Genomic DNA, 55,705 nt, shown 5'->3' on the forward strand with positions numbered 1-55,705 from the left:
CCCCCCCATGCCGGTCTCGATGATGTGCCACAGAAATCCCGCGGCCCAGAAGCCACCACTGAGCGCCGTAAACAGCCGCTGGCGTGCAAGATGGGCCGCCTGGTCGACCGACGCGTTTTCGGCATCCCAGGGCTTGGCGGTCATGCCGGTGCTTGCGACCAGTTCTGCAATTTCGCCGTCCGATACACTCTTGGCGCTGTCGAGGATAGTCATCCGTCCATTGATCACGTCGAACGCAAGATGTTCGGCCCCGCCGATCTTCGGGCCGACCACCTTGTTTAGGATTGCTACCTCCTCGGCGCAATCGAGGCCGGACACCTGAAAACTGCGCCCGCCCGCTGGCGCGGGGGTCGCCGGAACGATGTCGCCGCACGTTCCGGCGACCCCGCAGCAGCTGCCGCCGCTTGTCTGGGCATCTTCGGCGTGATCGTGGTCGTGACGATGGGTGTCGGACGGCATGAATGGACCTCTGGATTCGGGTGCTTTACCATGACATAGCCCCTACAGTGGCTAGAGCTTCAAGAGCAAAATACGGTGGTATTTCAGATTGTTTTATTGCTACACGGTTTGATGACCGGCTCGTTCACCCCTTGAGGCATGAGAACCGATCGAAGGAAAACCAGAAACGAAAGGAAGCTCGATGCGGGGTTCGATGCTGAAGCAAAAAATGATGGTTGCGACGGCGCTGTCGCTCCTCGCTGGATGCGCCATTGCTCCAAGTGGCAGTAGCGACCCGGCGAATGCGATCGGGAATGTGCCTGAGAGCGTGGTGGCAATGGCGGCGCCCGATCAGAATATATCGACCGCCCGCCTCAGGCCGGAAGACGGCTGCTATTGGTACGAGCACAGCGGCCCGGTGGAGGTGACCTTGCTCCCTCTGCGAACAGCGAACGGCAACCCGATCTGCGCCGCGCGCCCAACCTGAGATCGATCGACGGACCGCAGGCACGTTGGCCGACCGAGCGCTCCCTCAGCTGCGGGCTGTGACGCTGTCCTCTGCCGAATACAGGTGAGCTGTAGAGCCGAGTTCTACATTCGGATAGAGATCGTTGATGTGGGCCATGACCATCCGCACGCAGCCTGAACTCGCGCGACCGCCGATGCTTCTCGGGTAGGGTGTGCCGTGGATCCGGAGATAGGTGTCGCGATCCCCGACATAGAGATAGAGTGCCCGTGATCCGAGAGCGTTTTCCGGCCCTGGTTCCATCCCATCGGCCCATTGTGCGTTCACGGGATCGCGTTCGATCATGTTTTGTGTTGGCGTCCAGTGCGGCCACCTGACCTTGCGCTTGATGGTATAGACACCTGGCTCGTAGAGGTTGCCCCGCGCGATCGCCACGCCGTAGCGCATCGCGGTTCCACCCTCTTCAATGTGGTAGAGATATCGCGCGACCGCATCGACATGGATATCTCCCGGCACGAGACCGTCCTTCGCGACGACTCGTTGCGGCAGGAACCGCAGGTGCAATCCCCATGGGTTGGAAGTCTCGGCAACATAACCCTGAGGCGTCACCTGTGCGTCCCATTCAGCCTTCTGAGCCTCGGTGGGCCAAGTGTCGGCAAAAGCCATACCGGGACCGGTCACCGAAAAAAGCGCCGTTGTTGTCTGAATGAAGTGTCGTCTTGTCAGCATTTCGTACCCTTTCGGTTCTCACCGGCGATTGATGGCAAGAACGGTATGTGTTCTCCTTGAACAGATAGGACTTCTAGTGGCTAGAGGTTCAAGGGCAAATTTTCGTAAGTAAACATGCGATCCTTGCAGTTTCCAGTTTGCTAGGGAGGAGAAAACTGCTCGCACGATACCTGGTCCGAAGTTGCGCAGCGACAATTCGTTAAGTCGCAGATTGTCTGGAAATTTAGGCACAGCGGCTTCGATATCGCGACCATGAGATCGGGAACGTCACGGCACAGGGAACTTACGCCACTCGCAAATGCTACGATGCCATCTCTGGCTCCGGCTCTCATTCCGTTATTTCGCCCCGTTACAACCTTCACCCACTGGAGCTTCAAGCGATCAATTGTCACAAAAACGTGAGACGAATGGCTAACGAACGCTTTGGGCTGGAAAAGCCTTGTCGCATTCGAACGGAAAGTGGCTTAAACGATCATCTGGGGCGGCACTAAAGCGTGCCAGGTCAAGCCGGTGTCAGCCTCGACAAATGACCTATATTAGGTCAGCTTTCCACATGCGATACCTCCCGTGCCCCGTCACCTCGCGGATCAAACCGCTTGCCTCCATCCATGCGAGATTGCGCTGAACGGCGGCGCGGCTGGCTCCGGTCATGGCCTCAGCCATCGGGGCGGAGACCAAGGGCCATTCCGTGAAAACCTTTCGCAAGGCAACCGGCGTGCGGCCAGATAATTGCGCCATGACGTTTTCTGCCCGCCCGATCCACACTTCAATATCATCAAGTGTTCGCATCGCCGTTAGAATTGCGCTGTTCATCCCATCCAACCAGCGGGCCAAACGCTCGGGTGGCAAGCCCGAAACGCGCAGCCCCCCGGCCCCGGCCATAGCGAGCGGCGCGAAGATGGCACCGCTTCCATCGCTGGTCGCGATCCTGGACGCGGTGACGGCAGCTTCGATCTGGTCGCCGTGGCGTCCGAGGCCCGCCAAGCTCCACAGGTGATACCCCATGCACGCCCGCGTGATCGGGTGGAGACCCTTTGCGGCTGCCATGACGTCCAGCCACCCACCCGCGCGATCCTCGAAACGCTCAGCGCTGTCTTCAATGTTCTCGGGATCGCGGCGATCCAGGAAGGCGGCCAAGTCAGCTTTCGGTCCAGGACCGCCTGTTAGGCGCCGAACAGCCCATCCAACTCTTGCCAGTGCATTTGGGTCATCCTGTGCACCTGACAGCCGCATCGATATCCAGAGCGCCAGACGATCAGAACTCACCCGATCCCCTGCGAACCAGCTGAGATCCGCTGCCTCGATAAGAGCGAGGCGATGCCGCCAGCCTTCCGGGCCACGCAGCAGCCGGTCATCCAGAGCTCCCAGGCGTCCAGCCACTCTTGCCAGTCGCGCAGCGTGAACGCCTTCTGCTTTTGCCCAGTCTTCGACGACAGCAGTGTCGGGCGGTTCCGCCCGTGGCCCTGGAGGCAAATCATCCGGTTCTTCTTCAAGTGACCTAGGTAGAAACCAGAGATCGTCTTCGTGAGCCTCTTCATCCTCCTCGATGGTGATAAGGGGGTCGTCGTAATCATCAGTCAAAGAAGAGGCTTGCGTCACCATGTGTGCAAAATACTGATTTTTTGCACATTGCCCAGGCGTTTTCGTGGCCGCTGCCTGCGCCCTTTATATAGTACGAGCGCGCGACTGCAGGTGAAACCTCTCAGATCGCTTTCAGCGCAAGGAAACCAAAGGTTTTTGGACGAGCACGACGAGAGAGCACCTACTTGCATTTGTTTACAAACGGTCGTTTATTAGCGATATCTTAAATTGCAAACGGCTCTTTTCCATGCCCCTGATAGGCTATGCGCGCGTATCCACAGAGGATCAAACCCCCCTGCCCCAGTCCGAGGCCCTTCAATCTGCGGGTTGCGCAGAGATCTTTGAAGAGCACGCCTCAGGTGGCAATCGGGCGCGGCCGGTGCTTGCACGTGTGCTGGAGCGGATTGGCAAGGGCGACACGCTGGTCGTCGTGCGGATCGACCGGCTTGCGCGGTCTCTGTCGCACTTGCTTGAGGTGATCGAAAGACTGGAGGGCAAGGGGGCGTTCTTCCGCTCGCTCCAGGACCCGATCGACACTGCCTCGCCCCAGGGCAAGTTCACGTTGCAGGTTCTGGGCGCTGCGGCTGAGTTCGAACGCGCTCTGATCCGCGAGCGTACCAAAGCCGGACTTGCCTCGGCACGCTCAAAGGGCCGCGTCGGCGGCAACCCAGGTCTTCGCGCCAAGGACCCTGAAGCGCTGCGCAAGGTACGGCTGGCGCGGCAGGATGGCTACATGGAGCGCCTCAACGAGACCGCGCAGGATTGGGTGCCCCATGTGCGCCGCCTGCGCCCCGATATGGCTTGGGAAGACGTGCTGCGGATCATCAATGGCCCCCTGCCCCATGATCGGCGCTGGACGCAAAGCCGCCTGCTCCGCGCCGTGAAGGCATACGTGGCGGACGGATTCCTGCCGGCTGAAGTGCTTGGGCGCGCCGGTCGTCGCGAAACCGACGATCGCCTGCCTGCGATTGTCGCCGCAATCAAAGGTGCTGACCCCGAGATCACCTTGCAGGCAATCTGCGACCGACTGGAATCCATGCGTGAGCGCACCCCTCGCGGTCGCACCAGCTGGCAGCCTTCCTCAGTCAGAATGCTGCTGGAGCGGGCAGAGCGTCTCGGCCTTTTGTAGGCGGCGATGGTCGGCAAACTACTCCTGTCACTCGGCCAAAATCTTACAGAATCATCGCCTCAACTGGACGAAAACCACGTAAATATCCAACAAAGCCTTGGGGTTAGTTCGCGCGAGCAGAAAATATCTCGAAGGGTATCGGCTTCGCCAGACGCGGCCTTTATCGTTAGGAATCAATGCGTTATATAGCGCGGGCCCCGCGCGGCCAAATTGATGCTGTGGATAACTTTTGCACTACATCTAGATTCTTCTTGCCGGACTCAGATGTTCGTGGCATTTCCATTCTGACGGCAAAACGCGTCAGACGTGGCTTTAACCGTCAGAACGACAAAGAGCCTTAGCAAAGGCCATGAGAGGCGGCAGAACATGGATGATCGAAATACGGGCTACGCGCAAGGCATAGGCTCTTCTGACATCGGAGCATTCGCAGACAGTCTTGCTGAGTCGCTTGACCGGCAGATGAAAGTTGCGTTCGAGCCAGAAGAACGCAAGTCCTTGCGCCGCTTCAGCTCGACCGAGGTCGCCGAGTTGCTGCGCGTTAGTACGTCGAACCTGCGCAACCGCCACAAAGATGGCAGCTTCCCAGAAGTTCACACTGACGGTCGCGGTCATAGGTTCTACACGGCCGAAGAAGTTGACGACCTCCGCAACATTTTGGCGCGGACAGGCAAAAATGCTGACGCGTACAGACCTGGCCGCCGAGACGGTGACCGTCTTCAGGTCATTTCGGTCGTGAATTTCAAAGGCGGCAGCTCGAAGACAACAGCGACAATCCATTTGGCACACAGGTATGCCCTGCGTGGCTACCGCGTGCTTGTTCTGGACCTCGACCCGCAGGCCAGTTTGACGACATTTTTCGGCTTCCGGCCTGAGCTCGAATTCGCCGAAGGCGGCACAATCTACGACGCATTGAGATACGATGATCAGGTTCCGCTCTCGGAGGTCATCCAGAAAACATACTTCCACAAGCTCGACATGGTCCCGGCTGGCTTGATGTTGTCCGAGTACGAAACCGAGACAGCGAATGCCCTTGCGCGCAGGGTTCAGCCGATTTTTGCAGAGCGTCTTGCTCTGGCGCTAGAGGAAGTCGACTCAGACTATGACATCGTGCTGATCGATTGCCCTCCGCAGTTGGGCTTCCTGACATTGACAGCATTGGCAGCGTCCACGGGCTTACTTGTGACGGTCGTCCCCGGCATGCTCGACATCGCTTCGATGAGCCAGTTCCTCAAACTCGCTTCGGAAACGGTCAAAGCCGTCGAAGAGGCGATTGGACGACATGTCACTTGGGACTTCGTAAAGTTCCTGATCACACGCTACGAGCCGTCGGACGGACCACAAACGCAAATGGCCGGGTACCTACGTTCAATCCTTGCGGGCCAAGTCATGACTGAACCGATGCTGAAGTCGACAGCCATTTCTGACGCCGGCATGACTCAGCAAACCATCTATGAGGTAGACCCGAGCCAGCTCATTCGGAAGACCATTGATCGGGCTTTGACCAGCGTGAACAGCGTTGCCGATGAGCTGGAGCAGACAATCCAAATGGCATGGGGGCGTCGCTGATGGCTCGAAATATCTTCAACCAGCCACCGAAAGACGAGAAAGAGTTGGCAGCCCCCTCCCCTGCCCCGGTCAAATCCTCGAAGCTACCTGGCTCGGTTGGCGGATTGCGGGACTCTCTCCGGGAAATCACTGCCAACTCAATCCGAGATATCGAACCCGACCGGATCGATATGGATGGCCTCCGGGATCGCCTGATCCTGGAAGATAGTAGCATTGAAGATCTCGCCGAAAGCATTCGCAAGCATGGTCAGCAAGTGCCGATCATGGTTCGCCCCTCTGACCAACCGGATCGATACCGCATCATCTACGGGCGTCGCAGACTTGCAGCCATTCGAAGAGTTGGTGGAACCGTCAAAGCGATCGTTCGAACGCTCGATGATGATGCTTCTCTGATCGCGCAAGGTCAGGAAAACAACCTGCGGCTGGATCCGTCCTTCATTGAAAAATCTCTTTTTATCAAAGAGATGCAGGAGGCCGGTTACAAGCCTGGCGTCATTCAGGACGCCCTAGGCCTCACCCGGCAAGGTGTGTCGAACCATCGTGTAGTCATCGAGCAGCTGCCTGACGAACTTGTCCGGCTTATCGGCCCGGCTCATGGCGTAGGTCGACGCCAATGGGGTGATCTTGCTGCACTTTCAGAGAAGGTTCCGCTTGTCGACATTGCGCGTGAGACACTTGCCTCTCTGCCTGACACCACTCCAAGCTCGGACAAGTTTCAAGCCGTCTATGTTGCTTGCTCCAGCAAGGCGCGTGGCGCAGCCGACCAAAGCGCCCGTGGCCAAACGACCGTGGTAAAGGACAATAGTGGTAGCCCTGTCGGCACACTTTCAGTCGATGGCAAGTCGATCGCTATCAAGATCACCCGCAAGGACAACCCGGAATTCGGCCAATGGCTCGAAGAGCGCGCGGAAACCACGCTGCGACAGCTTTTTGAACAATGGCAGAATGAGAGAGGCTCGGGGAGCTGATCCCCGGTCATAACCAAAAACACGAGCAGAGGAGAAAGGCGAAGACCAAAAAGAAAAGAGCCCCCCAAGGTTTCCCCCGGAGAGCCCTCATCATCTGATTAGCACCTGTGATGTAGCAATCTCCGACATACCGGTCAAGAGTCACCGATTCGGTGGACGTCTTTTTGTTGCCTTTTCTCGCCAAAAACAGCGGGAAGAGCCGGGGAAGTTGTGGGCCGCAACGGTCGTCGTTCAACAAACATGGCATTCACAAAGCTTTCCGTTCAGACCTTTGGCGTCGGCAAGGGCACCCCCGCCACGTCAACACCTGAAACCGACATCTGGGCAGTCTTCCGCGCGCTCAGAGATACTCGCAGCCTGTTCGGTCTCCGTCCAGGACATGTTCAAACGCTCCAAGCGATGCTGAGCTTTCTCAAGCCTCGGCATGGAGACACAGTCTTCGCTTCCAACGACGAGATCTGCCGTCGAGTTGGCGGGATCGATGAACGAACCCTCCGTAGGCACATCGATCGCTTTGTTGAACTCGGTTTCATGAAGCGCCACGACAGCCCAAATCGCAAGAGATACCGAGTGAAGTCCTCCGAAGGTCAGTCCATTAGCTATGGGTTGTCGCTGGCTCCGTTGCTCGCGCGTGCCGGCGAACTACTTGCGACAGCCCAAGCGATGGAAAACGCTCGTCGGGATCGCGTGTTTTTGCGAAAGCAAATCCTAACCAAACTTGCTCAGATCGACGAAGCTGACCCCGAGAACGAACTCACTCATCAGGTACGCCGAGTTCTTCGGAGGAAGCTCTCGATCGCGGAGTATCGTACTTTGCTCGGCGAACTGGAGGCTCAATGCAAACAGATGTCCACCGCGGTGGACGCACCAGAAACAATGAAACTGCCCGCCAATGACGGGCAAACTGTCCGCCACCATTCTAAGTCTAAAAAAGAACAAAAAGATTTAGAAAGCGGGACCAACAGCCAAACACCTCCCCTGCAAACGCTCACAACCGTTTGTGACCAGGCTACATCGTTCGCAACGAACTCACTTAGGAACTGGCACGATGTCGAAAGCCACGCGAGAACGCTCGCTCCAATGATGGGAATCCACGAAAGCACCTTCGAAAAGGCTGCTAAGAAGATAGGCTCTCAAAAAGCATCATGCGCCATCTTCATAATTCTCCAGATGAGCAATCGCATCCGAGACTTTGGAGCGTATTTCCACAGCATCACGCTCGGTCGCAGAGAAACTGACTTCAACCCATCACTGTTGTTGGAAAGGCTTTCTCGTTCTGGGGCAGCAACTGCGTGATGTCCACCGCGGTGGACATGTCGAGAGGTAGAGATGGGCTGTGAAAGGGGTGACGGGAAGTGAGATCGGGAGAGTGGCTTCCGGCGCCCGTCGCGGAGAAGATCTGATGGCGAAATCTGCCCAGAAAGTCACCCTGTCCCCGTCCCGGGACATTCCCATCGACAAACTCATGCTGAGCCAGTCCAACGTCCGGCGCATCAAGGCCGGCATCTCCATCGAGGAACTGGCCGAAGACATCGCCCGCCGCGGGTTGCTGCAGAGCCTGAGCGTTCGACCCGTTCTGGCGGATGATGGTTCCGAGACCGGCAAGTTCGAAATCCCCGCTGGCGGTCGGCGCTTCCAGGCCCTGTCTCTCCTGGTGAAGCAGAAACGCTTGGCCAAGACCACGCCCATTCCCTGCATCGTGCGGGATGCCACTTCCGCGATCCTCGCCGAAGACGACTCGCTCGCTGAGAACATGCAGCGTGCAGCCCTGCACCCGCTCGACCAGTTCCGCGCCTTCGTTGCGCTTCGGGAGAAGGGCCAAGGCGATGAAGAGATAGCGGCCGCGTTCTTCGTCACGCCGCAGGTGGTCAAACAGCGCCTGAAACTCGCTGCCGTGGCCCCTGCCCTGCTCGAACTTTATGCCGAGGATGAAATGACGCTGGAGCAGCTGATGGCCTTCACCGTCAATCCGGATCACGAGCGTCAGATTCAGGTCTGGGAGGCGATCAAGTCGTCCTGGAACAAGGAGCCCTATCAGATCCGGCGCATGCTGACGGAAACCTCCGTGCGGGCCTCTGACCGGCGCGCCGTCTTTGTCGGCGTCGAGGCCTACGAGGCGGCGGGCGGCACCATGTTGCACGACCTCTTCCAGGGCGACGACGGCGGATGGCTGGAAGACCCTGCCCTGCTCGATCGCCTGGTCAGCGAGAAGCTTCAGGCTGAAGCCGAAGCCATCGCGACCGAAGGTTGGAAATGGATCGAGGTCTCGCTCGACCTGCCCTATGGCTACAGCCACGGCCTGCGACGGCTCAACGGTAATCCGGCGCCGATGTCGGATGACGAAGGCGCGGCCCATGCCAAGCTGCTCGCCGAATACCGGGCGTTCGAAGAGGAGTACGAGGGCCAGGACGAATTCCCTGAAGAGACCGACGCCCGCCTTGGCGAACTCGAAGTCGCGATGGAGAAGCTCGAGAGGCGGCCGCTGATCTTCGACGCGGAGGAGATCGCGCGGGCAGGGGCCTTTGTGACGCTTGATCGCTCTGGCGAGCTTTCCGTCTATCGGGGCTTTGTGCGGCCGGAGGATGAACCTCGGACAGAGGCCGACGTCCACAGCGGTGAACAGGCGGCAGACAGGCAGGGCGCTGAGCTTTCGGCGACGAGCAACGTGGATGGTATCGGCCATGGCACGGTGATCACCTCTGCTGGTCAAGCGCTCGGGGCGGGTCTGTCGGACGAAGAAGACGATGGTGCCTTGAAGCCCTTGCCCGAGCGGCTGGTCATGGAGCTGACGGCGTACCGCACCTTGGCATTGCGCGAAGCTGTCGGGCGTTCTCCCGACATCGCGCTGACGCTGCTGCTCCTGAAGCTCGTCAACGACACTTTCCGGATGTCGAGCGCTTCAGGCGGGTGCTGCGAGGCATCGGTGCGTCACGTCTACATGTCGGCGCAGGCCAGCGATCTGAAGGACAGCGTGGTTGCCAAGCTGGTGGACGATCGCCACGCGGAGTGGGAGGCCGACCTTCCGCTTGGCGACGATGCCGCTCTCTGGGAATACCTGACCTCCCTCGATCAGGTGAGCCGGCTGTCCTTGCTCGCGCATTGCCTTAGCTTCGGGATCAACGCGCTCCACGAGAAGGTGAACCCCTACGGTGCCGGTATCTCCGCCAGTGGTCTGACCCGACGGATGGCGCAGGCCGACTTGCTTGCACAGGCAGTCGATCTCGATATGGTCGAGGCTGGCTGGGAGCCGACGGCCGATACCTACCTGAACCGCGTGCCCAAGGCCCGGATCCTTGAAGCCGTGCGCGAGGCAAAAGGGGAGGGGACGGCGCAGCTCCTCGATCACCTGAAGAAGGCCGAGATGGCGACCGAGGCCGAGCGCCTTCTGAAGGGCAGCGGCTGGTTGCCGGAGGTGCTTCGCCGTCACGATCTGGCGGCACTCGAAGGTGAAGAAGGGCAGGGGGCGTCTGGTGACGTTCCCGACACCGAGTTGTCCGAGGATGTCGATCTGCCCGCCTTCCTCACCGCTGACCTGCCGGGTGATGATGCGTCGATGATGGCCGCGGAGTGATCCGCTCCATCCGAGGGCGGGGAAACCTGCGCTCAATCACATAAAATGCAACAATATCAATAAGATGAATGCAAAATGACGCATTCAGGATGAGGAATCATGTCTCCAACCACCATTCTCGAAACCGCGCCCCTGGGCGCGCTCATTCGCTACACCGATAGCACAACGAAACCGCCCGCCCGGTTCACAAAGAAGCTCGCGGCCTGGGAGCGCTCGAACGGCGTCGGCCGTCTCGTCAAGAAGGAGCCGCCGCGACCCTATCCGACCTGGACGGCGCCGGCGTCGTTCACGCTGCACGAGGGGAACTTCTCTTCGGACGGGGTCATTCTTGTCACCATCATGCGGACTCATTCGGCTGACAGTGCGTTGACATTCGAAGTGGCTGAGGAGCCGAAGCCCGGACAGGTGCGCGTCGTGCTGGATTTCGGCGGCTGCACGGAGCTGTTGCATCTGGCCGAGTCCGTCACGGCTGCCGAACTCTGGATCGCCAGGGAAAGCTATCGCAATGCGCGGCTGGAGATCGTCGGCGAAGAAGACGCTGGCAGGGCAGGGGGCGCGGAGCTTGCCGCCTGAGCCCATTACGAGCCCAAGGGGCCTGCCCAAGCGCTGGCCTCTCACCCATCACGTCCCTCTCCCGCGAGATCGCGGGGCACCATAGGATCCAATCCAACACGGAAGGAGGTCTTCCACGATAAGCCTGCCCGGGAGGCTGGCAGCGAAAGCATCAGCGGGACACCCGGCTCCAATCAGCGGTCGCACCATCCCCCGCTCGCCATTCCCTTCCTTGCCCCGAATCCCGTCTTCGAGATCAACCCGCGAGGGGTCGGACTACGGGCGAGCCCGTGCCGCCGGGTGGATTCGGCCCCGTTTCACTTTTTCGGGCCGAACGCACCCGGTGATGTCAGCCAGTCTTCGGGCCTGCGGGGTCCTGTCGCGCGGGGGATGGTCCTCCGCCTCCAAGACAGGAGCCAAACAGATGTCCCGCAAAGACGCACACGCCTTCGCCGCCTCCCTCGCCGCCACGCTCATGGTCTCGATCGTCGTCTTCCAGGCCGGTGATGGAACCTATGGCGCCGTCCCCGCCGATGAAATCGACGGCGACGAGGTCGTGATCGTCTCGGAATACGATCCCTTCGGGTGAGGCTTTAGCCTCACTTCCCGAGGGCCCAGGCGTGGCACAGGTGTGCACTTGGGCCTAGTAATGTCCCCGTGACCGGGGATAGTCAGTCGGCTAACAATCGCTTCCGACAGTCTGCTTCTACCATGTTCGGGAAGCCTTTTCGTCGATCATCCCTATATGCTGGAAACAGCGGTCACCCCCATGGTGAGCGCTGGTTACATGACGTTCATCAGCGCGGGGTCCATTCCGAACAGGCTGCTGGCGCTGTGCGCTGCCTTTCCGAGCGTCACGCTGCATAGCACGGTAACCGACGCGCCAGGCCAGGCCCTGATGATCTTGATCCCGAAGCTGCATTTGGCCCTTTGGGAACCAAAGTGGATGTCGCTGTCACTCGCTGCCGTCTACCGGCAACCTGAGCGATACTTGAAAACCTGTGGTCCGGCCCGGCCGCGGCGATTGAAGGACAAGGCGGCTGCTGATCCGCTCTGCGATTGCGGCGACGATGGCAAGACCCAGGCCGCTGCCGTCGGAGGTGGCAGAGGCCCGCTCGAAACGCGCTGTCAGCCGGTCGAGTGTTTCGCCTGGCACGACAGGGCCGTCATTTGCCACGGTGAACTGGCCAGATGCGGTCAGCGTGACGTCGACCGGGGTAGTCTGTCCCCCATGACGAAGAGCGTTTTCCACGAGGTTCCGGCACAGAATGGCGAAGGCGTCGGGATCAAGATATGACATGACAGCCATGTCGGGAAGATTTAGCCTGATACGATCTGGCGTGCCCGTGCGGCCAATATCGTCCACCACAATTCTCGCAACGCCCCTCAGATCCGAGCTTTTGTCCATCCTCAATCGCCCGCCTTCTGCCCGCGCCAGTTGCATCATGCGTTCTGTGCGTCGCGTCAGCCTTTTCAGCGTCTCCTCGATGTCGGTCGCACGTTGTGCAGCCGCTCGGTCCTTGGTTTCTGACCTAAGCCTCTGCGCCTGCGCGATCGCTCCCGCGAGTGGTGTGCGTAGCTCGTGAGCGGCATTCGCAGCAAAGCTTCGCTCGGCCTCGAACGCTTCGCGCAATCTGGCCAGCAGGCTGTTCAGGGTGTCAGCCAGCGGGCCGATTTCGGTTGGAAGCCCCTCGTGAGGAACCTGCGAAAGGTCGAGAGCGCCACGTGCGTCCAGCCGCGCACGGAACCGGCGCAGAGGATCAAGGCTGAAGCGAACTGCCAGGATGATCGCGATCAAGGCCACTGGAAGCACGATCAGCAAGGGCAGGCCGAGACCCATCTGGATTTCGCGAGCCACCGACATGCGATGAGCCAGCGGCTCGGCCACGGTGATGCGGATCGTGCCTTGAAGCGCCGCATCGCTGTAGAGACGGTGCGTCGTGGTCTGGCGAAACCCGGGCCCGTCATAGGAGGGGAACACGGTGGGGTCCGCCGCATGCGATTGCAGCAGGACGCGGCCTTCGGCATCGCGCACGAGATAGGTGAAGAACTCGTCGTGCGCACGGATCGGGGCGAGCCGCTGGGTCACACCCTGATCTTCCCGCCCGACGATGTCGGTTACTGCCAGCGGCAGGATCCGCTCCGCTGTCTCACGGAGCGCGCTGTCGAAGACCTCGTCCATTTCGGCCCGGACGATCACGGCCGTCACCGTCGCAGCGAGCAGCCACAGCACCGTCAGCACCAGCCCCACTGATAGGCCGAGCCGCGCCTGAAGGCTTGCGGGCCACCTCATGGCCTGCCCAGGCGGTAGCCCATGCCGCGCTCGGTTTCGATGATTGCGCTCCCCAGTTTCTTCCGCAGGCGGCTGACATGGACCTCGATGGTGTTGCTCTCGACCTCGGCGTCGAAGGCGTAGAGCTTCTCCTCCAACTGCGCCTTGGACAGGAGCTGCCCGGGGCGCGCGAGGAAGGCTTCGAAGAGCGCCCATTCCCGCGCCGTCAGCGGCACATGTCTGCCATCCCGATGGACGCTGCGCGCAGCAAGGTCGATGTCGAGCGGTCCGTGGGTCAGGATCGGGTTGGGGTTGCCGCTGTAGCGCCGCGCGACCGATCCGATCCGCGCCGACAGTTCCGACAGGTCGAAAGGCTTCACAAGGTAGTCGTCTGCGCCCGCGTTGAGGCCTTCGATGCGGTCCGACACTTGGTCGAGTGCGGTAAGAATGATGACCGGCGTCACGTCGCCCCGCGTGCGCAAAACCTTGAGGAACCCGATGCCACGCCCGTCCGGCAGCATCAGGTCGAGCAGGATTAAGTCGTAGGACGTAGCAGCCATGGCATCGCTTGCCGCATCCAACCGCGTAACCCAATCCACTGACTGGCCATCGGCTGCGATCTGGTCGCGCACGGCAGCGCCGAGGGTCGTGTCGTCTTCGATCAGCAATATGCGCATGGTCGTACCCGTTCTTGTCTGATGTCCCTGCATGATCCGTCTGGCTGACACGAAGCTGAAGCCTGTGGGTCGCGCCCGTTCAGGCTGTCGTCAGTTTCGCAGCGCATGAAGTGCATCAAGAGGCGAGCCACTAGGAGTGTGCCCCATGAAGAAGACATTGACAATTATCGGCTTTCTCGCGGTCTTCCCGGCCGGCGCGGCGCTGGCTGACGACGACTGCTTCGTTCCGATGGCTGATTGGCAGCCGCGCGACGCGGTTGCCCGTCTTGCCGAGGAAAATGGCTGGGCGGTGCGCCGCATCAAGATCGACGATGGCTGCTACGAAATTGACGGCCGGGATGCCCAAGGGCGTGCGATCGAGGTGACGGTCCACCCGGCGACGTTGGAAGTAATCGAGTTCGAGTTTGAGGACGACGATGATGATCGTCGCGACCGCGATCACGAGAGACGCGACGATGACTGATACGGCGCATCGTGATGGTAATGTCTCTGCGCCGGGCCTTCCCACACTCCCTCGGCTTTCCCTCAACTCTCCTCTGGCCCTGACGGGCCCGGTGCTGGTGGCGCTGCCATGCCTGCTGGCGGCTCTGTTCGGGATGAACACCTATGCGCCTTATGGTGCGGATGCAGCATTTGGTATTGCCGTCGGGGCCGCGGCAGTTGTCGCGATGGCACAGACCTTGATCCTCGCCGCACGGCCGCCACTGGTGGAACCATTGTTCGGCGGTCTCGATCGAATGTACCGGGTCCACAAATGGCTCGGCATTTCCGCGATGGTCCTGATGATACTGCACCAGCAGATAGAGCCGGATTTCGAGCGTTTGGTGCGTGAAACCTCCCTTGGGGACCTAGGTGAAGAGGCGGGCGAACTTGCCTTCAACGCGCTTCTCGCCCTGGTTGCTGTCAGCTGGTTCCGGAGATTGCCCTTCATCGGGCTCGAGATTCCCTATCAGCTCTGGCGGTTCAGCCATCGTTTCATGGGAGCCCTTTTTGCAATCGTGGTGTTTCACCAGTTTTTTGTCGACATGCCTGCTGGGGTAGACCCGACATTCATGTTGGTGCTGAATGCTTTCGGCATCGCCGGAGTGGTCGCCTGGATCTTCACCGAGTTGCTCGCTCCGCACCTACGGCGTAGAGACTTCACCGTCAGCCAGATCAGGCAGACCGGTGACACGACCACCTTGACGCTCACCCCCAGAGGCCGGGCCATGCGGTGGCGGCCCGGGCAATTCGCTTTCGTTCGAGCGCCGGAAGCTGGACTGTCCGAGCCGCACCCGTTCACGATCGCCAGTTCCCCGCGCCCTGATGGCACTATGACGTTCTCCATCCGGGCTCTGGGTGGCTGGACACGGAGCCTTCCCGCAACCTTGCGGACCGGAACGCGCGTGCAGGTTGAGGGCCCCTATGGCCGCTTCGATTTCCGCAAGGGCGGCGTGCGCCAGATCTGGCTGGCCGGCGGCATTGGCATCACGCCGTTCCTCGCCTGGGCGGAAAGCCTGACGGAGGCGGAAAGGCGCGACATTCACCTTGTCCACTGTGTTCGGACGCAAGACGAGGCGATCGGGTTGGAGACGCTGCGCGCTGCGGCCGCCCGCAATCCGAGATTCAGTTTCGAGGTGGTCGTCACGGCGCGCGATGGCAGGCTCACGGCTGAGCGGCTGATCAGCGCCACCCCTTTCGCAGTCCGGCAAGCCGATCTGTGGTTCTGTGGCCCAACCGGCCTGAAGGACGGGGTCCTCAAGGGCTTGAAAGCGCAAGGTCAAACGCCTCGCCGTGTCCGTTTCGAGCAGTTCGAATTCGCTTAACCGCGGGGCAGGGCGCATCGCCATGTCAGCCCTGTGGCCTGCGCTCGCACCTTTTTGGCCCCGCCCTCATCGGCGGGGCCATTTTCCTGACGGCAAGCTGAAGCGGGAATCGCCGACGCGTCAGGAAGGCCTCAGGTCCTGTCTCCAGATTGTCCTCAGCAGATGACAAGGAGACCCTGCCATGAAGAAGACCCTGACCGCCTTCGCCCTGATCGCCCTGTTGCCCGCTGGCGCCGCCCTGGCCGACGACGACGAGTGCCGCGTGCCCCGTGACCAGTGGCAGCCGCGCGAGGCCGCGATGCAGCTGGCTGAGCAAAACGGCTGGACCGTGCGCGACTTCGAGATCGACGATGGCTGCTACGAGATCGAGGGCCGAGATCAGGATGGCCGGGAGATCGAGGTGAAGCTCGATCCGGCGACGTTGCAGATCGTCGAGATGGATTACGAGGATGAGGACGACGACCGTGGCGGCGCCCGCAATCCCGCGCCCGCCGGCACGGTCGCCCCTCCGCAGAACGGCCTCTTCGGGAACGGCACCCCGCCGCAGGTTCAGGTGAACTGAACCGCTCTCAAGCTCCTCTCCGAACAAGGATCAACCCGATGAAATCGCTTCTCGCAACGCTCGCGCTCACCACCGCGCTGACGCTCCCCGGCCTCGCCATGGCGCGGCCGGGGACGCTCACCACGACCCTCAACAATTACGGCGGCGACGGGGCCTATCTCGCGCTCTACGTCACCGACACCTCGGGCGCCTATGTCGGCAGTCTCTGGATGGCTGGCGGCAAGTCCAAGTACTACGAGCACCTCAGCGATTGGTACCGCGCCACCGGCGGCGACACCGCGCAGGTGAACGGAATCACCGGCGCCAGCGTCGGCGCGGGCCGCACGCTCGAGATCACGCTCGACCTCGCCGACGCGCTCTTCGACGCGGGCTACACGCTCCACATCGACGCGGCCGTCGAGGACATGCGCGACAGTCCGAACGAGGTGGCGGTGCCGCTCACGACCGATGGCGCGGGCACGCCGGTGCGCGGGCGCCGGTACATCGCCAGCTTCGCCTACGACATGTGAGGAGCGGGGCCATGATCCGTGCACTCCATCGCTGGCCGGGTCTTCTGGCCCTCGCGCTCGTCACCATCCTGAGCCTGAGCGGCGCGGCTCTGTCGGTCTTCCCTGCGGCCGAACGGCTTGCCGCCCCGCAGCCGGAGACCGGGCTCACGGTCGCCGCCCTCGCGGACCGCATCCAGACGGTCTATCCGGGCGTCGAGCAGATCCGCCGGTCGCCCTCAGGTCGGATCACCGCCTACTGGTTCGATCAGGGCGCGCCGGGTGCCGCCGTGATCGACCCTGCGACGGGTGAGGGCGTAGCCTCGGCCGACCCGAACCAGGCCGAACGCTGGCTCACCAACCTGCACCGCTCGCTGTTCCTCGGGGACGGCGGCCGCATCGCCATGGCCGCAGGGGCGGCCGCGATGCTGATCCTCTCGCTCTCCGGCGCGACGCTGGTCGCGCGGCGGGTGGGCGGCTGGCGACGCTGGTTCGCGCGCCTGCGCGGACCGCTTGCCGGGCGGCTGCACGCCGAGATCGCACGGATTGCAGTCGTCGGCCTCGTCCTGTCCTCCACGACCGCACTCTGGATGACGGGCTCCACGTTCGATCTTCTGCCGGACGGAGGCGCTATCCCGGCCATGCCGACCAAGGTGAGCGGAGAGACGGAGTTTGCGCTGGACCGGATGGCCACGCTGCAGCAGACGCCCGTCGCCGAGTTGCGCGAGCTGAGCTTTCCCTATCCCGGCGATGCGACGGACGTCTTCACACTCAAGACGGACCGCGGAACCGGATATCTCGATCAGGGCGACGGGGCCCTCCTGGCCTGGGCCGATCTAACGGGATGGGAGCGCCTGTCGGAGACCATCTACATGCTGCACACCGGACAGGGTGCGGCGACGCTTGGCCTCGTGCTGGGGCTCATGGCGCTCGGCGTACCCGCAATGGGCGCGACCGGCGTGCTGGTCTGGCTGGCCGGGCGGCGCGGTCGGCCGCGCATCCGGGGCAACCAGCCCGCGGGGCGCGCTGAGACGGTCCTGCTCGTCGGGAGCGAGGGCGGCAGCACATGGGGCTTTGCCGCGACGCTTCACGCCGCAATGACGCGGGCCGGGCAGAGCGTCCATGTCGCCCCGATGTCGGGCTTCGCCCCCGAACGCTACACCAACGCCCAGCGGATCATTCTGCTCGCGGCGACCTATGGCGACGGGGCGGCGCCGGCCTCGGCGAAGGGCTTCCTCGACCGGCTGAACGCAACCGACCGCGTGCCGGACATTCCTTTGGCGGTGCTCGGCTTCGGCGACCGCAGCTTTCCGGCCTATTGCGCCTTCGCAAGGGACGTCGCGGCAGCGGCGCAGGCGAAGGGTTGGCCCGAGCTTCTGCCGCTCGACACAATCGACGGGCAATCGCCGCAGGATTTCGCCCGCTGGGGCCGGGCACTTGGAGACGCGCTCGGGATCGACCTCGAATTGTCGCACCGGCCTGTCCAGCCGAAAACGACCACCCTGACTCTCGTCTCGCGCCGCGACTACGGCGCCGAGGTGCAGGCCCCGACCGCCATCCTCCGCTTCGCGCTTCCCCGCGTTGCGCTCTGGCAACGGTTGCTCGGGGGCGGGTTCGCCCGGTTCCAGGCGGGTGACCTGATCGGCATTCTTCCCGAAGGCGGGACCGTCCCGCGGCTCTATTCGCTCGCCTCTGGGTGCCGCGACGGCTTCATCGAGATCGTGGTCAAGAAGCATCCCGGCGGCCTCTGCTCGGGTCAGCTCACAGCGCTGGAACCTGGCGACACGGTGAGCGCCTTCTTGCGCCCCAACCCCGGCTTCCGTCCGGGCCGAAGCCGGGCGCCCCTGATCCTGATCGGCGCAGGGACCGGCATCGGGCCGCTAGCGGGCCTTGTGCGCGGCAATACGCGCCGCAGGCCGATCCACCTGTTCTTCGGCATGCGCCATCCCGACAGCGATTTCTTCTACGGCGAGGAGTTCCCCGGATGGCAGGACGAAGGGCGTGTAAGCCGGCTGGTCACGGCCGTCTCGCGCGGGGCGCGTCCCCATTACGTCCAGGACGTGCTGCGCGGCGAGGCCACTCAGGTCGCGGAGCTCATCCGCAATGGGGCGCGCGTGATGGTCTGCGGCGGACGGGACATGGCCGCCGGTGTGGCCGAGGCGCTGGTCGAGATCCTCGCACCAACCGGGCTGACGCCGGCGGCCCTGAAGGCGGAGGGGCGGTATGTCGAAGATGTCTACTGAGCTGACGAGGCACGCCCTGAACGGGGCGACCATGGGCACGCGCTGGTCAGCGCTGTTCTTCGCGGAGCCGGAGTTCGACCCGGCCCCGATCCGCACCGCGCTGCAGGCGGCCGTCGACGAGGTGGACGGACAGATGTCCACATGGAAGCCGGACAGCGACGTGATGCGGCTCAACGCGGCGCCGGTGGGAGAATGGGTGGCGGTGCCCGCGCAACTGGCTGCGGTCCTGCGCCTCGGCCTCGAGATAGGGCGCGCCTCGGGCGGAGCCTTCGATATCGGCATGGGCGATGCGGTGACGGCCTGGGGCTTCGGACCGGAGGCCGCCGCGCCGGATGGCATCCGCGCCGCTATGGAAACCTCGCGCCGCCGGGCACATGAGGTTCTGGAGATGGACGACGCCCGCGTGCGCAAGGCCGCAGTCCTGAAGCTCGACCTCAACGGCATCGCCAAAGGCTATGGCGTCGACCGGCTCGCCGAGACGCTGCGCGATCATGGGATTTCCGATGCCCTCGTCGGGATCGATGGCGAGATGCGTGCAATGGGCCTCCGGCCGGACGGCGAGGCCTGGACCATCGCGGTCGAGGCGCCGGACGCCGATCGCCGGACGCCGCATTCGATCCTCGCGCTGCAGGATGCCGCCGTCGCCACCTCCGGCGATTATCGCCACTGGGTCGAGGTTCGGGGACGACGCCTGTCGCACACAATGGACCCGAGGCGCGGTGCGCCGCTGATCGCATCGCCGGCCTCCGTCACTGTCGTTGCCCGCAGCTGTGCCGAAGCCGACGCGTGGGCGACGGCCCTCATGGTGCTTGGGGAGGACAAGGGCGTGACGCTTGCAAGACAAAGCGGCCTCGACGCCCTGTTCCTCTTGCGCGATGATGAGGCCAGCGTAAGAGGCGTGGGAGTCGGACGAGTATTTTCCGAAAAACCAACAGCAATCGCCTCAGCCAAGAGGAGATGAGCCGCATGGAAACGACCCGAGCCGATCGCTTGAAGACCGCTATCCTGCTCGGTGCCGTGGCCGGCCTGCTTGTTGGTCTTGCGGTCTACTTTTCCGGCGAACCCGACGTCGCGAACGCGGTCTGGATCGCGGGCGTCGTTCCCGCGCTCGCCGCGCTCGTGGTCGAGATCCTGCGCAGCCTGCGTTCCGGCGAAGTGGGCCTCGATATTGTCGCCGCGCTCTCCATGTCGGCGGCGCTCGTCTTCGGCGAGACCCTCGCCGCGGCGGTGGTCGCCGTAATGTATTCCGGCGGCACCTTCCTCGAAGCCTTCGCGGAAGGGCGTGCCCGCCGTGAAATGCACGACCTGCTGTCCCGTGTGCCCCGGACCGCGACAAGACACCGGAATGGCGGGCTGGAGGAAGTGCCGCTGAACGAAATTGCGCCCGGCGACCGCCTTCTGATCCGGCAGGGCGACGTGGTGCCGGTGGATGGCACCTTGAGCTCAGAGACGGCCTTCGTCGATACCTCGGCGCTGACGGGGGAATCCCTGCCCGTCCGGCTCCGTTACGGCGCCGAGGCCATGAGCGGATCGACCAATGCGGGCGAAGCCTTCGACCTGATCGCAACTCACGAGGCCAAGGACAGCACCTATGCCGGGATCGTCCGGCTGGTGGAAGAGGCGCAGGCCTCCAAGGCGCCCATGTCGCGACTGGCCGACCGTTGGTCGCTGGGGTTTCTGGCCGTCACGGTCAGCATCGCCTTCGCGGCATGGTGGTTCACCGGCGATCCGATCCGGGCCGTCGCCGTGCTTGTCGTCGCAACGCCATGTCCCCTGATCCTGGCCGTGCCGGTCGCGCTGGTCGCAGGCCTGTCGCGCGCGGCGCATTTCGGGGTGCTGATCAAGGGAGCGGGGCCGCTCGAGACGATGGCGCGCATCCTCACGCTGATCCTCGACAAGACCGGCACGCTGACGGACGGACGGCCGCAGATCGTTGCAATCGACAGCCACGACGGCATGGCAGAGGAGGACATACTGCGCTTGGCTGCCGCGCTCGACCAAGCGTCCAAGCACCCCGTGGCTCAGGCCATCGTCGCCGCCGCAAAGGAGCGGGGCTTCTCTCTACCCGTTCCGTCAGACGTGGCGGAGATTCCGGGCGAAGGCGTCGTCGGCTATGTCGAAGGCCGGAAGATCATCGTCGGCGGGGATGCCTTCGTCGCATCCCGCGTCGGACGGCGGCCCGGCGATCATTCCGCCATCGCCGCTGGTTCGGTCCTCGTTGCTGTCGCGGTCGACGGGCACATGGTAGGGCATCTCGTCATGTCCGATCCCCTGCGCGACGGCGCGGGCCAGATGCTGGACGGGCTGCGGCGCGAGGGGATCGCGCGTATCCTGCTCGCGACCGGAGACCGCGCTGACGTGGCCGAGCGTGTCACCGAAGGGCTTGGGCTCGACGGTCTGCGGGCCGGGCTGACACCGGACCAGAAAGTGTTGCTCGTTCTCACCGAGCGCAAGAACGGCCCGGTGATGATGGTGGGCGACGGGGTCAACGACGCGCCCGCGCTCGCAGCGGCAGACGTGGGCGTCGCCATGGGCGCACGGGGCGCGGCGGCCTCGGCGGAGGCGGCGGATGTCGTGCTGCTTGTCGACCGTATCGACCGCCTCGGGCCAGGGATCGAGATCGCGCGCGGCGCGCGCCGCATCGCTGTCGAAAGCGTTGTCGCCGGGATCGGCCTTTCGGTCATGGGCATGATCGCGGCGGCTTTCGGCTATCTCACTCCGGTGCAGGGGGCGCTCCTGCAGGAGGTCATCGACGTTGCAGTGATCCTGAACGCCCTCCGCGCGCTGCGCATCGCGCCCCATGAACCCACTATTCCGAAACCAAAGGCTGTCTCCTCCGGGCAGGATGACATCGCGCAAGGAGCCACGCCATGAGCCGCCTCTCGCATTCCGAAATCCACATGGTGCATCGCATCGGCTGGCTGCGGGCCGCCGTTCTCGGCGCGAACGACGGGCTGGTGTCGACGGCAAGCCTCGTGGTCGGCGTCGCCGCAGCAGGATCGGGAAAGCCGGAGGTCCTTATAGCGGGGCTGGCTGGCCTCGTGGCCGGCGCGATGTCCATGGCGGCAGGCGAGTACGTCTCAGTCAGTTCCCAGACTGACGCGGAAAACGCTGACCTTGCGCGCGAGACCCGCGAACTGGCGGAAACACCCGAGGCCGAACTCGAAGAACTTACCCAAATCTATGTCGAGCGAGGGCTGGACCGAGACCTTGCCGAAAAGGTGGCCGTGCAACTGACCGAACGTGACGCGCTCGGATCGCATGCCCGCGACGAGCTTGGCATCTCCGAGACCGTGACAGCCCGCCCGATCCAGGCCGCCTTGGTGTCGGCGCTGACCTTCGCCGTGGGTGCGGTGCTGCCCTTGATCGTCGTACTGGTCGTCCCGGATGCACGGATCGTTTTCTTGGTCGCCGTGTCGACGATCCTCGGCCTCGCGGTTCTTGGTGGATTAGGCGCTTCTGCTGGCGGTGCTGGTGTTATTCGAGGTGCTGCAAGGGTCACGCTCTGGGGTGCACTCGCCATGGCGGCGACCGCTGGAGTCGGTGCGCTGTTCGGGGTCGCCGTAGGCTAGGGAGTAGCCGAGGTCTCGGGCGGAAGCTTCCACGTTGGCGCGGGCTTCCACCTTGTGCCGATCTTCGAATGTGGCAATCGCTTTGGCGACGTCATTCTGCATTTTCTTCAGCTCGCTGAGCGACAGTACGTCGAGATCGAAAGCAGCCGTTGGTGCGGTCCGTGTCCTGAATATTCCGGTATCGATAGCCCGTCGCGGCAAGGCCCTGCATTCCGCAGCACGGAAGGGCAGGGGGGCGAGAGCCGGTGATAGCCACTTGGGCCGCTAGCGGCGTGCTGGGCTTGGGGTAAAGCAGTCCCGATGGGCAAGGGGACATGGTCTGGCATGGGCTCCCCGTCTCTCTCTGTCTTCTGGGCCATCCCTTCGACTGACAATCCCCTAATCCCGTTCGGTCTCCCGCGCGCATGGCCAATGCCGCCGGGGGCAAAGACCCGCGCACCTGCCCGCCGTGCCATGGTCATCAGGAAAGCCGCCAGGACGGATTTGCCAGAGCCGGGACGGCCGAGGATCAGCGTGTGGCCTCCCGTGGGCTCGCGATCCGGCGCGCCCTGTTCGTGGAAGTTGAAGCGAAAACCGCTGCGCTCCGGCGTCGGGAAGAGTGTGATCGGCACGCCCCACGGCACCTCTCGCCCAGTCTTTCCGAGCGGGGTGCGGTGGAAGGTAGCGAGATCGGCGAAGTTGTGGTTCGTGATTGCGGCCTTGCGGCTGCGCGCCCCGGTATTGCCGGGATGCTGCGCCATGAAATGCGCGCGCGCCCCGAAGGCTTCCGAGATCAGGTTGATCCCGGAAGTGGCGGAGATGTTGCGGATTTCGGCCGCGATGTCGTCAAGCGCCGTCTGGGTGCGGGCATAGACGGCCACGGTCATGTGGTGCTCGCCGAAGATCAGGCGTTTGGATTCCAGATCGTCCTGCGCGAGTTCCAGTTCCTGGGCGAGACTGACGGCTCCGTCATTGGCGGCCTGCATCAGCCGCAGCTGCCGCTTGATCCGGCCCGCCATGATGTTGGCGTTGATCGGCACAAAAGAGTGCGTGACCACCATGTCGACGGGCAAGTTCAACTCGTCGAGCATCAGGCTATCGGTCTTGGCGGGGTAGTTCTTCACCGCAAAGATCGCCCCGAGCTTGTCGCCGACGGCACCGTCCGAGAGTGCGATGGTCGTGCCGCGGAAGGTAACGCGGGTATTTGCTACGTCCTCGGCGATCACACCGAGGCGCGACCGGGGGAAGAGCGGGTGCTCCTCGCCTGTGTTGAGTGAACCGAGGAAGCCCAGAAGCTCGCCGGTGCTTGCGGCCAGCAGGCGGGGCTTCAGCTCATCGAAGGACGACAGCAGAAACCCCACAACCTCGTCGAGCTTGCGCAAGCGGCGGGTCGTGTCCGCCACATGTCGCGCGCGAGACGCCCCCAGACCGAAGGGCAGACGGCTGCTCGCCTCGGGGCGCTTGAGCACGGTCAGGGTCAGCGTCTTGTCGCGCAAGCCAGATTGACCCAGATGCGCGCGCCAGCGTTGATCGACGGCAGCCGCAAACCCTTCGCCCGGAACGGGCGGCAGGGTCACATCGACCGCTTTCGACACCTTGTGCAGGTAGAAGGAGAACTCCGTCCCCACCTGCGCGACGATGCCAGCCAGCAACCCTCCGATCCGGTCGAGATGCCCGTCCTCGCTCGTGGTGCTGTTCACCCCTTCGAGGCGGATGCACTGCATCAGTTCGTTGCCGCGTGTCCGGATCGTTCGGTCGTTCACGAGGCTCACATAAGGCAGCATCATTGAGAGCCGCTTCTCGCCCTTGACCCATGCGGGTAGCGCGGTCAGCGGATCGATGGCGTTCTCAACCTCATCGGCAATTCCATCACGGGGCATAGCTGTCGCCTCCGTGCAGCTTGCGGTTCGTCGTGGGCGGGGTTTCCTGCAGGGTGATCACCAGGACATCGAGGAAGTTCGGATCCCAGTCTGCGGCCTTCCAGAGCGCCGGCCAGGCTAGCCCCGCGAACACAGCCACCACCCAGCTCTGCACCCAGAGGAACAGAAGCGTCGAGCCGAAGAGCCAGACCATGGCGTACATGATCGGCAAGCCCATCAGCTTGGGTGGCCTGAGAAGGCCGATGAACACGCGGGACTGGTCAGCCATGTATTTAGCTCAGGTGGTCCAGATGGCGGCGACGATGGTGGGTGCTGCGGCGATGCCGGCGATTGCAACCACGACCCAGAGCGCCTGACGAAAGTCGAGGATGCCAAAGAGCCAGGAAAGGAACACCCCGATCAGTGCGAGCGTGCCAATCACGATCCCCAAGGGACCGGTGATCGCATCGACAATTCCTTGAAGCAGGGTCTGTACCGGCGAGAGGTCGATGCTCTGTGCAAGCGCTGGACCCGCTAGCACGATAAGGGCCATCGCGCCGAGCGCGACGATCGAAGGTCTCGATGTCATGAAAGATCTCCTCTGAGCCGCTCAAACACGGCAGTCACACGGGCCACATGCCCTTGGGTTTCTCGAAAAGGGGGGACGCCGCCGTGGCGCGTGACCGCCTCCGGACCAGCGTTGTAGGCCGCAAGGGCCAGAGAGCCTTCGCCGAACTGGTCGAGCATCATCAGCAGGTAGCGGGCTGATCCGTCGAGGTTCTGCGCAATGTCATGTGGGTCCACGCCGAGATCGCGGGCGGTATCCGGCATAAGCTGCCCAAGGCCTATGGCACCGACAGGGCTACTTGCTGCGGGATTGTATGCGCTCTCGACTTCGATGTTGGCTCGGTAAAGGAGCGCCCAATCAGTGACGGAAAGCCCTGCGCGACGCAGTGCACCATGCCCGGCATACCGTAGAGCCGTGGTCTCGATCGCATGGAGGATTTCTGGGGTGGCGCGGGCGGCAGATCGAGCCGGGATCGCTGTCTCGACAGTGGCGTCAGGAACGCGAGGTTCTGCGAAGAGAAAAAGGCGCCCGTTTGCCTCTTGAGAAGTGGAAATCAATTGGCCGTCTGGGCCAACCGAGAAGATGAAGCCGTCGGCCAGGGCCGGGGGCGCGGAACAAACGCCTGTACCCAAAGCAACGACGAGCGCAGTCGCGCGGTCAGCTGCCTTTGACCGGAGGCGCGGCGTGGCGCTCGCGGCCACCTTCTTCAAGTGGGATGCTAGCGGTTGTACAGCCCATGTCGGCCAGGAAACTGACAAGACCAACGATGGTTTTGAAGTCGCGGAGCTTGAGGACGCTTCGGCTGGTGACGAGCATTTTATCGTCACGCCCATCAGTGGCGACGGCGCGGATGACCCACGAGCCGTACCAGCTGTTATGGCGCTTCTCCGCTCGCTCCTTGCAGACCACCTCAATGAGGTAGCCCTCGGCGAGCAAGCCGCGCAGTCCGTCTTCTGTAACCACATTCGGGGCTTCTTCTATCATGGCCTTCCCTTGGGTCCTTGTTCTGCCTGGGTGCAGTATCAGGCCCACGGGGTCGCAACACCGTGAGCGATACAAAACAACATTAATGATAGCAAGACAATAATAACGTGTTGACGAAGTTCGCCTTGCTCCGATAACGGTGATAGCCGACAGAATGATAATCTTAAAGGCGGCAAAGGAGTTTTGCCCTGCGGTTGTTTATTGCGCGCAACGCACCGTTGCTGTTCGCGTTCCTGCTTGGAAGCATGCCGATAGCCGCGGCAGCAGATTGCGTACCTCCCGAACGACCGTTCTTGCCTCAGTCGCGAGAAGACGTTCGTGCCTATGCCGATCTGCTGCGTTCTGATTTCGAGGGCTACATTGCCGACATTCAGGAATACTTCCGCTGTCTTGATGCCGAGCGCCAACGGGCGTTTCAGGAGGCGCGCGAGGTCAGTGAAGACTATGGAAGACTGATCGAGCTATTGGACTGAGCAACCGCATGGGCTTAACCGCCGTCGAGATCCTCGTAGTAGACGAGTGCGGGCATGTTGCGGCGCTGATGCACGATGCGCAGGATGACTGCCGCGCCATCCGCCGGATCGAGCCGCTTGTAGAAGATCACGTGTCGCTGGCAATTGACGGACCGCATCCCCGGGACAAAGAGACTCCTGTCCCGGCCCGCGTCGGGATCCCCAGTGATCCGCTCGAAGGCGGTGACCAACTGGCGGTAATAGACGAGCCATTGGTCCCTTCCCCAGGTCTCGACGGTGTAGGTGCGTATCTCTTCTAGGTCAGACTTGGCCTGTCCGGAAAGCCGAATCGTCATTCGGGTCAGCGATCAAACGCATCCGGTTCGAAGGCTTGGGCATCGAACTCGGCGAAATCCCCATTCTCGGCCAGGGTGGCTGCCATCTCGAGATCGGCCTTGAGGGCATAGAACTGCCGCGCGCCATCCTTCTCCATCAGCATCCTTACGCCGGCGCGCACGACTTCGCTCAAATTGGCGTAGGCGCCGGACTCGATCTGCGCCTGCACATATTTCTGCATCGGTTCGGTCAGGTGGACGTTTGGCATCAGACTCTCCTATCCATGCTCAATCGTATCAGATACTGCCATAAATCTTCAAGCGCATGTTCGATCCCAACATAGGCCACAACATAGGATCGTTGCTCCACCCGCCCTTCCGTTCCCGGATTCCAGCCGTGGAACCAAGCCCTACAGTTTTCCGACACTGCCCTTCCCGGGACCATGGGCGCTGCGACACGCCGTTTGACGGGCTCATGCGGTCTGTTCTTCCGTGACCGCTTTCGTGGCCGCATGGAAACACCACATTTTCCTTTTTCCGCAAATGTTTGTTTGGCATCTAACGTGAAATGAAGCCGCAATTTTGGCCGCTTTCAAGACGCCACAAGAGCCCAAACCGGCGTCAGATCTTGGAAGCCGTCACGCGACACAAGCGAACAATCGCAGGCCACTATCAATCAAATCTTCTTGCTATCATTAATGTTGTTTCGTATCGCTGCACCATTATAGATGGAGTCGGCATCATGAAGCACGTGATCCACGGCGTGGCCACGGCCACGGCACTAAGCATATCCGGACTAATGGCCTCGTCAGCACCGGCTCAGGCCTATCAGGTGGACTGTGCAATCCTCCTCTGCCTTGCGGGCGGCTGGCCTGCCTCCGCGCCCTGCGCACATGCTAGAGCGGTCTTCATTCGGCGGATCACACCATGGCCGATCGAGCCGCCCTTACAAATCTGGCGGTGTCCGATGGGTGTGTCGCTCAACGATCCCAGTCCGATGTCGCCTATGGAACGCCTTTATGACATCACGTTCCGCGATCCGCCCGAACCGCAGGAAGCGACTCCGATACCCCTTGTCCGCGTCCAGGCGGATGAGCAAGCCGACATCGACATCTCGGGCGATGCCTTTGATTTCGTTCGCAGCATTCGCGTTTATCACATCCAGTACCGCCAGCATGAAAACCGAGATGGCGAGTGCAATCGCAGCGATTCCACGCGATTGGGGTCCTACGGAGTGCAAGGCGATTACCGTTGGACAAGATCCAACGTGGGCCAAGTGCCGACCGCATCCGACCTGAGAATCCCGAATGGATGTGGCAGCTACTTTTACCGCTCCGTCTTCGTCGACTGGCGTGATCACGCCGGGAACTACGGCGCTGAGGAAGTTCGCTACTGACAAAATCTGCGCGTGGTTTTGCCGCGCGCGTCCTCACAACCCCGCACGGGCGGCTGTGCAAAACCCGCGAAAAGGAGACGACGCCAGACCGTGAAGCCTGACGCCGTGCAAGAAAACTCCGTGAACAAGAGTTTCCTAGCGCACGGCCAAGACACCTGCAACCAGCAAAGTTGTTTTGCTGGCAAGAATGTTGTTGTCTCACGACATGGCGTCGGATCTCCAAGGAGACCTCGACCATGGAACCTACGACCGGCCTGATCCTGCGACGGATCACGCAAACAAATCTCTCTGTTGCAGCGCACAAGCTTGCTACCCTGATCCTCGATGCCATCGCCTGGAAGGATGGCTACAACGGCTTGTCGCGCGGAACGGCAGCCTTCACCCTCTCTGCCCTAGCGGAGAAGATGGGTGTCTCAAGACAATATCTTTCGGTTCTTTTGAACGAACTTGAGACGTCGGAGTTGCAGCTCGAGCGGGCGAAGCCGAATGGCAAGTTCGCGCCCTGGATCTTTCGGTTTTCAGCCTTCGATGAAGAGAGTGAAACCCATGTTCTCGTGTCAGATGAAGGCGACACATCACTATCTAGAGATAATAATAACAAAACTATCTTCTCAGGATTGATCGACATCACCGCGAATTCGAACGTTTTTCAGACCAGTTGGGCAGAGCTCATCAAAGCAGCGAAGGCCACGTTGCCCTGCTGGAACATCGACACCCAGGTCATCTGGTATCGCTTCCTCGCCTTCAACCGGTCCCGAGGCAACGGCAGGGTGCCTGCCGGCTTCCTGCTTGGCTTCATGCGCCGATGGCGGAATTCGCCGGGGACTCCGCCTCGTCCCGAGGTGAAACCATCGCAGAAACGGGTACCAGACCCCAAAGAGCGCGAATTAGTGAGACAGATGCAAGCCGCCCCGACTACGAACCGCCAGTTCCATGCGTCCGACCTGTGTCGTTTGATCGGTCACGCTGCCTACGAAGCGCGAGTACTGGATGTAATCCGCAAGTTTGGGTGTCAGAGGTTTTCAGCGACGTTGGCAGTGCACGGACGAGCGGTGTTAGCGGGGGAGATTTCCAGGTAGGTTCGCTTGCCAAGCTTTGGAGCCGAGAAACACTGCGCGATTCAATATCCGATAGTGAAGTTTATGTAAATAAATGATGGTCGCAGAGAAAGTCGACTGTTGTCTCCCGACATGCCAACCTGCTCACATGCAACGGTTCTTCTCAACCAAGATGCCGGGCGTGAATTTTGTAATGAACGTCTTGGTCTTCAGCCTAATCGGTCTCCTGCCGGTCTTGCTCGTTTATGTCATGCGTGCGCCTGGATTTGCTTCGGCATTGATGGACGGTGGACCGGCGCTATCACGATTTCTCAGGCAGGTTCTGACGAATGGCCTACCGGTCATCTTTATCGTCAACTACGTCGGCTTCTTCCTGTTTGCGATGTTGAAGGCGAAAGACACCAATAGCCGTGATCCGGCGGTATTCATTCTCTTCGATGTGATAACTCGCGTCGCTCTTTTTCTCGTTCTCCACGCCTTCAATTACGTGCTTTCCGCCAGTTGGTTCGGCTCTTTTGGAGGCAGTCGGGCGACGGCTCTTTCAGTGGTTGCGCCCACACTGGCGCGGTCAGCACTCTTTGAAAACATATCCGGAGTCTACCTGTACGCCACTTTGGTAAGTGCACTGCCGCTCTATGTTACGGCAGCCGGAAAGTCGGCAATCCTGAGACCAATCTTTGATCTCTTCCCAAAGAAAATGGGCGCGGTTTCGGTTGCTCTCCTTGCTTTTTTGTCGGCCGCTGTGTGTCTGACGGCTACTGCAGCCGTCATCCTGCGTCTCCTGAGCTAGACTGCCGTCACGCTCTCATCTGAGCGGGACGCGCGCCAAGCTTTGGCAAGAGCCAGGATCCAGAGCCCTGCAAGAACGAAACTCCAAAGCGCGTTCCAACTCGCCATCGACAGGCTCAGAAATTCCCACGCGACTTCGTCACACATCACCAAGGTTGATGGAGCGGATGATGCGGAGGGCAAAAGGTCCGAAGCTAACAAGTTCGACATATCAAGACCAGAGCCGGTGCACGCCGTCGGACCTTCCCACCAACCTCGTTCGACGCCGGTATGGAACATCCCGATACCCGCTGTCACGAACGCGGCGGCAGCGCCTGCCATCAGTAGCAGTAAGATGGGCAAACCAACCATGAGGAGCACGCCGATAGCGATGGCGATCGCGTGAGGGTATCGCTGCCAAATGCACATCGCGCATGGTGCGTAGCCCGCTGCCTGAAACAAGAAGGCAGCCAGCAAAAGAACGGCCGATCCGCCGGCAGCGATCAAACCAAGTTGTTTCGAAGACAGCCGCATTCACTTTCCTTTCGCCTACACGCAGCTCGGCGGTCGAACTCGGTGTACCTCTCCAAATACGCGCCGCAGTTGCCGATTTCTCGGCAACTGCGCATTCATGATCAGTTCGGCATTATGGCCCCGATTGCGTACATGCCATCCTCGCCCTTGACGAGCATCAGGGTCACCTCGTCACCATCGGTCACCTCGCCCATCATCTGCGCGTTTTCCAGAACCGTCATATCCATCGTCATTGCAGGCCAGCCGATCTCGGGAATCGGGTCATGGCTCACGTTGGCCGTGCCGTCGCCGATGGAATTGATCACGGCCTTTGCGTGAACTGCGCCCTCCATTTGTTCGGCGGACATCGGCATGTCCGAATGATCCATATTGTGGTTCATTTGTGCGATAGCCCCTGTCGCGGACAGGGTCAGAAGTGCGAGACTTGCAGTCAGTATCTTCATGAGAAGCTCCATTCTTGAGGTTTGTGCGTTCGATTATTCGGCAGGCAGTGCTGCATCGACGGGCTGCTGAATTGGGGACGTGATTTCGCGGTTAACGCGTTTCAGCGCGAGCCGTTTCCAAATCACGAATATGGAAGGAATGACAAAAAGCGTCAGCAGGGTCGCTGTCACCATACCGCCGATCATCGGTGCAGCGATGCGTTGCATGATCTCCGAGCCGGTGCCGGTGCCATACATGATCGGTATCAGCGCCGCGAAGATGGTGGCCACGGTCATGACTTTGGGTCTCACCCGAAGAACAGCTCCCTCAAAGACGGCCTCCTCGATATCGTCTTGTGTCAGCTTGCGGCCTTCGGATTGACCGAGTTTGCGTCGCTTTTCCCAGGCGAGATTGAGATAAAGCAGCATGACGATAGCTGTTTCGACGGCCACGCCGGCCAGGGCAATGAAGCCGACAAGGACGGCGATCGAAATGTCGAAGCTGAGATACCACAGAAACCAGACACCGCCTGCCAACGCGACAGGAAGCGCGGCGAGAATGATGCCAACTTCGATCACCCTATTGAACGCCATGAACAACATCAGCGTGATGATCATAAGCGTGGCGGGGGCGACGATCGCCAGCCGGTCCTGCATCCGCTCGATGTACTCATACTGCCCGGACCATGTCAGAGAATATCCGGGCGGTAGACGCACCTGATCGGCCACGACCCTCTGCGCCTCGGCGACATATCCGCCGAGGTCTCGTCCTGCGATATCGATAAACACGAACCCCGTGCGCCGAGCGTTCTCTGATCGGATCATGCCCGGACCATCCACAATTCGAACATCGGCCAAGGCGGTCAGCGGCACATGAGCCCCCGATGGGGTGACAACGGGCAAGTTTTCGAGGCGTTCGGGGCTGTCGCGCCACGCCTGCGGATAGCGCAGGTTAATCGGAAAGCGCTCCAGCCCTTCAACGGATTCCGATACCTGCATCCCACCGATGGCGGTTTGCACCACATCCTGAACATCCCGCACGCTCATCATGTATCGCGCTGCGGCGTCGCGCTTGACGTCGATTTCTATGAAGCGCCCGCCTACCGGACGCTCCGCATAGGCGGAGGCAGTTCCCTCGATATCCGACACGGCTCGTTCCACTTCGATCCCGATGTCTGTGATGACGTTCAGATCAGCACCCGAAATCTTGACACCAACCGGCGTTCGTATCCCGGTGGCAAGCATGTCGATCCGGTTCTTGATCGGCTGGATCCAGACATTGGTCACGCCAGGGATCTGCACAGCCCGATCAAGCTCATCGCGAATTTTTTCCATGGTCATGCCAGGGCGCCACTCAGCTTCTGGTTTGAGCTGGATCGTGGTTTCCACCATCGTGAGTGGTGCAGGATCGGTCGCTGTCTCTGCGCGCCCCACTTTGCCGTGCACAGTTTCGACCTCTGGGATTGTAGCGATCAGGCGATTGGTCTGCTGCAGGACCTCGCGCGCCTTACCGATCGACACGCCCGGGTAGAAGCTTGGCATGTAAAGGAAGTCGCCCTCATTCAGCTCGGGCATGAACTCGGACCCGAGCCGTTGGTACGGATACCACATTGAAGCCACGAGGGCGCCGGCAAGCAAGGTTGTCGCCCACGGCCAGGCGATGGCTGCGTCGAGAAAGGGACGATACAGGAAGACCACCAATCGGTTCAGTGGGTTTTTGCGCTCGGGCAAAATCCGGCCCCGGACAAAGTAACCCATCAAGACCGGAACCAGTGTGATCGATAGGATCGCGGCGGCGGCCATCGCGTAGGTCTTTGTATAGGCCAGCGGGGCAAAAAGCCTGCCCTCCTGATTTTCCAGCACAAAGACAGGCAGAAAGCTGACCGTGATGATTGCCAAGGAGTAAAAGAGGGCCGGACCGACCTCAGAGGCGCATTCCTGCACGATCCTCCACCTGTTTTCTGCGGTAAGCTTCTCCTTCTCCAGCCGCCTGTGCATCGCCTCGATCATCACGATCGACGCATCGACCATGGCTCCAATGGCAATCGCTATGCCGCCAAGCGACATGATGTTCGCATTCACACCCTGCGCTTTCATCAGAATGAAGGCAGCGAAGATTCCGAGGGGCAACGACAGAAGGATCACCAGTGATGAGCGCAGATGCAGCAGAAAGGCCGCACAGACGAGGACGACGACAACGAATTCCTGCGTCAGCTTCTTCTTGAGATTGTCGATTGCGCGTTCGATCACGCCGGACCGGTCATAGGTCGTGATAATCTCGACACCTTCCGGCAGGTTCGGCCGCAACTCTTCGATGCGGGCCTCCACCGCTTTGATGGTCGCAAGGGCATTGCCACCCCATCGCATGATGACCACGCCGCCAACGGCATCGCCTTGCCCGTCAAACTCTCCGACGCCGCGGCGCAATTCCGGTCCTAGGCGAATGTCAGCAACGTCGCCGAGGGTCAGAGCAGCTCCACGCTCGTTGATCATTAGGGGGGCGCTGGATAGATCAGAAAGCTCATCGATGTATCCGGACGAGCGGATCATGAATTCTGCTTCGCCCATCTCGATCACGCTTCCGCCGGTCTCTCGATTGGCCGCTTGTATCGCGTTCCTGAGTTGTGTCAGCGTGATATCGTAGGCCCGCAATTTGTTCGGATCGACGACGACCTGATACTGTTTGACCATGCCGCCAATTGTTGCCACTTCAGACACACCGTCGACAGCCTGCAGTTCGTATTTCAGAAACCAGTCCTGCAGCGTTCTCAGTTGCGCGAGATCGTGTGTGCCGGTTCTGTCGATCAACGCATATTGGTAGATCCACCCGACCCCGGTGGCATCCGGGCCAAGCTGAGGGGACACTCCGTCCGGCAAGCTCCCGGTGATCTGCCCAAGATATTCGAGGACGCGGGATCTTGCCCAATACAGGTCCGTGCCATCTTCGAAAACGACATAGACAAAACTGTCACCAAAGAAGGAAAAGCCGCGTACATCCTGTGCGCCAGGTACCGCCAGCAACGATGTGGCGAGCGGATAGGTGATCTGGTTTTCGACCACTTGCGGCGCCTGCCCCGGATAAGGGGTGCGGACGATCACCTGCACATCGGACAGGTCCGGTATCGCATCGACCGGTGTCTCGCGGATGGCCCAGATGCCTGCGACACCCATCATGACGGCAAGGACCAGAATAACAAACCTATTGGCCAGCGAGGCGCGGATGATCGCCGGGATCACTGGGTAACCCTCCCGTCACGGACAACATCGATCAATGTCATCGAGAAATCCGGGTTGCGCCGCAGGATGAGCGTGACGTCCGTTCCCACTGTGAGTTGGGAAATCTCGAGCTCCTCAGCCAAGGGAAAATCCATCGTCATTCCGGGCATGCCGATATCGGTCATCGGCCCATGGGTGATGTTCGCCGTCCGTGATTGAGCATCGATGGAGTTGATTTGACCTGAAACCTGCATGGGCGGTGCCACAGGTTCGGCCGCTGCCAGCACCATGTTCATGCCGTCCGGGCGCGCGAAAGTGAGCACCATCTCCACATCTGTCATCAAAGCGGCAGCGTCGAGTGACGGATCAATATCAAAGGCCATGGTCATGCCAGGCATGCCGATATCGGTCATCGGTCCATGGGTGATCGTGGCCTTTGAGGCGTCTGTATCGACACTATCGATCGTGCCTGAGACCACGATGGGCGGTGCCGCAGCTGCCTCAAGCTCGACATCAGACAAGATCATGTTCAAGCCATCCGGCCGTGCAAATGTGAGGGTCATTTGGACGCCGGTTTTCAGCGATGCCATGTCCAAGCCCGGATCGATGGGGAAATCCATGGTCATGCCTGGCATTCCGATCTCAGCCATGGGCCCGTGGGTGATCGTTGCGGTTCCGGAATGCAGATCGAGGTCGTCGATGGTGCCGGACACCATGATCGGCGCCGCGGCATTTGTTTCAGCCGCTTCCACCTCTTCGGGATCGGCGCCCTCGGCGCGGACCGCGACTACGGAGAAAAGGCCGCCATCACCTGCCGTGAGATCGAATTCGATCGGCGCATCGAGGGGCACGGTCTCGAGATCAACCCCCAACACCGGCAGGTCCATCGTCATTGCGGGCCAGCCAAGCTCTGGGATCGGGCCGTGCTCCAGCGTTAGCTTGCCATCCGACGTCACCGCGCGTGCAATCCCAGTGCCGGTACCGGCAATTCCATCATCTGGCGCAAGTTCGGTGAGGCTCAGGAGTCCATCGGCGCCACGGGCCACGAGAAACGCGACTGCCTCCCCCTCCTTTAGCCGATCCAGGGGAACATCGGCTCTCACCGGGAAGTCGGATGTCATCGCTGGCCAGTCAAGGCTTTCCAGGGCATCATGCTGCACGGTTGCCACCCGATTCTCAGGATCGAGAGCAACGAGAACACCGCTGCCCCGCGCCGGGTCGGCATCCGTTGGCGCCATGCGCGTGAAGCCTGCGCTCAAAGCGCTTTCGCTGTCGATCAGGAACTGTGCGGAGGCAACGACCTCTTCACCCGGACCCAGGCCCTGAAGAATTTCTGTCCGCCCTCCTTCTCCGAAACTGTCCCGGAGACCGGCAGTCACCAATCTCGGTCGGAAGGTCCCCTCCCCTGTTTTCAGGATGACGCGCTCAGCCGACCCTGTCCGTATTACGGCCTCAGATGGCACTGTCAGGACCGTCCGGCTTTCGTTGGGCCTGAGACTGACACTTCCGAACATTCCGGGGCGGAGCACGCCATCGGAATTGTCAAACCTCAGTCGAACAGGAAGCGTTCGTGTTTGGGGATCGAGTTCAGGATAGATGTAGTCGATGTCGCCTTCAAACACGCGCCCTGGCAAGTGTTCGAACCGAGCGATGGCCCGCATATCCTCAGACAGCCGGGCAATATCACGTTCAAAGACATCTACAATGAGCCAGACCTTCGACAAGTCAGCGACGGAGAAGGCAAGCGTTCCAGGTTGCAAATACATGCCATCGGCCGCATTCAGGGCGATGACCACGCCGTTCTGTGGTGCTTCGATCTCGATGTTGCGAACCAATTCGCCGCCCGCCTCGATCTCCGCAACCTGGCGGGCGGACATACCGTGGCTCATCAGCTTGTTGCGCGCCGCATCCAGAATGCGGGGGTCACCATCTTCGACAGCGCGAACAAGATCACCCGTCGCGGCTGCGATGAGTGGAGAAAAGAGCTCGAAAAGAACCTGCCCCCCGGCAACGCGGTCTCCGACCGCTCGGACCTTAAGCCTTTCGACCCAACCTTCTACCCGCGTATGCACATGACTGGTCAGATGTTCGTCATACCCCACGAAACCCACAGTCTCGATCCGAGGCTGCACTTCACTCATGCGGGCGACCGCCGTGCGTACGCCGATTGCGTTGATTTCGGCCGCGTTCAGTGTGACCTCGGCAGGATCACCAGATGGTTCCTGTCCGGCATAGACTGGAATAAGATCCATCCCCATGGGCGACTTGCCCGGTCCTGGTTGACGGAAATTTGGGTCCATGGGCGCAACCCAATAGAGAATCTCGGGGCCTTCAGATCCGCCTTGCACCGCTGGATTCAGGTACAACCGCTCAACGTAAACCCCACCGCCAAGGCCAGCTGCCAAGGCAAGAACTGAAAGTGCCGCGTATCTTCCACGCATAAATATCGTCTCCTGACGGCTGCATTGGATGCAGCGATCGATTGGTCAAACAGCCCGCATATGCGGGCACCGAAACGTCAGGAGTGTCGGGGCGGGCGATCGGGCACGAGGGGCTCACGGGATACATGAGCCCTGGAGAATGCGGCCCGTGTTGGCGCCGTAAACGCGGTTTCTTCAGACCGATGATCCAGATGTTGCTGGTAGTCCATGACACAGCAAAGACCGGTGTGGCACCCGTCGCCGTGTCCTGCGTGAGCGTCCGTTTGCCGCTCGCCATTGTTTTCGGGGTGGTGCGCGTGAATGTGGTTGGACACTTCTCCCACAGAAGCGATGTACAGGCCGCGCTCCACGCCGCTGATCTCTCCATCAAACGGCATTGCCTGCGTTCCGACGACGGTGATCGTCAGACACACACAGGCAAGACATGCCGATCGCAGGAAAAAGAACGCGTTCCAAACCATATGCGAGAAATAGCGCTCTTCAGAAGTTGCGGCAATTGGAGCGGGGCTGAAAGATTGTATCAGTTTGTAAAGTTGACCTTTTCCAAGGCTTCACACTACGAACTTAAGGGGACACGGTGAGATCAGGCTTCAGATGGATTCCAAGAAACGGTCAACGCTTCTGACGATCGGTGCGATCATCGCAGGGTACGCCGCCCTGCGCACAGTTCCCTCATTGTTGCCGGAAAAACTGGAATTGCAGGCACTCGATAGACCAGAAGGATTTCGTAAGTTCGTTGCGGGTGAGACGTCAGGCGGCTTCGATCCTTTCGTAGGCCTGGGCACGGCGGACAGCACCGAAGTGGCGGCGCAGAAAGCCGCAGCCTTGGAGCGCGTCTCCGATAATATTTGCTCGGCCCTTTATGGTGGTCTGACTCCCACGCCTACGCAGGTCCCGATGGCGTCGTTCTCGGACTACTATTGCCCCTTTTGCCGCGTGCAAACCAAACGGTTGGCCGACATGACGAGCGAGATGCCAGACAAGATCGCAGTGGCTTGGCATGAATTGCCGCTCCTCGGCGACAGCTCAAATCTTGCGGCCAAGGCAGCTCTGGCGGCGAAACGGCAAAATGCCTATGTCGCCTTTCATGAACGGCTGATGAAATCCCCTTTCCAGGCAACGCCAGAATATCTCTCGCGCCTCGCCACTGATCTTGGCGTCGATGGCAGCCAATTGATCACCGACATGGAGAGTGCCGAGATCACGCGCGAGCTGGAAGACAGTGCAGCGCTTGCACGCGTGTTCGCCTTTGTCGGCACGCCGGCCCTCGTGATCGGCCGCACTGTCGTCCAAGGTCAGATCAGCGACAAAATGGTTCGGGAAATCATCGAGTTGGAGCGCGAAGAGGGTTGGCAGAATGTTTGTAAGGCTGCTTAGGCTGCAAGGCTCGCCCCGGGAAGTCCTGGCGTTTCTCGTCAATCGACTGTGGAGGCAACATGGATAGGCGGTGCTTCATCCTGCTTGCATCGACATGGGTCATGGGGCCGCAGGTCGTTGCGGCCGCCACGCGCGAGATCTGGTCGGCTGCCGAGACGGCCGACGCATTGGCGCAGAACAGGATTTCCCTGATTGATGTTCGATCGCGCCCCGAATGGGTGGAAACGGGCGTCGCGAAAGCCGCATGGCCGATCAGTATGCACGAACCCGTGTTCGAGCAGCGCTTGTTCGCCGCACGCGATTTTTCAGGCGAGAAACCCATTGCGCTGATCTGCGCCACCGGGGGGCGCAGCGGCCGTCTTTTGAGCGCCTTGAAACGAGCCGACTACACGGGCTTCATCGATGTCTCGGAAGGCATGCTGGGATCACAGAAGGGGCCAGGCTGGATCGCACGCGGATTGCCCGTGACGGATCTGGAGGCGGCCTTGGCCAGCCTGCCTGGCGTACTGCGTTGACTGCATGCACACCCAAATGACGGTCCGAGTTTTTCACCTCGGGGCTTGGCTTCTGCTCATCCTTATCGGTTGCGTGGGCATCTTCCTATCCGATGCCGCCAACGCTGCCGAATCCGAGAGCTTTTCAAACCCCGCCGTCACGGCGCGTCTGATCTCGGCCGAAGACGGGATTGCGCCGGATGCCGCCTCCGTCTCACTTGGGTTGGCCTTGGAGTACGGCGAGGGCTGGAAGGGATACTGGCGCACCCCCGGCGAGGTTGGCTTGGCACCGGAGATCAACTGGTCGGGTTCGACCAACCTGAAATCCGCCGAGCTACTCTGGCCCGCGCCGGAACGGTTCGAGGCCTTCGGGATCGAAAACTTCGGCTATTCCGGTCAGGTTGTCTTGCCGATCCGCGCGAGACTTGAGGACGACGGCCACCCTCTGGAACTGCGTGCCCGCGTGTCCTTGCTGACATGTTCGACTGTCTGTGTGCCCCATGACTTCGAACTTTCACTCGCCCTGCCACAAGGCATCGGGATCGATACAAACTCGGCTCGCCAAATTGCTACTTATGCCGATCGCGTTCCCGCGGTACCCGAGAACAGCGACATCAGGATATCGGTCACGGCCCTCGATGCGCGCGACTCGGCTCTCATCGTTGTGGCAACGAGCGACACACCGTTCGGTGAGGTCGACGTGTTCCCGGAATTCGGACCCCTTGTGACCTTTGGCAAACCAGATATCCGGTTGGATCGCGATAGAACGGAACTCTGGGCACAAATACCGATCAACGCCTGGACCGAAGAGCATGCAGAGCCTTCGGTGACGATCACAGACACCGCACGTGCAATCACGGCGCCGATCACGCTTACCTCAGATCCCCCTGCCCCACCGTTTTCAAGCGCGAACCCTCGAACGAGTGTGCTGAAGGTCGTGGCGGTGGCCGCCATCGCCTTTCTCGGTGGTCTGATCCTGAATGTCATGCCCTGCGTGTTACCCGTTTTATCGATCAAGCTCACATCCGTTTTGAAGGCAACCGGTCAAACCCGGCAGATGACGCGCAACGGATTCCTGTTTTCAGCCTTGGGGGTACTGACATTTGTCTGGGCGCTTGCGGCTGCCTTAGTGTTTCTTCAATGGATCGGAGTATCCGTCGGCTGGGGTATACAATTCCAAAATCCGGTCTTCGTGACGCTGATGTTCATGGTCATCGTCGTCTTTGCCGCCAATCTCTTCGGTGCATTCGAGATAACCCTGCCCGCGGCCCTTCAAGACCGCCTGGGTGCCAGCAATGCCAGAGCCGGGTACATCTCAGACTTTGGCACCGGACTGCTTGCGGCCATCCTCGCTACGCCGTGTTCCGCCCCGTTCCTCGGCACCGCGATCACCTTTGCGCTCGCGGGTACACAACTGGACGTGATAGTGATATTCACGGCGCTCGGTCTTGGACTGGCCCTCCCCTACCTGGTCATTGCCGCACGTCCCGAGTTGGTCACGCGACTGCCCCGGCCCGGGCGATGGATGCTTCTGGTCAGGATCCTTCTTGGCGGTCTGTTGCTGGCAACAGCCGCATGGCTCTTGTTCGTTCTTGTCGGCGTGACGGGTGGGCGTGCAGCTGCCTTCATCTCGGCACTCACAGCTGTGTTCATTGTCGCCGCATCAATCCCACAGGCAAACCAATGGGTACGGCGTGCGGTTCTCAGCGCCTGTGTTTTTCTGGCGATTTTCGGGGCAGGTCTCACCTCAACCCCTGACCGCACCACAGCAGGGGTTGATGCGACGTCCCACTGGCAGGATTTCGAACCCCTCGGCATCGCGCGCCGCGTCTCTGAAGGCGAGACGGTGTTCGTCGATGTGACCGCGGATTGGTGTCTGACCTGCAAAGCCAACAAGTCTCTCGTGCTTGACAGGGATCCAGTGCGTGCGCGGTTGCGCGGCGGTTCCGTGATCGCCATGCAGGCGGATTGGACCCGCCCGGATGACAACATCGCGCGGTTTCTCGAGCGATATGACCGCTACGGCATTCCGTTCAATATCGTCTTCGGGCCAGGGTCGCCTTCCGGCATCGCTCTCCCGGAAATTTTGACGCCACAGGCAGTTCTTGACGCTCTCGACACAGCGTCTGTTCGAAGTGTCGCGTCGGAGTAACGCGCTTAATCGAGCTGAAGATCGGAAATCGACGCAACGATTCTGCCCTTGGTATCATCGCTTTCGGCCGACACGGCCAATCCAATCAGGGCACCCGGCTCGATCCCGAACGCAGTGCGATGATCTGATGCGAGATCGACCTGCTCACGATACTGCCCGATCTCTGAAGGGCGCAGGACTTTGCTGCGCAACCGGGGCGAATAGGGGCTGGGCAATATCGCATTGGTCGGGTGCGCACCGCCCCACACGTAGATCAGGGCGCGTGCGCTGTCCTCTTGAAGAATGCGCCGCGCGCTCTTTCCGCTCAGAGCGTCCACCCTCTCCGGATCGACGAACACGAAGTAGATCGCCAGATTTCTGTCGTCACCACCTTTGATCGTAAGATCGGTCGGTCGGACACCCTCGTGGACCCGCCAGACCCAACGCGCAGATTCAACCGAACGATTGAGGTCCTTAACGGGGCGCCAGAGCAACGAGACCGTACCGTCCGAAACGATGTCCAACTGGCGTCCCCGTTGACCAAAATCGTTCGAGAAAAGGCGCAAGAAGCCCTGCTTTTTCCAGCTGCCGTCAAAAGAAATGACCTCGTTGGCGATGCCCGCGGCTGGTGTAAACACGGCGCATGTCAGCAAGGTCAGGACTTTGGCGACATGGACCATTGCTCGTCCTATATCCAACCGAGTGCGCGCGCGGGCATCCAGACCCCCATAAAGATCATCATCAGATTTTCGGTCAGCGACACAAATCCCAGTGGCACGTTCGACCCGCCACCAACGCAAGCGCATTTCAATTCTCGCCCGTCGATATAGACCGCCTTGAACACGGAAACCGCCCCGATGGTCCCGATCACGAGGGCAATTGGGGCGCTGATCCACACTAGTGCGCCCGCGACCATGAGAACGCCCGCGATGGCTTCACCAAAGGGATAGATGTAGCCGTAACGCACCCAGCGTTGCGCGAGCAGATCGTAGTTCAGGAACATCGTCGAGAAGCCTTCGATATCCTTCAGCTTCTGGACGGCAAGGAAGCACATGGAGATCGCGATAAACCACTCGAAAGCACGGAGCGTACGTATCGACCCAGAGAACGCCCAGCTGAGACCCAGGGCCATCAGAAACGACACCGAGAAGATCGCGATGACCGGCTGATAGGTTGTCTCGTCCGCGTCCTTAACCTCTTTCCCGAAGTGCTCGCGCAAGGCGTCATAGCCGCCGATGCGCGTACCGCCGATGAAGGTCTGGGGTGTTGTCGATACGTCGTGTTCCGCCTTGAACGCGTCCGTCTCTTCGCGCGTCGTCAGATGATGATCTTCGACCTCATACCCTTCGCGCTCCAAGAGATCTTTCGATTTTAATCCATAGGGGCAGAGGTGGTCTTCCATGACCATGCGATAAAGAACAGCCTTTCCTGCGGCCTGGTTGGTATCTTTCGGCATCATGTCCTCCATTGGTCTAGCCGTTGCAGGTCCAGTAGCCCATGGAGCCAACCGCGAGCGGGGTTTCACCGGTCAATTCGAACAGAAGGGTAGAGCCTTCTCCATTGTCAGCATCGCTCATCGCGACGGTCATCTGGCCACCATCGGCCATCAGAACACCTCCAGAGGCCACACTGCCGGTCGCTTCGAATTGCACCAGCGACCCGGAGACCTTCGCGATTCCCTGCCCGTTTCCATCGGTCGCCAATATGGGGTCGGCGTTGACGGCGCGAACGAACGTACACATCGGCTCGGTGCCGAGCCCGCTTTCGATCTCCGCGTCCGAAAGAGGAGCAGGACGGATGCCTGCAATGACCGGCGTCGAGATTGCCTGCGTCAGGCTTGCCACGCTTGCAGGTCCATCGGATTTACCCAATGGCCATTCTGGCCCAGCTTCACCATTTGCCTCGATGTCGGCGAGCAGGAAGCGCATCTCCGCAATTTCCCGATCTTGGGCCACGACAATTTCTTCAGCAAGCGCTTTGACGCGCGGGTCAGTGATTTCCGCCCTCTTGCTGGTCATGATTGCAATCGAATGGTGCGGGATCATGGCACTCATCCAACTTTCATCCTGCACGGTTTCTTGGCCGCGGACGAGCCAGAGAGCGCCGGCGAACAGGACTGCCGAGCCTGCGAGAATGGCGACATTGGCGGCGAGGTTTTTGTACATGCCCCACATAAACAGGAGCATCACGACTGCCATCGTCGCACCCATGACAAAGGTCATATAGAACCGTGTCTCGCTCCAATAGACATGCTCAATGGCATAGGTGTTCAGATACATCAGGCCGAACATAATAGCGGTCGACGTTCCAACCATCGCGAGGAAGCGCCCGTAAGAAGACTTGCCGTGACTGTCCGATTTCGCGGAATCGGCTGTGCGGCTGTCGTGATTTAATATTGCTGAATCTGACATGTGAACTCCTTTCGCTTTTCTCTCAAACAAGATTCCAGCGCTGGAGGGTTCCGAAATAGAACGCGTTTTCAGCGGATGTTCTTCAGGTCACCAGAAAGATCCTTCAAGATCGGGCAATCCGGTCGGTGGTCTCCGCGGCAGGCCTCGACGAGATGGGACAAGGTCTCGCGCATGTCCTGAAGCTGCGCGATCTTGTCGTCGATTGCGCTCAGGTGCTCTTCGGCGATGGCCTTCACCTGAGCGCTCGCCCGCGTTTCATCCTCATAGAGATTCAAGAGATTGCGGCAATCCTCGATCGAGAACCCGAGCGCGCGCGCGCGACCCAGAAACGCAAGCTTGTGCAGATCGGTCTCGCGGAATGCGCGGTATCCGTTGCCGCTGCGCTGCGGCCTGACCAGGCCGATATCCTCGTAGTAGCGGATGGTTTTGGGCGGGATGCCAGACCGCTCTGCAACTTCTCCAATGTTCACGACACGATCCTCCTATTCCGCGGGTTGGGTCTGTGCACTGATCCGTGGTGCGGTGATGTCTCTGTCTTCACGCAAGGCCGGCGCGATGCGGCGCAGACGCAGGGCGTTTGTCAGAACCGATACCGACGACAGGGCCATAGCACCCGCCGCGAAGACCGGGGAAAGAAGCAAACCAAAGGCCGGATAGAGAACCCCGGCAGCGACCGGGATCAGCGCGACATTGTACCCGAAGGCCCAGACGAGGTTCTGGCGAATGTTCGACATGGTGCGCCTGGAAACCTCAACCGCATTCACCACGCCGCGCAGATCGCCTGACATCAAGACCACATCGGCGGATTCGATAGCGACATCGGTTCCGGTGCCGATGGCGATGCCGACATCCGCATGGGCCAAGGCCGGTGCATCATTGATGCCGTCGCCGACGAAAGCAATCATTCGGTCTCCCGCGCGCAGATCGTCGAGCGCTGCGACCTTGCCATCCGGCAGGACACCCGCGATCACGTGGTCGATTCCGGTTTCGCGCGCGATGGCCTCCGCCGTCTCGCGTTTGTCTCCGGTGATCATCGCAACCTTGAAACCGCGCGCGTGCAGGGCTGCAATGGCTTCCTGGCTGGCGGGTTTCACGGGGTCCGCCACGGCGATCACTGCGGCCAGTTTGCCGTCGATCGCCGCATAAAGCGCTGTCCGGCCCCGCCCTGCCAGCTCGGCTTCCGTTTCGACCAAGGCGGCGATTTCGATCCCTTCGCGGGACATATAACGGTCCGCGCCGACCATCACCTCCTGACCTTCGACAGTCGCGGCGACGCCGTAACCGGTGATCGACCGGAAGCCCGTGGCATTCGGAACGGCGATCCCTTCGGCCCGCGCGCCGCGGACAATGGCTTCGGCGATGGGATGCTCAGACTGGGCCTCCACAGCGGCGATCAGGCTCAGCACTTTGTCTCGGTCGAAACCGTCGGTAGTGACCAGATCGGTCAGCGACGGCTGGCCTTCGGTGACAGTCCCCGTCTTGTCGAGTGCGATGACATCGACTTCGGACAAGGCTTGGAGCGCATCCCCCTTGCGGAACAAGACTCCCATCTCTGCGGCGCGCCCGGTGCCCACCATGATCGACGTGGGTGTGGCCAAGCCCATGGCGCAAGGACAGGCGATGATCAGAACCGAGACGCCGGCCACCAGCGCAAAGGTCAAAGCCGGGTCCGGTCCGACAAGCAACCAGATCACAACCGTGAGTGCCGCGAGCACCATGACGGCAGGCACGAACCACAGGGTCACGCGGTCAACTAGGCCCTGGATGGGCAGCTTGGCACCTTGAGCCTCTTCGACCATGCGGATGATCTGCGCGAGTGTGGTATCTGAACCAACCCGTGCGGCCTTAAACGTCAGGCTTCCAGTGCCGTTGACAGTCCCGCCAGTGACAGCGGCACCAGCGGTTTTCTGCACGGGCACGGGCTCTCCGGTAATCATGCTCTCATCGACATTACTCGACCCCTCGGTCACCTCGCCATCCACGGGGATCCGTTCACCCGGTCGGACAAGGATCACATCGCCGACAGCGAGTGCGTCGACATCGACCTCCGCCGTTTCACCGCCCCGAATGACGCGCGCGGTGCGGACCTGCAGGCCCAGCAAAGCCTGAATCGCTGCGCCGGTGCGACCCTTCGCGCGTGCCTCAAGCCAGCGCCCAACCAGAATGAGGACGACGATGACCGCAGCTGCCTCAAAGTAAACCGCGCGTACCCCCTCTGGCAGGAGTCCGGGAAGAAAGGTTGCGACCACCGAGTACCCCCAGGCCGCGCCGGTGCCGACGGCAACGAGGCTGTTCATGTCCGGCGCGCCCTTGAAAAGCGCGGGAAACCCCTTGGTGTAGAAATGGCGTCCCGGCCCGAAGAGGACGAGTGTTGCGAGGACGAACTGGATGATCCAAGACGTTTGGAGACCAATCGTCGTCATCACCAAGTGATGAAATGCCGGAATAAGATGGGAGCCCATTTCTAGGATGAAGACCGGGAGCGTTAGAATTGCTGCCAAAAGGACGCTGCGACGCAGTCCGTCGGCTTCTTCTGCCTTGCGTGCGGCGCGAGACTGGCTCGCCTGCGCCTCTGCAATCTCGGCCGGATAACCAATCGCCGCCGATGCCGCCATCAAATCGCCCAAGGACACCGCGCCCTCGAGATACTCGATCGTTGCCGTTTCTGCCGCCAGGTTCACGCTGACGGAAAGCACTCCGGGCACGTCCGCCAGTGCCTTGTCCACCCGTCCGACGCAGGATGCGCAGGACATGGACGCAATGTTCAAAGTGACTTTGGATGTCCGCGCGGGATAACCCAAGGAGGCAAGCGTCTGCGTGGCGTCGGTTAGCCGAGACGGATCATCCAGCGAAAGGCGCGCCGTCTCAGACGCGAGGTTGACGGCGACGTCGGAAACGCCGTCGAGCCCCGCCAAGGCCTTTTCAACACGTCCCACGCAGGATGCACAGGTCATGCCGTCGATGCTGAGCGTTGTTTGGCTGGTGTCGGTCATAGCGTGTTACCTGGATTGTATGGTCTAGGCAGATATAGGGCTTCCAGTCACTGGAAGCTCAAGGGGTCATCGGAGATTTCTTTTGGTGACCGGCACAGCATCAACCTGAAGCATGTCTAACCCCCTGTTTCCAATTGAAATGTATCGATTTGTAAACTTGGCGGACAAGCCACCGGTGCGCTATTCCCCGGTCAGGAGAGTGCCCGATGAAAATGTCAGATCAGGAACAGCAGCCGCAGAATTCAAAAATGATGCACGTCGGCATGTGGGTGTGCTGCGCGGTGATGCTGCTTCCGCTGCTTGTTTTCTTTGCCCGAGGCGGCTCGTTTTTTGGATTGCAGGACATTTTGGGCGTTCTAGCACCAATCGCCCTTTGCCTCGGCGCACATGGCGTGATGTTCTTCTTCATGGGGAAGTCCTGCCATGGAAGCGGCAAGTCATCGGATAGCAACGCACCCGCGCCCTCAAAAGCCCCTTTTCCAACATCGATGGATGCTTGACCTTCCACCCGCTGGAACCCTTAGTTCCTATGAGTGAGAAGAGGATACACCATGAAATTTCACGTCCCAGACATGAGCTGCGGCCATTGCATTGCAGCTATCGAAAAAGCGGTCAAGGCTGCAGACCCGTCCGCAACCATTCGGCCGGATTTGGCTGCACACACGACAGAGATCGACTCGACAGCCTCCTCCTCGGCGGCCCTGCTTCAGGTTCTTGCGGAAGCTGGTTATCCGGCGACCGCTCTGGAAGAAGGTCCGGAGGATTGAAGAGCCGGATAAACACGATCTTGAAGGCGTCGGGCTTGATCTTTAGTGCTTATCTGCTGACCGGATATTCCACGACACCCGTGGTCGATGCGGACGGTGCCTTCACCGAATTGCCTGAACCACTCGTCGGTCTCGCTGCGCCATACCAGAACCTCAACAAGGTACGGCTTGATCCGAATGACAATTGTTTTTGGTATCTTCACAACGGCCCGGTTGAAGCGACCTGGTTGCCTCTCAGAACGCCACAAGGCAATCCAATCTGCCAGGCGGTGAGCTAGTTCAAGACGCTTTGAGCAACACCAAAATGCCCCATTAGCCCCCGATCGCATCTTCGGGCGGATACAGGTGAGCGGTTTTGCCCGTTTCCACGTTGGGATAGAGATCGTTGATATGTGCCATGATCATGCGCACGCACCCCGAACTCGCCCGACCTCCGATCGAACGCGGCTCAGGCGATCCATGAATACGCAGATAAGTGTCCCGGTTCCCCACGTAGAGATAAAGCGCACGGGATCCCAATGGGTTGGTTGGCCCCGCGTCCATCCCCTCCGCATGCTGTGCATAAAGGTCCGGGTCGCGTTCGATCATGTCGTCCGTTGGACGCCACGTGGGCCACTTGGCTTTACGCCGGATCGTGTAGACACCCGGCTCGTACAATGTCCCGCGTGCGATGGCCACGCCATAGCGCATCGCCGTGCTGCCGTTCGGCTCGATATGATACAAGTAGCGCGCAACGGCATCGACATGGATGTCACCCGGCACGAGGCCCGCCTTTGCCTCCACCCGAACCGGTAGGAACCGCGGATGAACCCCCCACGGATTGGAAGTTGAGGGGTCATAACCCGGAGGTGTGACTTGCGCATCCCAGACATCCCACATCGCGCGCGGGGACGTGGGCGCTGCCGATATCGACGTGGCGAGTGGCGCCGAAAAGAGCATTGCAGACCCTACCACAAAGTGCCGACGCGTCAGTTTGGCCATCAAAATACCTCTTTCACTCGTCTTGACTGTGTCCGTTCGCCAATTGTCAGGAAACTATTGACCTGCGGCGCGTGCCTCCTGCGTAAGACGGATCATCTGATCGGCCTCGATGACCCCCGGAACCAGCGCGTCTCCGATCACAAAGGATGGCGTGCCATTGAAGCCGAGCGCGCGGCTCATCTCCATTGACGCCGCGATATGGGCATCGATCTCAGGTGCCTGCATGTCCCGTCGCAGCTGCGCGATATCCAAACCAATCTCCTGTGCGACCTGGATGACGGACGCTTCCTCGGCCCGGCCTTGCATGCCCATCAACGCCCAGTGAAATTCCTCGTATTTACCCTGCTCTCGCGCGGCCAATGCGGCGCGCGCGGCAAAAACAGAGCCGTCGCCGAGGATCGGCCACTCTCGATAGACCAGCCTCACATTGGGATCTTCGTCCAAGAGCGCTTCAATATGCGGCTTTACCCTACGGCAATAGGGGCAGTTGTAATCGAAGAACTCCACGACCGTGACGTCGCCTTCTGGATTTCCGAGAACCGGTGCGTTCGGGTCGTTCTCGAGGAGATCGCGATTTTCGGAGAGGACACTCGCCGCCGCGGCCGCCTGCCGTTCCTGTTCACGCCGTTCAATGATCTGAACCGCCTCGAGGACGATCTCCGGGTTTTCGCGGATGGCCTCCAGGACCAATTCCTTGACCCGGTCTTCGCTGAGCGCGTCAGCATGAGACGCGAATGGGGCGAGCAAAGTGACGACCAGAGACATCGTCATTGCGATCTTCATGAGAGTTCTCCTAGTTCACCGGCACACCATGGGTGCGCGCGTACTGAATATCCTGTATTTCCTCGGGCCAGGTCGACTTGATGTACCCGAGGATATTCCAGATTTCCTGGTCGGACAGTTGGTCGCCGAATCCGGGCATACCGCTGTCGAACTCCATGCCCTGAGCGGCCATCACCTCTCGGCCCCCAAGCTTTGTGTAGTCGAACAGCACCTGGTCGGCATGATGCCAGGTGTGACCCGTTTCATCATGGGGAGGTGCAGGCAGCCGACCGTCCGCGCCCGGACTCCGCCAGTTGTCCTGACCCTCCAGATTGGCCCCATGGCACGCAGCGCAGGTCTCGGCATAAAGCGCTTCGCCGGCCACGAGATCGACGCTTTCCGGCATCACCACGCTTTGGACATCACCGGCAGACCCGGTCCAGACATAGGCTGCCGCCCCGAGAGCCGCCAGGACACCAATCCCGAGGATGGCAGCCATCGCTCTCATGCCACATTGACCCATGTCATCATGCCGGACGCCGCGTGTGACAGCATATGGCAATGCAGCAACCATTTTCCGGGGTTGTCTGCCACGAAGGCAAGGGCGCGCACTTCGCCCCGGTCCAGCAGTGTGGTGTCGCGTAGCGCGCCGAGGCTGCCATCGGCTGCGATCTCGTGAAAGTGCATCCCATGGAGATGCATGGCATGCGGAAACGACGTGTCATTGGTGATCTTCAGCCGAACGGTTTCGCCACGCGACAACTCCGCCAGTGCTGGACCATCCATGCCCCCCACCGCGCCATTGAAGGCCCAGAAGTTTCCTGTCTCCATCATGTCGCGCATCGAAGACATCCGACCGCCCATCATGGCACCGCGCATGCCGCCCATGGCCCCCCCTTCCATCAGCAATGCGATGTCCCTTGCCGATCCCAGATCGGGGATGGCATGGGCATTCGGTGGGAGGGGTTGAGGCGTTCCGCGCCGCGCGCGTGTACCGTCGCCTGTCACCTCGAAGGCCACCTGAGAAAAGCTTTCATCGCGGCTCAATTGCACGATATGGCCTGCGCTGCCGACCTCTGCGGTCACGTCGACGATCAGGTCCACCCGTTGTGCCGACGACAGCAGGAATGAACCTTCCACGGGTTGCGGCACGGCCAGCGGCATCCCGTCCATGGCCACAATCCAGCCTTCGAGCCCCTCCAGCGCAAGTTGGAAAATCCGGGCGTTGGACGCATTGATCAGCCGCAGGCGCAGACGCTCATGCCGTTTCACGCTCTTTGCGAGATTGTAGACGCCGTTCGTTGTGATGTAATTTCCAAGACGCCCGGCATGGCTGAGGTCATGCATCGCCCCGAAAGTATCCGCAATCTGGGCTGTTTCCGGATCGATCCGCCAATCGTCGAGGATCAGGACCTCTTCACGGTCGATATCGATCGGCTCCGGCTCTTCGACGATCAGCGCACCCTGAAGACCACGTGCGACTTGCTCGAACGAGCGGTTGTGCGCGTGATACCAGTAGGTGCCCGCATCGGGGACAACGAAATCGTAGTCAAAGCTGTCCCCGGGGCGAATGGCGTCCTGCGTCAGACCGGCCACCCCATCCATCGCATTGTCGATGCGGATCCCGTGCCAATGGGTCGATGTCGGATCGGGTAACTCATTGATAATACGTCTCTGTACCCGCGCGCCTTGCGTAACCCGGATTTCAGGGCCCGGCGCGATACCATCGAACCCCCAGATCTGTGTTTTTCCGTAGTCATCAGGCAAAAGCTGTATATCTGCGACCCGGGCTGTCACCGCGCGCATGTCTGTCTGCGCGAACAGTGAATTCGGCATGCACGCCAAACCGGCAGCACTCATGCGAAGAAAATCGCGTTTTGAAAGTTTCATGATGGCACCGTTAGAATTGAGGTGAAGACAGCCGTGGCAAGCAAGATGACACCGATACAAACCCATTCGAGAGAAATCGATCTTGCAAGGTGTGGCCCAGCTTTGGGATCACCGCTCTGCAAAGCGGGCACAAGCCGTGTTTTGTTGATGGCGGCAAGGGCCAGAAGCAGCGTCACGACGGCAATCTTTGCCAGAAGTGTCAAACCATAGGCAGTGCCGAGAAGCGCGGGTAACGAACCAACCAGTCGCCAGGTCATTACCACGCCAGCGAGTAGTAGGAGTGGGACCGCAACAGATGCGACCTGTCCAAAGCGATGTCCAAGCACGGCAGCAACTCGCAATGTGTCCGCAGACCCCGAAAGCTTATGGAGTGGAAGAAGGACGCCGATCCAGAATGCGGCAACGATCAGATGACCGAACAAGACGCTCTGAAACCACAGGCGATCTTCGCTGGCGACATGACCGATCTCGCAAAAACTCCAGATTGCCAAGAAACTGCCCAAGAGCGCGACCCATAGCCACCGTCCCCCCAAGACCACACCGGTCAGGAGTGCCCCCAGGCCCAGTAGCCGCAACAGCAGGGCGTCTCCGGGCGGCGTTTCCCAGAGCAACGCCAGGATCGCCAGATCAGTCATGCCTGAAGCATCATCCATGAGCACCGCGCCCCGCACGGCAAAGCCGAGGAATGACATTGTAGCCGCCAAAAGAGCAAAGAAGACGGCCCAGGCGCGTAGAAAACGGTCGAGCCCAGCCAACTGCTCGGAAAAGACTTGGCGACAGAGTATCAGCCCGGCACTCGTGAGGACGCCGAGATAGAGCAAAAACTTTGTGGCAACCGCAGCCTGTCCCCAGATATCCGGCACCGCTCACTTCACTTCAAACGAGAAGACACCGTTCATCGGGTGCCCATCAACACCAAGCCCGCGCCATTCAATGTGATACATGCCCGGCCCCATGGGCGTGAGAGGAAGCGAGAATTCTTTGACAAAACCGGATTGGGTGCCGAGGTCCAGAGCCTCGGTGTGCGTCTCAGCATGGGTCATTTCGACTTTCGTCAATCGCATCCCATCGTTGAAGCGCAATCCAATCGTCTCCGGTACGGCGTCAAGAATGGCTCCGTCTGCAGGCGTCATGCTTTCCTTTTCAGAATGGGCGAGGGCTTGCGCGCTGGTCAGCGCCAAAAAAATTGTCAGTGCGACTCTGTATATCACGGATCGTCCTTCGTCGGTTTCTTCAGTCAGTTTATACCATTCGCGCGTTGCAACTCACGCACATAGGCCACGATCATTTTCACATCGCCATCGGTGACACCTTCGACCGGCGGCATGTTCCCAAAGCGCCAATGATGCGCACGGACACCATTCTTGGCCGCCAGAAGGAAAGCGGCATCCCCATGGTGGCTGGGTTCGTAAATCTTATGCACAAGAGGGGGCGCCACACCGTCCTGCCCGGCAGCATTTGCGCCGTGACAGGCTGCACATTTCGCATCGTAGGCCAGTTTGCCGACCTCCGCGTTGGCCGACAGCACTTCCGGCAAGGCGACATCGACCATGGGCCCGTTGGCGCGAGACGCGTCGTCCGTGGTCGTTGCCACGTCATCGTCAGTTGGTCCTGTCCACCAGAAGCCAATGCCAAGAACCACCGCAAGGGCGACGGATAAGATCGTGTAACGCCCCATCAGATCAATTTGACCTGCGTTCCGACCGGTGTCCGATTGTAAACCTCAATGATATGTTCGTTGTAGAGGCCGATGCAGCCGCTCGACGAACGACGACCAATCTTGCGTGTATCGTGTGTCCCGTGAATGCGATAATATTGCCAGGTCAAATGCAGCGACCGCACCCCGAGCGGATTGTCCGGACCTGGCGGCATATAGGCCGGCAAGGACGGATCGCGCTCGCGCATGGATGGCGTGGGTGTCCAATCCGGCTCAGGATCTTTGAAAACGATCTCTGTATAGCCCCGCCGCGTCAGCTCATCCGTCATTGGAACCGATGTCGGATAAAGAAACATTTCACCGTCGGCTGTCCATTGCTGAAGCGCCCGTGAATTGGTGTCCGCGATAATGATGCCTTTGCCCAGATGATCGAAGTGGTCTTGCCAATCGTGGGTTCTGAAGCTCGAAGCGTTGCGCCGAACCGGTGCGCGTGGTTCTGCGCGCAGCACCGAAGGCGCAAACAGGAGCGCCGCGCCGACGCCGCCGACAAAATGACGACGCGACCAAAAGGATCGATTTCTTGCCTGCATGGCTCTGCCTCGTTTCCATGTCGAACGCTTTGTTTTCTATCGAAGATCAGTGAGCGACGGAACGCAGGGAGCCCCGGAATTTTGTAAGGTTATGTATCAACCCGCCGGTTGGACCGCGGCGCTACACTTTTTTAGTCCGAGCCGAAAATCCGGTTTCGGCGCGCGCTTCGGGATGCTCTGACGGAGATGTCATTGCAGCTTGATGCGCAGTCACGGGCAAAACAATGTGCGCACGGAGTCCGCCCTCTGCACGGTTCGACAGGGTGATCGCGCCGCCGTGTTGCAAAACGATGCTGCGGGCGATTGAAAGGCCCAGCCCATGGCCTCCGGTTTCGCGGGAGCGCGATCCTTCCAAGCGCAGGAAGGGCTGAAACACATCGCGCAAGCGGTTGTCAGGGATTCCCGGCCCATCGTCCTCGACCAAAATCTCGATGCTCTCGTCAGAGACGCCCCAGGTTAGGGTCGGGTTGCGCCCGTAGCGCCCCGCGTTGTCGATGAGATTGCGCAAAGCACGGCGCAGCGCCTTGGGCTTGATCTGCACCATTGCCTCGGGTCCCGGGCGCACGTCCAACGCACCGTTGGTAGCGTCCCGAATGTCGGTCAGGAACGCGCCAATCTCGGTCCGTTGCAGGGCCTCGTCCTGTCCCACACCGCGCGCATAGGCCAGCGTGGCTTCCACCATATCCTGCATCTCGTCGAGAGAGGCCGTGATGCCGGTCTTGGTCTCCGCATCCTCCACCATCTCGGCATGAACCCTGAGCGCGGTGAGTGGCGATCTCAAGTCATGGGCCAGGGCGGCCAGCATTTGCGTCCTGTCCGTGACGAAGCGAGCCAGGCGCGTTTGCATGTCATTGAAGGCCGTCGTCAGGTTCCGCACTTCATTTGGGCCGACCGGCGTGAGGGGTCCTTGCCCGCCACCGCGCCCGAACTCCTCGGCTGCCGCGGCGAGATCATTCAGTGGCCGCGTCAGGCGCGTCAGCAGAAACCAGAAGATCGCAAGCAGCAACACGGCGGCCGTCAACACGAAAGAGAGGGTGGAGGCCCAAGACCATTGTATGGGCGGCCGCTCGAACCGGGTGGCGACGTTCAGCCATTGGCCTCCGGCAATGGCGATCGAGACCTCCATCTCGAGGGCCGCCAGGGTGCCCTGCATCATCTCGGCGTGCATTTCCGCCATTTCCGGAGAGAGGTTCGGCAGCGGCAACAGCCCCTGTTCAATCTCATGCACTTCGACCCGGATATCGCGGGTGTAGCCATCGTTCAAAAGCGCACGCACGCGCGCTTCTATCGCTCCGTTCTCATCATGGTGGGTGTGCGTTACGGCAGGCGTGTCGCCGAGATCGAAGCGTACAAGGGGCGAGTTTGCCGCCGCCACAATATCCTCATGCAACGTCGGCGGTGCCTCCTCGATCAGACGGGCGACGTTTGCCGCGCGTCCGGCTGCCTCGCTGCCGATGGCCGCTTGCACGGCCAGCGACCGTTCATCGACGAAAAGCCACAAACCCACGACCTGCGCCACGAACAGAACCACCACCACCAAAAGGGCGATCTGTGAGCGGAACCCCATTCGCATCAGGCCTCGACCTCCACATCACAGTTCAGGCAATATCCACCATTGCGCACGGTCGATATGATCCGGGGGCGAAGCACATCGGGTTCGATTTTCCGGCGCAGGCGCGAAACCTGATTGTCGATCGTTCGGTCAAATGGTCCGGCAACACGGCCGGCGCTCAATTCCAGGAGCTCATCCCGGCCGATCACCGCCCGAGGACGCTCAAGTAAGACCGTCAGCAGCTTTGCTTCGGCCGTGGTCAATGTATTGACCGTGCCATCGGGGCAAATGACATGGCTGGCGTCGTGATCGAATGTGATCCCGGCAAAAACGGCCCGCTTGCCCGCAAATGTTCCGCCATGGGGTGCATATCCGTCCCCCGCACGGCGCAGGATCGCATTGATCCGGGCCAGAAGCTCGCGCGGATTGAAGGGCTTGGCCAAGTAGTCATCTGCACCGGTGTCGAGCCCCTTGATCCGAGCGTCATCGTCGCCGAGCGCCGTCAGCATGAGAATCGGGGTATGCTGCTGCTCCCGACGCAACCGTGCACAGGCCGCGAGCCCGTCCTCTCCCGGCATCATGATATCGAGCACGATCAGATCGAATTTGTCCTCGCTCAATCGCGCATCCATCTCGCCCGCACTTTTGGCTCCCGTCGCGCGCAGCCCGTTTTTCTCCAGGTAGCGCGTCACGGAGTGCCGGATCTCGGCATGATCATCGACGACCAGAATATGCGCCGATGCCGCCATCAGCGATCGGGTCCCACACATCGGCACGTCTGGCTGATCGGCCTACTATTCAATAGATTGAGTTCCATAACACCCAGAATAGATTGTTCTTTCGGGAAAGACCCGCACCTCGTTTGTCGCAATATGTATCAATCGACCTGACATGTCTTGACCCTCCAGCTGCTGGAAGCCCCATCTGACGCGGCATGACAGGCGCAAGACCAGACATATCGGGGCAACATCCCGCCCAATCAGTGCACCGGACCATGGCGGCGCCCGCGTGGATCGGATTTGCGCTTTTTGTGGTCACAATGCCCGCCCACCTCCTCCTGGAACAGGCAGACTCGCTTGCCTTGGCAGCGGTCACACTGGCCCTGATCGGCGGGGCCTATATCGGGTTCGGTGCCGCCGATGGCCGTCGCTCCGTGTTCTGGTCTGAGCTGGCGGTTGCTCTCGTCTTTGGTGCGGCGGCCGTAGCGGGTCTCCTTTGGCATTGGGCAGCCTTGCCTCTGGGTCTCGCGCTCCATGCGCTGTGGGATCTTGCCCATCACAATGCGGTCCGGCTTGCCCGGGTCCCACACTGGTACATCCCGTTTTGCGTCGTCTTTGACCTGATGGCGGCAGCCTTTCTTGTGCTGCTTTATACGAGGTAGGCCATGGTGCGTGTCGTTGTTCTTGTCCTTCTGGGGCTCTTGCTTCTCGTCCTGGCGCGTCCGGACCTTGCGGGGCTCGATGCCGATCTGC

General features: G+C 60.7%; 57 protein-coding genes and 2 pseudogenes (1 of these 59 cut by a window edge). 28 read left to right on the top strand and 31 right to left on the bottom strand.

What is annotated here, in order from left to right:
• Positions 1-459: pseudogene (locus tag BMX99_RS17595) on the bottom strand (heavy metal translocating P-type ATPase); the annotation flags it as partial.
• 181 nt (positions 460-640) lie between these two features.
• Here BMX99_RS17595 and BMX99_RS17600 point away from each other — a divergent pair.
• Positions 641-925, top strand: a complete 285-nt coding sequence (locus BMX99_RS17600; protein WP_093454916.1) for a hypothetical protein — start codon at positions 641-643, stop codon at positions 923-925.
• Between the two features lie 45 nt (positions 926-970).
• Here the strand turns inward: BMX99_RS17600 and BMX99_RS17605 are convergent, their stop codons facing one another.
• Entirely contained in the window at positions 971-1,633 is a 663-nt protein-coding gene (locus BMX99_RS17605) for a L,D-transpeptidase (RefSeq protein WP_093454917.1), read from the bottom strand.
• A gap of 531 nt (positions 1,634-2,164) precedes the next feature.
• Positions 2,165-3,235 (bottom strand): hypothetical protein, encoded by a 1,071-nt coding sequence (locus BMX99_RS17610; RefSeq protein ID WP_093454918.1) that lies wholly within the window; start codon positions 3,233-3,235, stop codon positions 2,165-2,167.
• 226 nt (positions 3,236-3,461) lie between these two features.
• Between BMX99_RS17610 and BMX99_RS17615 the strand changes: the two genes are divergently transcribed.
• The 7 genes from BMX99_RS17615 to BMX99_RS19775 all read left to right on the top strand — a co-directional run bounded on the left by BMX99_RS17615 (position 3,462) and on the right by BMX99_RS19775 (position 11,589).
• Entirely contained in the window at positions 3,462-4,343 is an 882-nt protein-coding gene (locus tag BMX99_RS17615) for a recombinase family protein (protein WP_008335982.1), read from the top strand.
• 366 nt (positions 4,344-4,709) lie between these two features.
• On the top strand, positions 4,710-5,909 hold the full coding sequence (gene repA / locus BMX99_RS17620; protein ID WP_028288490.1) for a plasmid partitioning protein RepA: 1,200 nt from the start codon (positions 4,710-4,712) through the stop codon (positions 5,907-5,909).
• Positions 5,909-6,877, top strand: coding sequence for a plasmid partitioning protein RepB (repB, locus tag BMX99_RS17625; RefSeq protein ID WP_244525677.1), 969 nt, complete (start codon positions 5,909-5,911; stop codon positions 6,875-6,877). Before repA ends, repB begins: the two co-directional genes overlap by 1 nt.
• A 240-nt stretch (positions 6,878-7,117) precedes the next feature.
• A complete protein-coding gene (gene repC / locus BMX99_RS17630; protein ID WP_058249037.1) occupies positions 7,118-8,173 on the top strand; it encodes a plasmid replication protein RepC in 1,056 nt (351 codons plus the stop codon).
• 106 nt (positions 8,174-8,279) lie between these two features.
• Positions 8,280-10,448, top strand: a complete 2,169-nt coding sequence (locus BMX99_RS17635) for a ParB/RepB/Spo0J family partition protein (protein WP_093454920.1) — start codon at positions 8,280-8,282, stop codon at positions 10,446-10,448.
• A gap of 99 nt (positions 10,449-10,547) precedes the next feature.
• On the top strand, positions 10,548-11,021 hold the full coding sequence (locus BMX99_RS17640; RefSeq protein WP_093454921.1) for a hypothetical protein: 474 nt from the start codon (positions 10,548-10,550) through the stop codon (positions 11,019-11,021).
• Positions 11,022-11,424: 403 nt separating this feature from the next.
• Positions 11,425-11,589, top strand: a complete 165-nt coding sequence (locus tag BMX99_RS19775) for a hypothetical protein (RefSeq protein ID WP_009574204.1) — start codon at positions 11,425-11,427, stop codon at positions 11,587-11,589.
• A 366-nt stretch (positions 11,590-11,955) separates the two neighbouring features.
• Here BMX99_RS19775 and BMX99_RS17645 read toward each other — a convergent pair whose 3' ends face one another.
• Both BMX99_RS17645 and BMX99_RS17650 read right to left on the bottom strand, forming a co-directional pair.
• Entirely contained in the window at positions 11,956-13,293 is a 1,338-nt protein-coding gene (locus BMX99_RS17645) for an ATP-binding protein (RefSeq protein WP_093454922.1), read from the bottom strand.
• Positions 13,290-13,949, bottom strand: coding sequence for a response regulator transcription factor (locus BMX99_RS17650; protein WP_038068681.1), 660 nt, complete (start codon positions 13,947-13,949; stop codon positions 13,290-13,292). The genes BMX99_RS17645 and BMX99_RS17650 overlap by 4 nt, the downstream gene beginning before the upstream one ends.
• 145 nt (positions 13,950-14,094) lie before the next feature.
• On the opposite strand from BMX99_RS17650, the gene BMX99_RS17655 reads away from it, so the two are divergent.
• From BMX99_RS17655 to BMX99_RS17690, 8 genes are all read left to right on the top strand, one after another.
• Positions 14,095-14,412 (top strand): PepSY domain-containing protein, encoded by a 318-nt coding sequence (locus BMX99_RS17655; protein ID WP_038068680.1) that lies wholly within the window; start codon positions 14,095-14,097, stop codon positions 14,410-14,412.
• Positions 14,369-15,754, top strand: coding sequence for a ferredoxin reductase family protein (locus BMX99_RS17660; protein WP_093454923.1), 1,386 nt, complete (start codon positions 14,369-14,371; stop codon positions 15,752-15,754). The genes BMX99_RS17655 and BMX99_RS17660 overlap by 44 nt, the downstream gene beginning before the upstream one ends.
• Positions 15,755-15,935: 181 nt before the next feature.
• Positions 15,936-16,316, top strand: coding sequence for a PepSY domain-containing protein (locus BMX99_RS17665; RefSeq protein WP_054540791.1), 381 nt, complete (start codon positions 15,936-15,938; stop codon positions 16,314-16,316).
• 38 nt (positions 16,317-16,354) lie between these two features.
• Positions 16,355-16,825 (top strand): DUF2271 domain-containing protein, encoded by a 471-nt coding sequence (locus BMX99_RS17670; RefSeq protein WP_093454924.1) that lies wholly within the window; start codon positions 16,355-16,357, stop codon positions 16,823-16,825.
• 11 nt (positions 16,826-16,836) lie between these two features.
• Complete coding sequence (locus BMX99_RS17675) at positions 16,837-19,044, top strand: PepSY domain-containing protein (protein WP_093454925.1); 2,208 nt, start codon at positions 16,837-16,839, stop codon at positions 19,042-19,044.
• Entirely contained in the window at positions 19,025-20,005 is a 981-nt protein-coding gene (locus BMX99_RS17680) for an FAD:protein FMN transferase (protein WP_093454926.1), read from the top strand. The genes BMX99_RS17675 and BMX99_RS17680 overlap by 20 nt, the downstream gene beginning before the upstream one ends.
• Positions 20,006-20,010: 5 nt before the next feature.
• On the top strand, positions 20,011-21,918 hold the full coding sequence (locus tag BMX99_RS17685) for a heavy metal translocating P-type ATPase (RefSeq protein WP_093454927.1): 1,908 nt from the start codon (positions 20,011-20,013) through the stop codon (positions 21,916-21,918).
• Positions 21,915-22,616, top strand: a complete 702-nt coding sequence (locus BMX99_RS17690; RefSeq protein ID WP_038070015.1) for a VIT1/CCC1 transporter family protein — start codon at positions 21,915-21,917, stop codon at positions 22,614-22,616. Before BMX99_RS17685 ends, BMX99_RS17690 begins: the two co-directional genes overlap by 4 nt.
• Before the next feature lie 425 nt (positions 22,617-23,041).
• Here the strand turns inward: BMX99_RS17690 and BMX99_RS17700 are convergent.
• The 5 genes and pseudogenes from BMX99_RS17700 to BMX99_RS17720 all read right to left on the bottom strand — a co-directional run.
• Positions 23,042-24,475, bottom strand: a pseudogene (locus BMX99_RS17700) (VirB4 family type IV secretion/conjugal transfer ATPase); the annotation flags it as partial.
• On the bottom strand, positions 24,465-24,743 hold the full coding sequence (locus tag BMX99_RS17705; protein WP_009574151.1) for a VirB3 family type IV secretion system protein: 279 nt from the start codon (positions 24,741-24,743) through the stop codon (positions 24,465-24,467). The pseudogene BMX99_RS17700 and the gene BMX99_RS17705, both read right to left, overlap by 11 nt.
• A 9-nt stretch (positions 24,744-24,752) precedes the next feature.
• Entirely contained in the window at positions 24,753-25,043 is a 291-nt protein-coding gene (locus tag BMX99_RS17710; protein WP_054540759.1) for a TrbC/VirB2 family protein, read from the bottom strand.
• Positions 25,040-25,723 (bottom strand): lytic transglycosylase domain-containing protein, encoded by a 684-nt coding sequence (locus BMX99_RS17715; RefSeq protein ID WP_093454928.1) that lies wholly within the window; start codon positions 25,721-25,723, stop codon positions 25,040-25,042. Before BMX99_RS17715 ends, BMX99_RS17710 begins: the two co-directional genes overlap by 4 nt.
• Positions 25,680-26,006, bottom strand: a complete 327-nt coding sequence (locus BMX99_RS17720; protein WP_010138156.1) for a hypothetical protein — start codon at positions 26,004-26,006, stop codon at positions 25,680-25,682. The genes BMX99_RS17715 and BMX99_RS17720 overlap by 44 nt, the downstream gene beginning before the upstream one ends.
• 245 nt (positions 26,007-26,251) lie before the next feature.
• Between BMX99_RS17720 and BMX99_RS17725 the strand changes: the two genes are divergently transcribed.
• Positions 26,252-26,479, top strand: a complete 228-nt coding sequence (locus tag BMX99_RS17725) for a hypothetical protein (RefSeq protein ID WP_093454965.1) — start codon at positions 26,252-26,254, stop codon at positions 26,477-26,479.
• Positions 26,480-26,493: 14 nt separating this feature from the next.
• Here the strand turns inward: BMX99_RS17725 and BMX99_RS17730 are convergent, their stop codons facing one another.
• Positions 26,494-26,814, bottom strand: a complete 321-nt coding sequence (locus BMX99_RS17730; RefSeq protein ID WP_093454929.1) for a type II toxin-antitoxin system RelE/ParE family toxin — start codon at positions 26,812-26,814, stop codon at positions 26,494-26,496.
• A 5-nt stretch (positions 26,815-26,819) separates the two neighbouring features.
• Positions 26,820-27,062: a type II toxin-antitoxin system ParD family antitoxin gene (locus BMX99_RS17735; protein ID WP_008336111.1), complete on the bottom strand. Its 243-nt coding sequence runs from the start codon at positions 27,060-27,062 to the stop codon at positions 26,820-26,822.
• 299 nt (positions 27,063-27,361) lie between these two features.
• Between BMX99_RS17735 and BMX99_RS17740 the strand changes: the two genes are divergently transcribed.
• The 3 genes from BMX99_RS17740 to BMX99_RS17750 all read left to right on the top strand — a co-directional run bounded on the left by BMX99_RS17740 (position 27,362) and on the right by BMX99_RS17750 (position 30,037).
• Positions 27,362-28,189: a hypothetical protein gene (locus BMX99_RS17740; protein ID WP_322788149.1), complete on the top strand. Its 828-nt coding sequence runs from the start codon at positions 27,362-27,364 to the stop codon at positions 28,187-28,189.
• Between the two features lie 236 nt (positions 28,190-28,425).
• Positions 28,426-29,268 (top strand): hypothetical protein, encoded by an 843-nt coding sequence (locus BMX99_RS17745; RefSeq protein WP_093454930.1) that lies wholly within the window; start codon positions 28,426-28,428, stop codon positions 29,266-29,268.
• A gap of 127 nt (positions 29,269-29,395) precedes the next feature.
• Positions 29,396-30,037, top strand: coding sequence for a hypothetical protein (locus BMX99_RS17750; protein WP_170848857.1), 642 nt, complete (start codon positions 29,396-29,398; stop codon positions 30,035-30,037).
• Here the strand turns inward: BMX99_RS17750 and BMX99_RS17755 are convergent.
• The 4 genes from BMX99_RS17755 to BMX99_RS17770 all read right to left on the bottom strand — a co-directional run bounded on the left by BMX99_RS17755 (position 30,034) and on the right by BMX99_RS17770 (position 36,628).
• The gene (locus BMX99_RS17755) at positions 30,034-30,549 is read right to left on the bottom strand and encodes a disulfide bond formation protein B (RefSeq protein WP_093454931.1); all 516 of its coding nucleotides are present in this window, start codon (positions 30,547-30,549) and stop codon (positions 30,034-30,036) included. The two genes, BMX99_RS17750 and BMX99_RS17755, sit on opposite strands and share 4 nt — an antisense overlap.
• Positions 30,550-30,650: 101 nt before the next feature.
• Positions 30,651-30,992 carry a copper-binding protein gene (locus BMX99_RS17760; RefSeq protein WP_013959881.1) on the bottom strand — a complete coding sequence of 114 codons (342 nt, stop codon included), beginning with the start codon at positions 30,990-30,992 and terminating at the stop codon, positions 30,651-30,653.
• 33 nt (positions 30,993-31,025) lie between these two features.
• Positions 31,026-34,208 (bottom strand): efflux RND transporter permease subunit, encoded by a 3,183-nt coding sequence (locus BMX99_RS17765; RefSeq protein ID WP_093454932.1) that lies wholly within the window; start codon positions 34,206-34,208, stop codon positions 31,026-31,028.
• Positions 34,205-36,628, bottom strand: a complete 2,424-nt coding sequence (locus BMX99_RS17770; protein WP_093454933.1) for an efflux RND transporter periplasmic adaptor subunit — start codon at positions 36,626-36,628, stop codon at positions 34,205-34,207. The genes BMX99_RS17765 and BMX99_RS17770 overlap by 4 nt, the downstream gene beginning before the upstream one ends.
• A gap of 594 nt (positions 36,629-37,222) precedes the next feature.
• Here BMX99_RS17770 and BMX99_RS17780 point away from each other — a divergent pair.
• The 3 genes from BMX99_RS17780 (at position 37,223) to BMX99_RS17790 (ending at position 40,651) form a co-directional block, all read left to right on the top strand.
• Complete coding sequence (locus BMX99_RS17780) at positions 37,223-38,005, top strand: DsbA family protein (RefSeq protein ID WP_093454935.1); 783 nt, start codon at positions 37,223-37,225, stop codon at positions 38,003-38,005.
• A gap of 101 nt (positions 38,006-38,106) precedes the next feature.
• Positions 38,107-38,520 carry a rhodanese-like domain-containing protein gene (locus BMX99_RS17785; protein ID WP_244525676.1) on the top strand — a complete coding sequence of 138 codons (414 nt, stop codon included), beginning with the start codon at positions 38,107-38,109 and terminating at the stop codon, positions 38,518-38,520.
• Positions 38,521-38,536: 16 nt separating this feature from the next.
• A complete protein-coding gene (locus BMX99_RS17790) occupies positions 38,537-40,651 on the top strand; it encodes a protein-disulfide reductase DsbD family protein (protein WP_093454937.1) in 2,115 nt (704 codons plus the stop codon).
• Positions 40,652-40,656: 5 nt separating this feature from the next.
• Here BMX99_RS17790 and BMX99_RS17795 read toward each other — a convergent pair whose 3' ends face one another.
• The 5 genes from BMX99_RS17795 to BMX99_RS17815 form a co-directional block, all read right to left on the bottom strand.
• The gene (locus BMX99_RS17795; RefSeq protein WP_093454938.1) at positions 40,657-41,310 is read right to left on the bottom strand and encodes a DUF3047 domain-containing protein; all 654 of its coding nucleotides are present in this window, start codon (positions 41,308-41,310) and stop codon (positions 40,657-40,659) included.
• Positions 41,311-41,318: 8 nt separating this feature from the next.
• A complete protein-coding gene (locus tag BMX99_RS17800) occupies positions 41,319-42,086 on the bottom strand; it encodes a MauE/DoxX family redox-associated membrane protein (RefSeq protein ID WP_093454968.1) in 768 nt (255 codons plus the stop codon).
• A gap of 16 nt (positions 42,087-42,102) precedes the next feature.
• Positions 42,103-43,041, bottom strand: coding sequence for a DUF305 domain-containing protein (locus BMX99_RS17805; RefSeq protein ID WP_093454939.1), 939 nt, complete (start codon positions 43,039-43,041; stop codon positions 42,103-42,105).
• 68 nt (positions 43,042-43,109) lie between these two features.
• Positions 43,110-43,511, bottom strand: a complete 402-nt coding sequence (gene cueR / locus BMX99_RS17810) for a Cu(I)-responsive transcriptional regulator (protein ID WP_093454940.1) — start codon at positions 43,509-43,511, stop codon at positions 43,110-43,112.
• A 12-nt stretch (positions 43,512-43,523) separates the two neighbouring features.
• Positions 43,524-46,034, bottom strand: a complete 2,511-nt coding sequence (locus tag BMX99_RS17815) for a heavy metal translocating P-type ATPase (RefSeq protein WP_093454941.1) — start codon at positions 46,032-46,034, stop codon at positions 43,524-43,526.
• 206 nt (positions 46,035-46,240) lie between these two features.
• Here BMX99_RS17815 and BMX99_RS17820 point away from each other — a divergent pair, with 206 nt between their 5' ends.
• Genes BMX99_RS17820 through BMX99_RS19550 form a run of 3 tightly spaced genes read left to right on the top strand, consistent with a single transcriptional unit; the run spans position 46,241 to position 47,079 of the window.
• Positions 46,241-46,534 carry a hypothetical protein gene (locus BMX99_RS17820; RefSeq protein ID WP_093454942.1) on the top strand — a complete coding sequence of 98 codons (294 nt, stop codon included), beginning with the start codon at positions 46,241-46,243 and terminating at the stop codon, positions 46,532-46,534.
• A gap of 51 nt (positions 46,535-46,585) precedes the next feature.
• On the top strand, positions 46,586-46,801 hold the full coding sequence (locus BMX99_RS17825) for a heavy-metal-associated domain-containing protein (protein WP_093454943.1): 216 nt from the start codon (positions 46,586-46,588) through the stop codon (positions 46,799-46,801).
• A 35-nt stretch (positions 46,802-46,836) separates the two neighbouring features.
• Positions 46,837-47,079, top strand: a complete 243-nt coding sequence (locus BMX99_RS19550; RefSeq protein ID WP_139199590.1) for a hypothetical protein — start codon at positions 46,837-46,839, stop codon at positions 47,077-47,079.
• A gap of 34 nt (positions 47,080-47,113) precedes the next feature.
• Here BMX99_RS19550 and BMX99_RS17830 read toward each other — a convergent pair whose 3' ends face one another.
• The 10 genes from BMX99_RS17830 to BMX99_RS17875 form a co-directional block, all read right to left on the bottom strand.
• Positions 47,114-47,782, bottom strand: coding sequence for a L,D-transpeptidase (locus BMX99_RS17830; protein WP_093454944.1), 669 nt, complete (start codon positions 47,780-47,782; stop codon positions 47,114-47,116).
• 54 nt (positions 47,783-47,836) lie between these two features.
• Complete coding sequence (locus BMX99_RS17835) at positions 47,837-48,565, bottom strand: DsbA family protein (RefSeq protein WP_093454945.1); 729 nt, start codon at positions 48,563-48,565, stop codon at positions 47,837-47,839.
• A gap of 10 nt (positions 48,566-48,575) precedes the next feature.
• Complete coding sequence (locus BMX99_RS17840) at positions 48,576-49,052, bottom strand: c-type cytochrome (RefSeq protein WP_093454946.1); 477 nt, start codon at positions 49,050-49,052, stop codon at positions 48,576-48,578.
• The gene (locus BMX99_RS17845) at positions 49,049-50,434 is read right to left on the bottom strand and encodes a multicopper oxidase family protein (RefSeq protein WP_093454947.1); all 1,386 of its coding nucleotides are present in this window, start codon (positions 50,432-50,434) and stop codon (positions 49,049-49,051) included. Before BMX99_RS17845 ends, BMX99_RS17840 begins: the two co-directional genes overlap by 4 nt.
• Positions 50,431-51,297: a copper resistance D family protein gene (locus BMX99_RS17850; RefSeq protein WP_093454948.1), complete on the bottom strand. Its 867-nt coding sequence runs from the start codon at positions 51,295-51,297 to the stop codon at positions 50,431-50,433. Before BMX99_RS17850 ends, BMX99_RS17845 begins: the two co-directional genes overlap by 4 nt.
• A gap of 3 nt (positions 51,298-51,300) precedes the next feature.
• Positions 51,301-51,645 carry a copper resistance CopC family protein gene (locus tag BMX99_RS17855; RefSeq protein ID WP_093454949.1) on the bottom strand — a complete coding sequence of 115 codons (345 nt, stop codon included), beginning with the start codon at positions 51,643-51,645 and terminating at the stop codon, positions 51,301-51,303.
• A gap of 26 nt (positions 51,646-51,671) precedes the next feature.
• Positions 51,672-52,112: a c-type cytochrome gene (locus tag BMX99_RS17860; RefSeq protein WP_093454950.1), complete on the bottom strand. Its 441-nt coding sequence runs from the start codon at positions 52,110-52,112 to the stop codon at positions 51,672-51,674.
• Positions 52,112-52,681, bottom strand: a complete 570-nt coding sequence (locus BMX99_RS17865) for a L,D-transpeptidase (protein ID WP_093454951.1) — start codon at positions 52,679-52,681, stop codon at positions 52,112-52,114. The genes BMX99_RS17860 and BMX99_RS17865 overlap by 1 nt, the downstream gene beginning before the upstream one ends.
• Before the next feature lie 121 nt (positions 52,682-52,802).
• The gene (locus BMX99_RS17870) at positions 52,803-54,248 is read right to left on the bottom strand and encodes an ATP-binding protein (RefSeq protein ID WP_244525681.1); all 1,446 of its coding nucleotides are present in this window, start codon (positions 54,246-54,248) and stop codon (positions 52,803-52,805) included.
• 5 nt (positions 54,249-54,253) lie between these two features.
• Complete coding sequence (locus tag BMX99_RS17875) at positions 54,254-54,982, bottom strand: response regulator (protein WP_093454969.1); 729 nt, start codon at positions 54,980-54,982, stop codon at positions 54,254-54,256.
• Between the two features lie 245 nt (positions 54,983-55,227).
• Between BMX99_RS17875 and BMX99_RS17880 the strand changes: the two genes are divergently transcribed.
• Positions 55,228-55,614 carry a DUF6010 family protein gene (locus tag BMX99_RS17880; protein ID WP_244525680.1) on the top strand — a complete coding sequence of 129 codons (387 nt, stop codon included), beginning with the start codon at positions 55,228-55,230 and terminating at the stop codon, positions 55,612-55,614.
• 3 nt (positions 55,615-55,617) lie between these two features.
• On the top strand, positions 55,618-55,705 hold the start of the coding sequence (locus BMX99_RS17885; protein WP_093454953.1) for a TVP38/TMEM64 family protein. The gene runs 572 nt beyond the window's last position; 88 of the gene's 660 nt are visible here — the first part of the coding sequence; it begins with the start codon at positions 55,618-55,620; its stop codon lies beyond the right edge, outside the window.

Origin of the sequence: Pseudooceanicola nitratireducens, assembly GCF_900109195.1 — a bacterium.
Lineage (GTDB): Bacteria > Pseudomonadota > Alphaproteobacteria > Rhodobacterales > Rhodobacteraceae > Pseudooceanicola > Pseudooceanicola nitratireducens.

Bases quoted from the DNA above. Each gene is read 5' to 3' on its own strand.
- BMX99_RS17600 (WP_093454916.1), top strand. From the start codon at position 641: ATGCGGGGTTCGATGCTGAAGCAAAAAATGATGGTTGCGACGGCGCTG.
- BMX99_RS17605 (WP_093454917.1), bottom strand. From the start codon at position 1,633: ATGCTGACAAGACGACACTTCATTCAGACAACAACGGCGCTTTTTTCG.
- BMX99_RS17610 (WP_093454918.1), bottom strand. From the start codon at position 3,235: ATGGTGACGCAAGCCTCTTCTTTGACTGATGATTACGACGACCCCCTT.
- BMX99_RS17615 (WP_008335982.1), top strand. From the start codon at position 3,462: ATGCCCCTGATAGGCTATGCGCGCGTATCCACAGAGGATCAAACCCCC.
- repA (WP_028288490.1), top strand. From the start codon at position 4,710: ATGGATGATCGAAATACGGGCTACGCGCAAGGCATAGGCTCTTCTGAC.
- repB (WP_244525677.1), top strand. From the start codon at position 5,909: ATGGCTCGAAATATCTTCAACCAGCCACCGAAAGACGAGAAAGAGTTG.
- repC (WP_058249037.1), top strand. From the start codon at position 7,118: ATGGCATTCACAAAGCTTTCCGTTCAGACCTTTGGCGTCGGCAAGGGC.
- BMX99_RS17635 (WP_093454920.1), top strand. From the start codon at position 8,280: ATGGCGAAATCTGCCCAGAAAGTCACCCTGTCCCCGTCCCGGGACATT.
- BMX99_RS17640 (WP_093454921.1), top strand. From the start codon at position 10,548: ATGTCTCCAACCACCATTCTCGAAACCGCGCCCCTGGGCGCGCTCATT.
- BMX99_RS19775 (WP_009574204.1), top strand. From the start codon at position 11,425: ATGTCCCGCAAAGACGCACACGCCTTCGCCGCCTCCCTCGCCGCCACG.
- BMX99_RS17645 (WP_093454922.1), bottom strand. From the start codon at position 13,293: ATGAGGTGGCCCGCAAGCCTTCAGGCGCGGCTCGGCCTATCAGTGGGG.
- BMX99_RS17650 (WP_038068681.1), bottom strand. From the start codon at position 13,949: ATGCGCATATTGCTGATCGAAGACGACACGACCCTCGGCGCTGCCGTG.
- BMX99_RS17655 (WP_038068680.1), top strand. From the start codon at position 14,095: ATGAAGAAGACATTGACAATTATCGGCTTTCTCGCGGTCTTCCCGGCC.
- BMX99_RS17660 (WP_093454923.1), top strand. From the start codon at position 14,369: ATGATCGTCGCGACCGCGATCACGAGAGACGCGACGATGACTGATACG.
- BMX99_RS17665 (WP_054540791.1), top strand. From the start codon at position 15,936: ATGAAGAAGACCCTGACCGCCTTCGCCCTGATCGCCCTGTTGCCCGCT.
- BMX99_RS17670 (WP_093454924.1), top strand. From the start codon at position 16,355: ATGAAATCGCTTCTCGCAACGCTCGCGCTCACCACCGCGCTGACGCTC.
- BMX99_RS17675 (WP_093454925.1), top strand. From the start codon at position 16,837: ATGATCCGTGCACTCCATCGCTGGCCGGGTCTTCTGGCCCTCGCGCTC.
- BMX99_RS17680 (WP_093454926.1), top strand. From the start codon at position 19,025: ATGTCGAAGATGTCTACTGAGCTGACGAGGCACGCCCTGAACGGGGCG.
- BMX99_RS17685 (WP_093454927.1), top strand. From the start codon at position 20,011: ATGGAAACGACCCGAGCCGATCGCTTGAAGACCGCTATCCTGCTCGGT.
- BMX99_RS17690 (WP_038070015.1), top strand. From the start codon at position 21,915: ATGAGCCGCCTCTCGCATTCCGAAATCCACATGGTGCATCGCATCGGC.
- BMX99_RS17705 (WP_009574151.1), bottom strand. From the start codon at position 24,743: ATGGCTGACCAGTCCCGCGTGTTCATCGGCCTTCTCAGGCCACCCAAG.
- BMX99_RS17710 (WP_054540759.1), bottom strand. From the start codon at position 25,043: ATGACATCGAGACCTTCGATCGTCGCGCTCGGCGCGATGGCCCTTATC.
- BMX99_RS17720 (WP_010138156.1), bottom strand. From the start codon at position 26,006: ATGATAGAAGAAGCCCCGAATGTGGTTACAGAAGACGGACTGCGCGGC.
- BMX99_RS17725 (WP_093454965.1), top strand. From the start codon at position 26,252: ATGCCGATAGCCGCGGCAGCAGATTGCGTACCTCCCGAACGACCGTTC.
- BMX99_RS17730 (WP_093454929.1), bottom strand. From the start codon at position 26,814: ATGACGATTCGGCTTTCCGGACAGGCCAAGTCTGACCTAGAAGAGATA.
- BMX99_RS17735 (WP_008336111.1), bottom strand. From the start codon at position 27,062: ATGCCAAACGTCCACCTGACCGAACCGATGCAGAAATATGTGCAGGCG.
- BMX99_RS17740 (WP_322788149.1), top strand. From the start codon at position 27,362: ATGAAGCCGCAATTTTGGCCGCTTTCAAGACGCCACAAGAGCCCAAAC.
- BMX99_RS17745 (WP_093454930.1), top strand. From the start codon at position 28,426: ATGGAACCTACGACCGGCCTGATCCTGCGACGGATCACGCAAACAAAT.
- BMX99_RS17750 (WP_170848857.1), top strand. From the start codon at position 29,396: ATGCAACGGTTCTTCTCAACCAAGATGCCGGGCGTGAATTTTGTAATG.
- BMX99_RS17755 (WP_093454931.1), bottom strand. From the start codon at position 30,549: ATGCGGCTGTCTTCGAAACAACTTGGTTTGATCGCTGCCGGCGGATCG.
- BMX99_RS17760 (WP_013959881.1), bottom strand. From the start codon at position 30,992: ATGAAGATACTGACTGCAAGTCTCGCACTTCTGACCCTGTCCGCGACA.
- BMX99_RS17770 (WP_093454933.1), bottom strand. From the start codon at position 36,628: ATGCGTGGAAGATACGCGGCACTTTCAGTTCTTGCCTTGGCAGCTGGC.
- BMX99_RS17780 (WP_093454935.1), top strand. From the start codon at position 37,223: ATGGATTCCAAGAAACGGTCAACGCTTCTGACGATCGGTGCGATCATC.
- BMX99_RS17785 (WP_244525676.1), top strand. From the start codon at position 38,107: ATGGGGCCGCAGGTCGTTGCGGCCGCCACGCGCGAGATCTGGTCGGCT.
- BMX99_RS17790 (WP_093454937.1), top strand. From the start codon at position 38,537: ATGACGGTCCGAGTTTTTCACCTCGGGGCTTGGCTTCTGCTCATCCTT.
- BMX99_RS17795 (WP_093454938.1), bottom strand. From the start codon at position 41,310: ATGGTCCATGTCGCCAAAGTCCTGACCTTGCTGACATGCGCCGTGTTT.
- BMX99_RS17800 (WP_093454968.1), bottom strand. From the start codon at position 42,086: ATGCCGAAAGATACCAACCAGGCCGCAGGAAAGGCTGTTCTTTATCGC.
- BMX99_RS17805 (WP_093454939.1), bottom strand. From the start codon at position 43,041: ATGTCAGATTCAGCAATATTAAATCACGACAGCCGCACAGCCGATTCC.
- BMX99_RS17815 (WP_093454941.1), bottom strand. From the start codon at position 46,034: ATGACCGACACCAGCCAAACAACGCTCAGCATCGACGGCATGACCTGT.
- BMX99_RS17820 (WP_093454942.1), top strand. From the start codon at position 46,241: ATGAAAATGTCAGATCAGGAACAGCAGCCGCAGAATTCAAAAATGATG.
- BMX99_RS17825 (WP_093454943.1), top strand. From the start codon at position 46,586: ATGAAATTTCACGTCCCAGACATGAGCTGCGGCCATTGCATTGCAGCT.
- BMX99_RS17830 (WP_093454944.1), bottom strand. From the start codon at position 47,782: ATGGCCAAACTGACGCGTCGGCACTTTGTGGTAGGGTCTGCAATGCTC.
- BMX99_RS17835 (WP_093454945.1), bottom strand. From the start codon at position 48,565: ATGAAGATCGCAATGACGATGTCTCTGGTCGTCACTTTGCTCGCCCCA.
- BMX99_RS17840 (WP_093454946.1), bottom strand. From the start codon at position 49,052: ATGAGAGCGATGGCTGCCATCCTCGGGATTGGTGTCCTGGCGGCTCTC.
- BMX99_RS17845 (WP_093454947.1), bottom strand. From the start codon at position 50,434: ATGAAACTTTCAAAACGCGATTTTCTTCGCATGAGTGCTGCCGGTTTG.
- BMX99_RS17860 (WP_093454950.1), bottom strand. From the start codon at position 52,112: ATGGGGCGTTACACGATCTTATCCGTCGCCCTTGCGGTGGTTCTTGGC.
- BMX99_RS17865 (WP_093454951.1), bottom strand. From the start codon at position 52,681: ATGCAGGCAAGAAATCGATCCTTTTGGTCGCGTCGTCATTTTGTCGGC.
- BMX99_RS17870 (WP_244525681.1), bottom strand. From the start codon at position 54,248: ATGGGGTTCCGCTCACAGATCGCCCTTTTGGTGGTGGTGGTTCTGTTC.
- BMX99_RS17875 (WP_093454969.1), bottom strand. From the start codon at position 54,982: ATGGCGGCATCGGCGCATATTCTGGTCGTCGATGATCATGCCGAGATC.
- BMX99_RS17880 (WP_244525680.1), top strand. From the start codon at position 55,228: ATGGCGGCGCCCGCGTGGATCGGATTTGCGCTTTTTGTGGTCACAATG.